At 38.7% G+C, this 57,671-nt stretch carries 55 protein-coding genes and 4 pseudogenes (2 of these 59 cut by a window edge); 37 read left to right on the top strand and 22 right to left on the bottom strand.

Annotation, left to right across the window (positions count from 1 at the left end):
- Together ACU8V8_RS12315 and ACU8V8_RS12310 are read left to right on the top strand one after the other, a co-directional pair.
- Positions 1-494, top strand: partial view of an ATP-binding cassette domain-containing protein gene (locus ACU8V8_RS12315; RefSeq protein WP_446887690.1) — the 3' end only. It extends 2,359 nt beyond the left edge of the window; only the last 494 of its 2,853 coding nucleotides appear in the window; the start codon falls outside the window, past its left edge; its stop codon occupies positions 492-494.
- Positions 472-1,344 carry a hypothetical protein gene (locus tag ACU8V8_RS12310; protein ID WP_446887689.1) on the top strand — a complete coding sequence of 291 codons (873 nt, stop codon included), beginning with the start codon at positions 472-474 and terminating at the stop codon, positions 1,342-1,344. Before ACU8V8_RS12315 ends, ACU8V8_RS12310 begins: the two co-directional genes overlap by 23 nt.
- Positions 1,345-1,977: 633 nt before the next feature.
- On the opposite strand, the gene ACU8V8_RS12305 is transcribed toward ACU8V8_RS12310, so the two are convergent.
- Genes ACU8V8_RS12305 through ACU8V8_RS12295 form a run of 3 tightly spaced genes read right to left on the bottom strand, consistent with a single transcriptional unit; the run spans position 1,978 to position 3,988 of the window.
- A complete protein-coding gene (locus tag ACU8V8_RS12305) occupies positions 1,978-2,178 on the bottom strand; it encodes a KTSC domain-containing protein (RefSeq protein WP_446889638.1) in 201 nt (66 codons plus the stop codon).
- 53 nt (positions 2,179-2,231) lie between these two features.
- Positions 2,232-3,131: a KTSC domain-containing protein gene (locus tag ACU8V8_RS12300; protein ID WP_446887688.1), complete on the bottom strand. Its 900-nt coding sequence runs from the start codon at positions 3,129-3,131 to the stop codon at positions 2,232-2,234.
- Complete coding sequence (locus ACU8V8_RS12295) at positions 3,128-3,988, bottom strand: chitodextrinase (RefSeq protein ID WP_446887687.1); 861 nt, start codon at positions 3,986-3,988, stop codon at positions 3,128-3,130. Before ACU8V8_RS12295 ends, ACU8V8_RS12300 begins: the two co-directional genes overlap by 4 nt.
- A gap of 1,008 nt (positions 3,989-4,996) precedes the next feature.
- On the opposite strand from ACU8V8_RS12295, the gene ACU8V8_RS12290 reads away from it, so the two are divergent.
- The 3 genes from ACU8V8_RS12290 to ACU8V8_RS12280 all read left to right on the top strand — a co-directional run bounded on the left by ACU8V8_RS12290 (position 4,997) and on the right by ACU8V8_RS12280 (position 7,062).
- The gene (locus ACU8V8_RS12290; RefSeq protein ID WP_446887686.1) at positions 4,997-5,482 is read left to right on the top strand and encodes a hypothetical protein; all 486 of its coding nucleotides are present in this window, start codon (positions 4,997-4,999) and stop codon (positions 5,480-5,482) included.
- Between the two features lie 108 nt (positions 5,483-5,590).
- A complete protein-coding gene (locus ACU8V8_RS12285) occupies positions 5,591-6,565 on the top strand; it encodes a transposase (protein ID WP_446887685.1) in 975 nt (324 codons plus the stop codon).
- Entirely contained in the window at positions 6,562-7,062 is a 501-nt protein-coding gene (locus ACU8V8_RS12280) for a hypothetical protein (RefSeq protein ID WP_446887684.1), read from the top strand. The genes ACU8V8_RS12285 and ACU8V8_RS12280 overlap by 4 nt, the downstream gene beginning before the upstream one ends.
- A 218-nt stretch (positions 7,063-7,280) precedes the next feature.
- On the opposite strand, the gene ACU8V8_RS12275 is transcribed toward ACU8V8_RS12280, so the two are convergent.
- The 3 genes from ACU8V8_RS12275 to ACU8V8_RS12265 all read right to left on the bottom strand — a co-directional run bounded on the left by ACU8V8_RS12275 (position 7,281) and on the right by ACU8V8_RS12265 (position 10,665).
- A complete protein-coding gene (locus ACU8V8_RS12275; protein ID WP_446887683.1) occupies positions 7,281-8,246 on the bottom strand; it encodes a universal stress protein in 966 nt (321 codons plus the stop codon).
- Positions 8,243-9,952 (bottom strand): cation:proton antiporter, encoded by a 1,710-nt coding sequence (locus tag ACU8V8_RS12270; RefSeq protein WP_446887682.1) that lies wholly within the window; start codon positions 9,950-9,952, stop codon positions 8,243-8,245. Before ACU8V8_RS12270 ends, ACU8V8_RS12275 begins: the two co-directional genes overlap by 4 nt.
- A 311-nt stretch (positions 9,953-10,263) precedes the next feature.
- Positions 10,264-10,665 (bottom strand): Rrf2 family transcriptional regulator, encoded by a 402-nt coding sequence (locus ACU8V8_RS12265; RefSeq protein WP_446887681.1) that lies wholly within the window; start codon positions 10,663-10,665, stop codon positions 10,264-10,266.
- 167 nt (positions 10,666-10,832) lie between these two features.
- Here ACU8V8_RS12265 and ACU8V8_RS12260 point away from each other — a divergent pair, with 167 nt between their 5' ends.
- Positions 10,833-11,735, top strand: a complete 903-nt coding sequence (locus ACU8V8_RS12260) for an NAD(P)/FAD-dependent oxidoreductase (RefSeq protein ID WP_446887680.1) — start codon at positions 10,833-10,835, stop codon at positions 11,733-11,735.
- 31 nt (positions 11,736-11,766) lie between these two features.
- A pseudogene (locus ACU8V8_RS12255) lies at positions 11,767-11,994 on the top strand (methyltransferase domain-containing selenoprotein MduS); the annotation flags it as partial.
- Here the strand turns inward: ACU8V8_RS12255 and ACU8V8_RS12250 are convergent.
- The 4 genes and pseudogenes from ACU8V8_RS12250 to ACU8V8_RS12235 all read right to left on the bottom strand — a co-directional run bounded on the left by ACU8V8_RS12250 (position 11,890) and on the right by ACU8V8_RS12235 (position 16,692).
- Positions 11,890-13,149 carry a KTSC domain-containing protein gene (locus tag ACU8V8_RS12250; RefSeq protein ID WP_446887679.1) on the bottom strand — a complete coding sequence of 420 codons (1,260 nt, stop codon included), beginning with the start codon at positions 13,147-13,149 and terminating at the stop codon, positions 11,890-11,892. The pseudogene ACU8V8_RS12255 and the gene ACU8V8_RS12250 overlap by 105 nt on opposite strands.
- Positions 13,146-14,003 (bottom strand): chitodextrinase, encoded by an 858-nt coding sequence (locus ACU8V8_RS12245; protein WP_446887678.1) that lies wholly within the window; start codon positions 14,001-14,003, stop codon positions 13,146-13,148. Before ACU8V8_RS12245 ends, ACU8V8_RS12250 begins: the two co-directional genes overlap by 4 nt.
- A 255-nt stretch (positions 14,004-14,258) precedes the next feature.
- Positions 14,259-14,639, bottom strand: coding sequence for a hypothetical protein (locus tag ACU8V8_RS12240; protein ID WP_446887677.1), 381 nt, complete (start codon positions 14,637-14,639; stop codon positions 14,259-14,261).
- A gap of 332 nt (positions 14,640-14,971) precedes the next feature.
- A pseudogene (locus tag ACU8V8_RS12235) lies at positions 14,972-16,692 on the bottom strand (DUF885 domain-containing protein).
- A gap of 222 nt (positions 16,693-16,914) precedes the next feature.
- Between ACU8V8_RS12235 and ACU8V8_RS12230 the strand changes: the two are divergent.
- Positions 16,915-17,229, top strand: a complete 315-nt coding sequence (locus tag ACU8V8_RS12230; protein WP_446887676.1) for a metal-dependent hydrolase — start codon at positions 16,915-16,917, stop codon at positions 17,227-17,229.
- Positions 17,207-17,935: a metal-dependent hydrolase gene (locus ACU8V8_RS12225; RefSeq protein WP_446887675.1), complete on the top strand. Its 729-nt coding sequence runs from the start codon at positions 17,207-17,209 to the stop codon at positions 17,933-17,935. Before ACU8V8_RS12230 ends, ACU8V8_RS12225 begins: the two co-directional genes overlap by 23 nt.
- Positions 17,936-18,005: 70 nt before the next feature.
- On the opposite strand, the gene ACU8V8_RS12220 is transcribed toward ACU8V8_RS12225, so the two are convergent.
- Positions 18,006-18,809 (bottom strand): DUF2306 domain-containing protein, encoded by an 804-nt coding sequence (locus ACU8V8_RS12220; protein WP_446887674.1) that lies wholly within the window; start codon positions 18,807-18,809, stop codon positions 18,006-18,008.
- A gap of 264 nt (positions 18,810-19,073) precedes the next feature.
- On the opposite strand from ACU8V8_RS12220, the gene ACU8V8_RS12215 reads away from it, so the two are divergent.
- The 4 genes from ACU8V8_RS12215 (at position 19,074) to ACU8V8_RS12200 (ending at position 23,944) form a co-directional block, all read left to right on the top strand.
- Positions 19,074-20,165, top strand: coding sequence for a helix-turn-helix domain-containing protein (locus tag ACU8V8_RS12215; RefSeq protein ID WP_446887673.1), 1,092 nt, complete (start codon positions 19,074-19,076; stop codon positions 20,163-20,165).
- 158 nt (positions 20,166-20,323) lie between these two features.
- The gene (locus ACU8V8_RS12210; RefSeq protein WP_446887672.1) at positions 20,324-21,346 is read left to right on the top strand and encodes a hypothetical protein; all 1,023 of its coding nucleotides are present in this window, start codon (positions 20,324-20,326) and stop codon (positions 21,344-21,346) included.
- Between the two features lie 136 nt (positions 21,347-21,482).
- Positions 21,483-22,070, top strand: coding sequence for an acyl carrier protein phosphodiesterase (locus ACU8V8_RS12205; protein WP_446887671.1), 588 nt, complete (start codon positions 21,483-21,485; stop codon positions 22,068-22,070).
- Positions 22,071-22,633: 563 nt separating this feature from the next.
- The gene (locus ACU8V8_RS12200; protein WP_446887670.1) at positions 22,634-23,944 is read left to right on the top strand and encodes a type II toxin-antitoxin system HipA family toxin; all 1,311 of its coding nucleotides are present in this window, start codon (positions 22,634-22,636) and stop codon (positions 23,942-23,944) included.
- Positions 23,945-23,962: 18 nt separating this feature from the next.
- Here the strand turns inward: ACU8V8_RS12200 and ACU8V8_RS12195 are convergent, their stop codons facing one another.
- Positions 23,963-24,271 (bottom strand): hypothetical protein, encoded by a 309-nt coding sequence (locus ACU8V8_RS12195; RefSeq protein ID WP_446887669.1) that lies wholly within the window; start codon positions 24,269-24,271, stop codon positions 23,963-23,965.
- 225 nt (positions 24,272-24,496) lie between these two features.
- On the opposite strand from ACU8V8_RS12195, the gene ACU8V8_RS12190 reads away from it, so the two are divergent.
- The 10 genes from ACU8V8_RS12190 to ACU8V8_RS12145 all read left to right on the top strand — a co-directional run bounded on the left by ACU8V8_RS12190 (position 24,497) and on the right by ACU8V8_RS12145 (position 30,915).
- Positions 24,497-25,729 carry a Vgb family protein gene (locus tag ACU8V8_RS12190; protein WP_446887668.1) on the top strand — a complete coding sequence of 411 codons (1,233 nt, stop codon included), beginning with the start codon at positions 24,497-24,499 and terminating at the stop codon, positions 25,727-25,729.
- 350 nt (positions 25,730-26,079) lie between these two features.
- Positions 26,080-27,417 (top strand): tetratricopeptide repeat protein, encoded by a 1,338-nt coding sequence (locus ACU8V8_RS12185; protein ID WP_446887667.1) that lies wholly within the window; start codon positions 26,080-26,082, stop codon positions 27,415-27,417.
- Entirely contained in the window at positions 27,413-27,823 is a 411-nt protein-coding gene (locus ACU8V8_RS12180; RefSeq protein ID WP_446889637.1) for a GGDEF domain-containing protein, read from the top strand. The genes ACU8V8_RS12185 and ACU8V8_RS12180 overlap by 5 nt, the downstream gene beginning before the upstream one ends.
- Before the next feature lie 381 nt (positions 27,824-28,204).
- Positions 28,205-28,774 (top strand): superoxide dismutase [Cu-Zn] SodC, encoded by a 570-nt coding sequence (sodC, locus tag ACU8V8_RS12175; protein ID WP_446887666.1) that lies wholly within the window; start codon positions 28,205-28,207, stop codon positions 28,772-28,774.
- A gap of 20 nt (positions 28,775-28,794) precedes the next feature.
- Positions 28,795-28,932 (top strand): ChaB family protein, encoded by a 138-nt coding sequence (locus tag ACU8V8_RS12170; protein WP_446887665.1) that lies wholly within the window; start codon positions 28,795-28,797, stop codon positions 28,930-28,932.
- Entirely contained in the window at positions 28,913-29,029 is a 117-nt protein-coding gene (locus ACU8V8_RS12165) for a ChaB family protein (RefSeq protein WP_446887664.1), read from the top strand. The genes ACU8V8_RS12170 and ACU8V8_RS12165 overlap by 20 nt, the downstream gene beginning before the upstream one ends.
- A gap of 248 nt (positions 29,030-29,277) precedes the next feature.
- Positions 29,278-30,132 carry an alpha/beta hydrolase gene (locus ACU8V8_RS12160; protein WP_446887663.1) on the top strand — a complete coding sequence of 285 codons (855 nt, stop codon included), beginning with the start codon at positions 29,278-29,280 and terminating at the stop codon, positions 30,130-30,132.
- Positions 30,133-30,149: 17 nt separating this feature from the next.
- Positions 30,150-30,488: a hypothetical protein gene (locus ACU8V8_RS12155; RefSeq protein WP_446887662.1), complete on the top strand. Its 339-nt coding sequence runs from the start codon at positions 30,150-30,152 to the stop codon at positions 30,486-30,488.
- Positions 30,489-30,499: 11 nt separating this feature from the next.
- Entirely contained in the window at positions 30,500-30,691 is a 192-nt protein-coding gene (locus ACU8V8_RS12150; RefSeq protein WP_446887661.1) for a DUF2975 domain-containing protein, read from the top strand.
- Positions 30,691-30,915 carry a helix-turn-helix domain-containing protein gene (locus ACU8V8_RS12145; protein ID WP_087532356.1) on the top strand — a complete coding sequence of 75 codons (225 nt, stop codon included), beginning with the start codon at positions 30,691-30,693 and terminating at the stop codon, positions 30,913-30,915. Before ACU8V8_RS12150 ends, ACU8V8_RS12145 begins: the two co-directional genes overlap by 1 nt.
- Positions 30,916-30,986: 71 nt before the next feature.
- Here the strand turns inward: ACU8V8_RS12145 and ACU8V8_RS12140 are convergent, their stop codons facing one another.
- Positions 30,987-31,304, bottom strand: a complete 318-nt coding sequence (locus ACU8V8_RS12140) for a hypothetical protein (protein WP_446887660.1) — start codon at positions 31,302-31,304, stop codon at positions 30,987-30,989.
- A 75-nt stretch (positions 31,305-31,379) separates the two neighbouring features.
- Between ACU8V8_RS12140 and ACU8V8_RS12135 the strand changes: the two genes are divergently transcribed.
- From ACU8V8_RS12135 to ACU8V8_RS12120, 4 genes are all read left to right on the top strand, one after another.
- A complete protein-coding gene (locus tag ACU8V8_RS12135) occupies positions 31,380-31,856 on the top strand; it encodes a serine hydrolase domain-containing protein (protein WP_446889636.1) in 477 nt (158 codons plus the stop codon).
- A 252-nt stretch (positions 31,857-32,108) separates the two neighbouring features.
- Positions 32,109-32,699, top strand: coding sequence for a hypothetical protein (locus tag ACU8V8_RS12130; RefSeq protein WP_446887659.1), 591 nt, complete (start codon positions 32,109-32,111; stop codon positions 32,697-32,699).
- Between the two features lie 2 nt (positions 32,700-32,701).
- Positions 32,702-36,058, top strand: coding sequence for an Ig-like domain-containing protein (locus ACU8V8_RS12125; RefSeq protein WP_446887658.1), 3,357 nt, complete (start codon positions 32,702-32,704; stop codon positions 36,056-36,058).
- Between the two features lie 345 nt (positions 36,059-36,403).
- On the top strand, positions 36,404-38,470 hold the full coding sequence (locus ACU8V8_RS12120; RefSeq protein ID WP_446887657.1) for a catalase: 2,067 nt from the start codon (positions 36,404-36,406) through the stop codon (positions 38,468-38,470).
- Between the two features lie 41 nt (positions 38,471-38,511).
- Here ACU8V8_RS12120 and ACU8V8_RS12115 read toward each other — a convergent pair whose 3' ends face one another.
- The gene (locus tag ACU8V8_RS12115) at positions 38,512-39,660 is read right to left on the bottom strand and encodes a hypothetical protein (protein ID WP_446887656.1); all 1,149 of its coding nucleotides are present in this window, start codon (positions 39,658-39,660) and stop codon (positions 38,512-38,514) included.
- Positions 39,661-39,816: 156 nt separating this feature from the next.
- On the opposite strand from ACU8V8_RS12115, the gene ACU8V8_RS12110 reads away from it, so the two are divergent.
- On the top strand, positions 39,817-40,062 hold the full coding sequence (locus ACU8V8_RS12110) for a hypothetical protein (RefSeq protein ID WP_192542693.1): 246 nt from the start codon (positions 39,817-39,819) through the stop codon (positions 40,060-40,062).
- A 60-nt stretch (positions 40,063-40,122) separates the two neighbouring features.
- On the opposite strand, the gene ACU8V8_RS12105 is transcribed toward ACU8V8_RS12110, so the two are convergent.
- A complete protein-coding gene (locus ACU8V8_RS12105) occupies positions 40,123-41,820 on the bottom strand; it encodes a sensor domain-containing diguanylate cyclase (RefSeq protein WP_192542692.1) in 1,698 nt (565 codons plus the stop codon).
- Between the two features lie 160 nt (positions 41,821-41,980).
- On the opposite strand from ACU8V8_RS12105, the gene ACU8V8_RS12100 reads away from it, so the two are divergent.
- From ACU8V8_RS12100 to ACU8V8_RS12090, 3 genes are all read left to right on the top strand, one after another.
- A complete protein-coding gene (locus ACU8V8_RS12100; protein WP_446887655.1) occupies positions 41,981-42,181 on the top strand; it encodes a PhnA domain-containing protein in 201 nt (66 codons plus the stop codon).
- Positions 42,182-42,294: 113 nt separating this feature from the next.
- A complete protein-coding gene (locus ACU8V8_RS12095; protein ID WP_446887654.1) occupies positions 42,295-42,522 on the top strand; it encodes a hypothetical protein in 228 nt (75 codons plus the stop codon).
- 188 nt (positions 42,523-42,710) lie between these two features.
- Complete coding sequence (locus tag ACU8V8_RS12090; RefSeq protein WP_446887653.1) at positions 42,711-43,388, top strand: glutathione S-transferase family protein; 678 nt, start codon at positions 42,711-42,713, stop codon at positions 43,386-43,388.
- A 64-nt stretch (positions 43,389-43,452) separates the two neighbouring features.
- On the opposite strand, the gene ACU8V8_RS12085 is transcribed toward ACU8V8_RS12090, so the two are convergent.
- Positions 43,453-44,082: a HugZ family pyridoxamine 5'-phosphate oxidase gene (locus tag ACU8V8_RS12085; protein WP_446887652.1), complete on the bottom strand. Its 630-nt coding sequence runs from the start codon at positions 44,080-44,082 to the stop codon at positions 43,453-43,455.
- Positions 44,083-44,369: 287 nt separating this feature from the next.
- On the opposite strand from ACU8V8_RS12085, the gene ACU8V8_RS12080 reads away from it, so the two are divergent.
- The 3 genes from ACU8V8_RS12080 to corA all read left to right on the top strand — a co-directional run bounded on the left by ACU8V8_RS12080 (position 44,370) and on the right by corA (position 49,708).
- Positions 44,370-45,434 carry an efflux RND transporter periplasmic adaptor subunit gene (locus ACU8V8_RS12080; RefSeq protein ID WP_446887651.1) on the top strand — a complete coding sequence of 355 codons (1,065 nt, stop codon included), beginning with the start codon at positions 44,370-44,372 and terminating at the stop codon, positions 45,432-45,434.
- Positions 45,434-48,544, top strand: coding sequence for an efflux RND transporter permease subunit (locus tag ACU8V8_RS12075; RefSeq protein WP_446887650.1), 3,111 nt, complete (start codon positions 45,434-45,436; stop codon positions 48,542-48,544). Before ACU8V8_RS12080 ends, ACU8V8_RS12075 begins: the two co-directional genes overlap by 1 nt.
- A gap of 207 nt (positions 48,545-48,751) precedes the next feature.
- Positions 48,752-49,708, top strand: a complete 957-nt coding sequence (corA, locus tag ACU8V8_RS12070; RefSeq protein ID WP_446887649.1) for a magnesium/cobalt transporter CorA — start codon at positions 48,752-48,754, stop codon at positions 49,706-49,708.
- Between the two features lie 151 nt (positions 49,709-49,859).
- On the opposite strand, the gene dps is transcribed toward corA, so the two are convergent.
- Positions 49,860-50,372: a DNA starvation/stationary phase protection protein Dps gene (gene dps / locus ACU8V8_RS12065; RefSeq protein ID WP_192542686.1), complete on the bottom strand. Its 513-nt coding sequence runs from the start codon at positions 50,370-50,372 to the stop codon at positions 49,860-49,862.
- 297 nt (positions 50,373-50,669) lie between these two features.
- On the opposite strand from dps, the pseudogene ACU8V8_RS12060 reads away from it, so the two are divergent.
- Positions 50,670-52,038 (top strand): annotated as a pseudogene (locus ACU8V8_RS12060) (alkaline phosphatase PhoX).
- Between the two features lie 44 nt (positions 52,039-52,082).
- Here ACU8V8_RS12060 and ACU8V8_RS12055 read toward each other — a convergent pair.
- Both ACU8V8_RS12055 and ACU8V8_RS12050 read right to left on the bottom strand, forming a co-directional pair.
- Positions 52,083-52,655, bottom strand: coding sequence for a PepSY-associated TM helix domain-containing protein (locus tag ACU8V8_RS12055; RefSeq protein ID WP_441836543.1), 573 nt, complete (start codon positions 52,653-52,655; stop codon positions 52,083-52,085).
- On the bottom strand, positions 52,648-53,112 hold the full coding sequence (locus tag ACU8V8_RS12050; RefSeq protein WP_301561875.1) for a DUF4920 domain-containing protein: 465 nt from the start codon (positions 53,110-53,112) through the stop codon (positions 52,648-52,650). The genes ACU8V8_RS12055 and ACU8V8_RS12050 overlap by 8 nt, the downstream gene beginning before the upstream one ends.
- A 168-nt stretch (positions 53,113-53,280) precedes the next feature.
- Here ACU8V8_RS12050 and ACU8V8_RS12045 point away from each other — a divergent pair, with 168 nt between their 5' ends.
- On the top strand, positions 53,281-55,509 hold the full coding sequence (locus tag ACU8V8_RS12045) for a TonB-dependent receptor domain-containing protein (RefSeq protein WP_301561876.1): 2,229 nt from the start codon (positions 53,281-53,283) through the stop codon (positions 55,507-55,509).
- A 133-nt stretch (positions 55,510-55,642) separates the two neighbouring features.
- Positions 55,643-56,116: a GNAT family N-acetyltransferase gene (locus ACU8V8_RS12040; RefSeq protein WP_446887648.1), complete on the top strand. Its 474-nt coding sequence runs from the start codon at positions 55,643-55,645 to the stop codon at positions 56,114-56,116.
- Between the two features lie 98 nt (positions 56,117-56,214).
- On the opposite strand, the pseudogene ACU8V8_RS12035 reads toward ACU8V8_RS12040, so the two are convergent.
- The 3 genes and pseudogenes from ACU8V8_RS12035 to ACU8V8_RS12025 all read right to left on the bottom strand — a co-directional run.
- Positions 56,215-56,995: pseudogene (locus ACU8V8_RS12035) on the bottom strand (DUF2189 domain-containing protein).
- Between the two features lie 105 nt (positions 56,996-57,100).
- The gene (locus ACU8V8_RS12030) at positions 57,101-57,520 is read right to left on the bottom strand and encodes a 3'-5' exonuclease (protein ID WP_446887647.1); all 420 of its coding nucleotides are present in this window, start codon (positions 57,518-57,520) and stop codon (positions 57,101-57,103) included.
- 16 nt (positions 57,521-57,536) lie between these two features.
- A protein-coding gene (locus tag ACU8V8_RS12025; RefSeq protein WP_446887646.1) for a VRR-NUC domain-containing protein crosses the window boundary here: on the bottom strand, positions 57,537-57,671 show its 3' portion. The gene runs 429 nt beyond the window's last position; 135 of the gene's 564 nt are visible here — the last part of the coding sequence; the start codon falls outside the window, past its right edge — the gene reads right to left on this strand; its stop codon occupies positions 57,537-57,539.

Genomic DNA, 57,671 nt, shown 5'->3' with positions numbered 1-57,671 from the left:
GGCGGCCCAATAATGTGCAACAAGTTGTGGTTCTTGATGAACCTTGTCGTGGTCTAGACAATCAAGCTGTTGCTCGTCTAATGTCAATATTACGCGAACATCTAGCCCATGCTACGGTTATTGTTATTGAGCACAACCCTTATTTTATTTACCAATGTGACTACATAACAGATATTGGACGTAGTGGCGTGGTGAAAACAGATGCGAACATATATCAGGCTGATCTTCACAGTATTCAAAAATTAGATTTTGAAGAGAGGTTGTTAAAATTTCCTAGTCTAAATCATCAACTAATCATGGAGCAGGCTAAGGCTAAAATTTTAGGAAAAACTTCTCAGATTGATTATGTTGAGAATAGTTTAGCATTCGAAAGCATAAAGCCGATAACTAAAGTAGTAAGAGCTCCACGTACCGAGCGAAATAATCAACGCTATCAACTTATTCCTAAGATATACCGCCAACAGCAAAACTTTGAACGAGAAAAAAAAGTTTAAAAATTGTTTTGAGATCATAGTACCAGACGATAATTGTTTTTTTTATAGCGATTGGGAAACACTACAAAGAGCTGTAATAGCACGGAGGCCAAAAGAATACTTTTTCAATCCGTTTATGCGGCAATTGGAGCGTTATCCATCCGTACCATTGACAGAAAGAAAAAAAATACTATCAGCTTTAACTACTAAAACTGTCTTATTTGAAGATGATGATTGGCGCTGCTTAGCTTCTAGCGAAAGTCTTGAGTCTGCATATTTGAAAGGTTCTGGCGTTGTTGTAATTCGTGAACAATCTAATGAGCTAAGTTATCACAGTATTCGTTTATTAAGTTTGAAAGAAAAAATTGTTGATCGAGTTTTCCCCGATCAATTTGCTTTCAATCTTTATACAAATTCCTGCCAACATTGTCATGGTTATGGAAAAATTCTTAGTTATCCATTAGGAGAATGGATAGATGAAACAAAAAGTATTTTAGATAAAGGTTCACTTCCTTTTCCATTAGAGAATAGTTTACCCAAACGTACAATTAGCCACTTTGCTACCAAAGAAGGGTTATTTGATTTTAGAAAAAAGATACATCAGCTTAGCAAAGTTGAGCGTGATATCCTTTTCTATGGCTTTAAAGCTTATCGTTTCCGGAAGGCAAGCGCTAAAAGTAACGCTGACCACCAATATTATGAATGGGAAGGTTTGAACTCATACATCTATGATAAGCGAAAGCAACTTGAAGCTAACGCTTTATTTATTGATAAGGTTGACTGGGTAGTTTGCCCATTTTGTACACATGGTTTTTCATCCAGTATTAGTTTTTACCAATGTGAAGGCGAGATATTTACAGATATATTTTAGATAATTAAATACAAGTGATTTACTAATATTACATGCAGACATAACTCATAGGCGTAGAGGAAGCTATATAAGTTGGAAATAGCATTTATGTCGTTTATTTAAATTTAATTTTTATGTAAAGCTTTAAGGTGGCTAAAGTCTTTTTTGAGTTTCTTCTCAGTAATTGAATGCTGAGTTTGCTACTTACTTAAGTTAATTGTGTTTTCAATTGAGTAACCATTTTTCAGCTGTGTACTTCAATGAGCGAAGTAAGCTTGTAAAAGAAACTTTTGATAACAATGTTAATAACATGAGTATTCACTTTTGGTGAAACCTTCTCTGTGAAGATAAATGGTATGGAAAATATTAAGCTTCAATTATTTATTCCCAAACTATAATAATTACGCTTAGATTGGGGATGGTTAAATCCTATTAAAATTCCCAATCTATAACTAAAAACTCCATAACGAAAAATGCGGTCTAAAAAACTGCATTTTCCCAATCTATAACAACTTTGATCATGAAATTGATCAGAGTTATTATAGTTTGGGAATGAAATTATAGATTGGGAATCCAATCGCTATTCCCAAACGATAATTATTGAAAAGGGTGAGCTTCGTGGCTCACCCTTTTTATTTCTAGTCCAATGTTTAGTTATTTTTCAACTTTTGCAATTGGTTCAAGTGATGTAATTTTTAGGTAAGTCATACTGTCAATATCTAGCTTATCAAAAGGGTATTGGCCTCGAATATTATCATTAAAAACCTTCCCCATGGATGTTGAGTAATACAATTCATCCCATACTAAAATTGGGATATTGTAATAACGGTAAACGCTTCCTGATTCAAATTTCAGATCAAGGACTTTATTGATTGTTGAGTAGCCTATGTGTGAAAAAGCATCTGAATTTACAGGATGTTGTTCAAACAGGGGAAAGGGGTTTGGTTTAAAATAGAAGCCTCAACCCCTTCGCCGATCTTTGTTGCCACATTATCGTTGCGTATATAAGAATCGATCAAACCATGTCCAGTATTATCAAATAAAGAAGACATTGAAAAGTTTGATGGTAAGCTCCCGAATAAAACTCTTACAGCTCGCATTATTTCATCTTGATCTAGTGTGAGGTGTGAAATCAGGTGTGCGTACTCTTCTCCTAAATTACCGCCTAGAGAGCTGGTCGGTGTTGCTATAGAAGCTAAACCAACTAAGGAGTAATCTGACGCGTAATAGCCATCAGTATATTGATAATTCGAAATAATGTCTTCAAAAAGTGCATTGGTGTAAAAGTTACCTTGTGAGTGACCAATAAGAATAATACGGTTGCAAGAATGCATTTGAAACAGCAGCTTTTGATAGGCATTCCTATAATCAGTATCATTTAACTTTGAATAAGTTACATCTGAAAACACTTCTTCAATTACAGATTCAACATGGGCTATATTTTCCTGAGAAAGAGAGTCGACGGTACCACCGACTATTGCAGTAATGAGGTGGTACTTGTTTGAAAAAGGGGATAAATCGCCATATTTTTGTTTTGCCACTTCATATATTTGCATATGAAGGTCTTCATCTTTGTTATAGTTGCCCGTTGGCTTTCTACCTTTAAGGTAATTACCTAATTTAATATCTTGAAAATTATCTAACCAAAACAAATTTTCACGAAAATCATCTTCTGTTGTAAACATACCATTTATATAAAATAATCTCAGTTGATCAATTTGTTTGGTACAGTACCTATCTAAAGGTTGATAACTTGCAGAAGCATAATTAGTGAGAATTAAAGCAAATACTATTAGATATTTAATCATTTGATTGCTCCTTCTAAGGGGTTACAGTTTTTATCTGCTGCATAATGGAAATCGTCATCCCAAGCAATATAGTCACTAATTTTATTTTGGCTTTTACGGTTTGCGTAGGCTCTGTCTATTGTATTGAAGTACATAAGTTTTGGGTTTCTAAAATGTGGGTGCTTAGTTTGAAGCTGTCTTGTACACATACTAATATTTATAAAATCCAAAATAATCTGCTTACCAATCTCAGTATCTAAATTTGGTATGCGCCCTTGCTCAATATCAATAACCAGTTGCAACGTTGAAGCGGCACCTAAACTAAAGGTGATGAGCTGTGGAGAATCAAACTTTTCATACACATAGCGCTCATAATCGTCGCGGATACCGTTGTCATTTTGATCAACCCCGTCCAACGTTTTATAGTCGTCAGGGTGTTCAGGTGGTAGTTCTGGGGTTAGATAAAATAAATCTTTAATACGTTGCCAACTACTGTGGGGTTTAGGTTCGTTATTCTCATTCCAGTAGCGGGCAAGGTAATAGTCGGGTCCATGTTTTACAAGGTTACCTCCTTGATACACTTTGTTTGCTTGCCACTTTTCTATCACTGTATTTTGCAGCCAAATCCAACCATCCCAATGGGGTTGGTTTTCTATCGGTTCAATGCCCTTAACCCAAAAAGCGGCAATAAATAAGCTGTTGTTATGTGTCACAACATCACCGGCGACATAAATTGAGCTGGCATTCCATTGTGGGTGGTTTGGTTGAATATCGGTTAAATTTATATTTTTAGATTGTGAGTTCAGCTGAAAAATATTTGTCGCGTAAGCATGCGAACAAAAAAGTAACCAAGCAATAATAACGATGAGTTTAGTCATTACAAAATCCTTTTTATGAAGTTTCATTACTTTTTAAATCAAGTCCACTTTTTAGGTAAATGCAAGGTAAGAGGATTAAATATTTCAAAATCATTGATGAGTTTGAAAAGTAGCAACACTTGGTTTTGCATACAAAGTTCAAGAAACCTGGTGTGGCTTAAATTGTATGTCGTCCTTTAGGGAGATAAGTGAGTTTCATCACAGATAATTCAGAGGCGCTTCGCGCTGCACAGAGGTTAAATATTGTTGTAGGAGTCGGCTTTAGCCACGAATGATTTAACACCAATGAGAGAGTTAACCACCGTAGGCGCTGAGCTTGTTGGCGCATGTGGTTATATGTTCATTGCTCGCTAACTTGAAGCTTTCTAACTCGCTAACTTTTTATATTTTGTCGGGATAAATCCGCGACCTACATTAAAAACCTTATTCAAGGTTTTGTCGCGCTGGCTTGGTGAGTCAAAACGGAGCTGCCGCTGACCCCTCTCTGGACACTCTGTAGGAGCTGGCTTTAGCTGCGAATTTTTCCACCCTAGCATCACGCTGTTTCCTTCATATCACAATTAATGTGAACGTAAACGGCGAAGATAGGCCGTCTTTCACATCCCTGTACGCTCCCCGGTTCGGCCATCCATGGCCTCTCGTTCAAAGCTACGCTTTTCACCCATGGCCTAGTTTCGCCTTACCGCGCATTGCCTATATGGATGTAGGTACTTAGGATTTGTCGGGAACAAAATCCTGCCATGCGCTATATTACTCATCAGTTGCTTATTTTCAGGGCGTGATGACGGGGAGGGTGTTAAGCGTGAAATTGGTGTTTGACTTAGGAAGTGTGAATTCAAGCCCACGGATTGTGGTCTAAGGCAGCTATGCATTTCTTAATTTTATTATTTTATTATTGTTTCGAATTGGGTACTATTAACGCAAAATAATTAAAACTTTAAAAATATGATGAGATCTCTAAAAAGTACAATATTTGTTATTGCTACGCTTCTTTTATCAGCATGTTCTATGATTCAAGAAAAACATATAGATGGACAGAGTATAAGTAATTCTGAAGGAATAGTTGTTACAAATTTAATTTCAAATACAGATGAAGTTGGTAATATATTTGTTCCTCATTTAAAATATATAGCGGTTTACCAAGGGGAAAATAATGATGCAGGTATTTCAAAAAAGGTAGAGTTTACACCTGATAAAAATGGCGATCATAATATATTCAAACTTCCTGTTGGTCACTATAAATGGTGGAAAATTATATTTGGTAACCATTACTTCCTATTAGACAAAAATGAAGGCTTTGAAGTCAAAGAAGATACTGTTACTTACATTGGTGATTTAAAAACTATCATAGACTATGGGTTTATGAGTATCAGCGCTGAAAATAATGTTATTGATAACCAAGCAGAAATCACTCAATTCTTGTTAAAGAACTACCCAAAACTAATGAATGAAAGAGTTTTCGAGAAAAAGTTAACTATACTGGAATCTATTTAGCCGTAAAATTTATTTCGCGCGAAAACCAAAGAAACCAAAGGGGTCAAATCTTGACTTCATACATCAATGGTCTAGATTTATAGTTTATTGCTCATTGAGTTTATCATTATGTCTAGGCCGCTGCGAATAGAGTATGAGAATGCGTTTTATCATGTGATGAATCGTGGAAGAGGGCGTGAAAATACCTTTTTGAGCGATGACGATTTTACGTATTTTTTATATTGCATTGAGCAAGCAAATCTTCGTTTTAATATTGAAGTGCACTCATATTGTTTAATGACCAACCACTACCACCTACTCATCAAAACCCCTGATGCTAATTTAGGTCGAGCCATGAAGCATATTAATGGCCTTTATACTCAACACTTTAATCGAACACATAATACAGATGGCGCGTTGTTTCGAGGGCGCTACAAAGCGGTGTTGGTGGATGCTGATAACTACTTATTGCATGTTAGTCGGTATATTCATCGTAATCCAATTGAAACGAGCACCCCGCTGGTAGATGACCTTGCTAAGTATCAATGGTCTAGCTATTCCGCTTTTATTAAAAGGGTAGCGGTGCCTAAATGGCTCGTTCGAGATTTTATATTTTCGCTCCAAGGCAAAAAGCGTAAATATGCAGCTTATAAGCAGTTTGTGGAGTTTGAAAACAGTGAAGAAATTAGCGCTTTTTATAATGCTAAAAAGTTATTGTCGGTTCTGGGCTGTGAGGACTTTATTGAAAATATAAAAGACTATATCGCATCACCAAATAGTGAAAGTAAGCTTGTTGTTAAAAAGTACTCAGCAGAAGATGTAATCTCCTACTTAGCTCAATACTTTGGTGTTGAGGTAGATGATATAGTAATTGTTAAAAAGGGGCGAAAAGAGAAAAATTTACCCCGTTGGTTTGCCATTAAATTATGCCAAGATTTAACGGGATTAAATTTGCAGGCATTAGCAGATATATTTAATGTTAAACACTATTCGGCTCTATCAAAAACTGTCGGTAGATTAAATGCATTAATGATTGAAGATAAGAAGGTTAAATTACAATACGAAAAACTTCGAGATTGTTTGATGTGTGAAGTCAAGATTTGACCCCTATCGATCTCCAAGGCAAAAAGCATAAATATGCAGCTTATAAGCAGTTTGTGGAGTTTGAAAACAGTGAAGAAATAAGCGCTTTTTATAATGCTAAAAAGTTATTGTCGGTTCTGGGCTGTGAGGGCTTTATTGAAAATATAAAAGACCATATCGCATCACCAAATAGTGAAAGTAAGCTTGTTGTTAAAAAGTACTCAGCAGAAGATGTAATCTCCTACTTAGCTCAATACTTTGGTGTTGAGGTAGATGATATAGTAATTGTTAAAAAGGGGCGAAAAGAGAAAAATTTACCCCGTTGGTTTGCCATTAAATTATGCCAAGATTTAACGGGATTAAATTTGCAGGCATTAGCAGATATATTTAATGTTAAACACTATTCGGCTCTATCAAAAACTGTCGGTAGATTAAATGCATTAATGATTGAAGATAAGAAGGTTAAATTACAATACGAAAAACTTCGAGATTGTTTGATGTGTGAAGTCAAGATTTGACCCCTATCGATCTATCGATATCACCAATCGACGTCATTACTGGATGCATAGTCATATTTAAAGTGAGTTTAAAAAGTAACAACACTTGGCTTTTTGAATAAAAAGATCAAGAAAACACAGCTGCCTGCTTGACCGGAACTTTCTAATGGGTGACCCTCGCATTTTCTTTTTAGAAAGTGGTTAGCTACGTAAATAAAAGTTTTTACTTTACTGCTCTATCAAAGACTTATGGGCGATATAAATCCTTTTGGTTTGACGGCTAAAATCGAACTATCAAGTTGGTTAAGAATCGTTTCTGCTGTGTTTCCAATCACAAGACCTGCAACTCCGGTACGAGAAATTGTTCCCATTACAACTAAATCGGCATCAACCGCTTGTGCAGCCTTAGGTAACTCTTCTTCCGCAGTCCCCTTAATAATATGTGAACGTAAAGATAAGAAGTTATAAGATTTTTGTCCTAAAGTGTGTCTTAACTTTTCTAATAGTTGCTCCATTTTATGCTGACTGTGGCGATGCTCAAATTCATATAACTCTTTTTCGACTTTGTCTGGATCTTCCACCCAAAGGCTGATAAATCCTGCATTGGGCGCATCGTATACATTAACTACATGAGTTGTTGAAAACTCAGCTAACGAAATTGCACATGCCAGCTCAAGTATCGTATTGTTTAATTCAAGATTACAGTTACTTTCATCTATAGAGTCAAAGTCTACGGCTGCTAGTATTTGTTTATAATTGAGTTTTTCATCTTGCTTCATTAACCAAACGGGGCATGGGCAATTGCGCAATAAATGCATATCATCACTGGTGATTAGCCGATCAAACCAACTAAGTTTATCTACTTCTTTGAGTAAAATATCAAAGCTATTCGACAATACCGATCGGATACTTTCTAAGTATCTTTTACCTACTTTGACTTCAGCTTTAATATTTACGTCATTATCCAATGAAGCAATAAGGCTGCGTAGGTTCTCATTTGCTTTAGTCAGGGTAAGGGTCTCTATTTCAGGGCTTTCAATGCCTATTTTATTTAGCGCAGATGATAGGGGTAAACTTGGAATAACCAAAAGTAAGGTTAGATCTGCCTGACTATTTTTGGCTAATGAAATAGCACGTAGTAAAGACGGTGACGGTTTATCCATCGGTTCATTCATTACATATAATACGTTACTGAATCTTTTCATGTTACGATCTCCTTATAAAGCGATTTACTCGACTTAACACCTTGGATAAGTATATCAGCAGCATGATCCGCTGTATCTTGGAAAGGCTCTAAAATTAACTCAACACCTAACAAAGCGAGTTCTTCACTATCAGCTGTACTCTGTGATACCGCGGCTAACTTGCCCTGGTAACCAGCGGAGCGGGTTAATTGAACTACGGTTCTACGTGGATCTTCTGATGACAAACCAGTATGTAAGTGAGGGATTGTAGACACAGCCCACTTTGCATGTTTGAGTGGTAATTCAAGAATAAACTCAGCATCGGTGGCATCACCATATTCACAATCTAATCCTAAATGGTTCCAACTTTTTATTGCTGACGGGTTAAAATCAATGCCTAAAACCTTTATACCTTTAGCTTTCAGCTGTTGGGCAATCGCAGTGCCAAGACGACCCAGCCCAAATATGATCACAGGGTAATGATTATCAGGATGATCGTCGGCAACTTTTTCACGGGGAGCTCCTGAACGCTCAAATATATTTAGTACGGGAGAAAATATTGAATAAAGTTGGTGGGAATAAGTGATCATATATGTTGAGGCTGCGATCGTAATGATCCCAACTAAGGTCACTAAGCCCAGTACATCTTGTGGCACATGACCTAAACTGATCCCCATCGCGATGAAGATCAAAGAAAATTCACTAATTTGAGCTACCGTCAAGCCGGCAAGAAAACCAGTTCGTTTACTGTAGCCCATAAGCCCCATAATAATTACGACAATAAGTGGATTCCCAATAAGAACAAATAGCGAAAAGATAATTGCACCAGCTAGATGGTTACCAAGTAAAGATAAATCTAATGTGGCACCTAAAGCGATAAAGAAAAACAATAATAGGAAATCGCGTAGTGGTGCGAGTCGCGCGGCAATACTTTCACGATAAGGGGTTGACGCTAAAGCAACCCCAGCTAATAAGCCTCCCACTTCCATCCCTAAGCCTGCTAGGTCACCAATAGCGGCAAATAAAGCCGCTTGTGCTATGGCGTAAACTACTAATAATTCAGGGGCTTTAGCTAGCTTTTCTGTTAATGGGTTTGCAATATAACGAACAAAAACAATAACAAAAGCGAGTAAACCTAAACCCGAAATTCCCACCTGCCATACGGAAGAGCTTCCATCTTCCCCATGTCCTGAACCTATACCTATGGTTGCCAGCACTATCATCGCCATAACAACTACAAGATCTTGTACAATTAAAAAGCCTAAGGCGATTTGACCATGTAAAGATTCTATTTCTCGTTTATCTGAAAGTAGTTTGACTATGATAATGGTGGATGAAAAAGTAAGAGCAACTGCGACATACAGACTGGTGGTATGATCTAAACCAATGCCTAAACCAATAAAATAGCCAAATAGGGAAGTAAACGCCACCTGACCAAGGCCGGTTAAAACAGAGACACTACCAATGGATTTTATGAGTTTTACATCAAGCTTTATACCAACAAGAAACAGCAGTACAGCAATTCCGAGCTCAGATAGAAGTTGGATTTGTTCTTTAGAATGAACAATATCTAACACCGAAGGCCCGGCTATTAAGCCAACGGCGATAAAGCTAACAATCAATGGTTGTCTTAACAGTAAACCTATAAAGCCCAACAATGCAGCTAATACCAAAAGTGTAGCTATCTCGGTAAATGCTGACTGTGTGATCAGTTCAATTAAAGTCACTGTTATACTCCTATCCAGACACAGAATATATTTAACAATACCTAATGCTGTACTCAGCAAAGGATAAATTCAAGAAAATATTAACAATTTATCAAGTGACAACACATGATTTGAAACAAAAAATATTAGATTAAGCAACAAAAAGGTGACAATACATATGTAATACAGTGATTTAGTCTTGATGAAAACCAAAGGGAGTTACCCATTAGAAAGTTCGGGTCAAGCAGGTAGCTGTGTTTTCTGGTCTTTTTATTCAAAAAATTAAGTGTTGTTATTTTTTAAACTAAATTGCAGTGTGGCTACGTATTCTACTAGAAGGCTAGCTTATCTAAACTTACTTCACCAAAACGTGCTAGTAATAAATCTTCTGAGGCTTTAAGCGCACTGGCGAGTTCGCGGTTTACTGCTTTCTCAATTAGGCATTCTGTATGTTCATCACTTAAGCCGATAGTGAATACAGAGCTTTCGCCTAAGGCGGTGTGAATATCTAGCAAGGTTATATCTGCTAATGCCACATTTAAAAGCCAGCCGCCGCCGTGTCCTTTTATCGAAGTTACATAACCTCTATCGCGCAACCTTGCCATGGTACGCCTTACAACCACGGGGTTGGTTTGTAGCATTGTTGCTATATGGTCTGATGTTGCAGGCTCGTCCATGTGATCCATGTGAATTAAAATATGTAGCATGCGCGATAAGCGACTGTCTTTTCTCATCTTATTCTCTTCTTTTTTATATAAATAGTCTCAGCTATTTTATGTGCTTGATAATATCACGATACTTTTAATGTTGCATGTGTTGACTTTGCAAACTCATGTAACTTAATATGTTTCGTGAGTTGGTGCTGATAGATGAATCGGTTTGCTATAAATGAGGAACAAAGATGAAGCAAGATGTTGTGATTATTGGTGGAAGTTTTGCGGGCATTTCCGCAGCTACGCAATTAGTAAGAGCTCAGCGTAAAGTAACAGTCATTGATGCAGGTAAGCCAAGAAACCGATTTACTGATCATTCGCATGGTTTTTTAGGCTTAGATGGATACAGCCCATCGGCTATTAAAGAGAAAACATGGCAGCAGTTACAAGCGTATGAAAGTGTCACTATTATTGAAGATAAAGTGATTGATATTAATAAAGAAGTGCAGGGCTTTAGCGTAAAAATTAATAATGGTGAAACAATCGCTTGTAAAAAAATAATTCTCGCCACAGGTTTAAAAGATGAATTGCCTGATATTAAGGGCGTTAAAGCGCGTTGGGGAAAAACAGTTATACATTGCCCTTACTGCCACGGTTATGAGTTACGTAATCGTTCTTTAGGTGTTATTGCAACGGGGCCAATGTCTTTACATCAAGCAGGAATGATCCCTGATTGGGGCGTAACTACTTATTTCTCGCAAGGTGAATACCAGCCCGATCCAGAGCAAAAATTATTTTTACAGCAACGTGGTGTTAGCTTTGAAGATACACCCGTTGTTGAAGTATTAGGGGATAACCTTGAAGTCTCTGCGGTAAAACTTGCCGATGGTCGTATCATTGAATTAGAGGGCTTATATGTTGGGCCTAAAACACATATGGCGAGCCCGTTTGCTGAGCTTTTAGGCTGTGAGTTTACAGATGGACCAATGGGCACTGTAGTTGTAACCGACGATTTTAAACAAACCACAGTTGCTGGTGTATTTGCCGCTGGCGATATAGCTAACCCAATGCAAAATGCCACATTTGCTTCTGCATCAGGTGTAATGGCAGGTATAGGTGTACATAAACAATTAATACAAGAGTTGCTGTAGTTAAATTATCAGCGCACACAAGGCCGCCAGTATGACAAAAAATAAAAAATTTTGGGAAACTACCTTTAAAGATAAACAAATGATGTGGGGTGATGAACCGTCAACCACCACAGCGTTATCAGTCGCTCTTTTTAAAAATAACGGTTTGAAAAAGCTATTGATCCCAGGATTTGGTTACGGCCGAAACGGCAAAGTATTTAGCGATGATGGCTTTGATGTAACAGGTATTGAAATATCTGAGACTGCAATAGGCATAGCCAAAAAGCAATACGGTAACACCATGAAGATTCATCACGGCAATGTTAATCACATGCCTTTCAATATCTAATTTATCAAAAGGGTATTGACCTCGAATATTATCATTAAAAACCTTCCCCATTGATGTTGAGTAATACAGCTTATCCCATAATAAGATGGGTATATTGTAATAACGGTAAACACCTCCTGATTCAAATTTGAGATCAAGAACTTTATTAATCGTTGAATAGCCTATATGTGAAAAAGCATCTGAATTTATAGGGTGTTGTTCAAATAAGGGGAAAGGAGTTTGGTTCTGTATAGAAAATTCAATTTTAGCACTTATTGCATTTGCAACAGCATTATTTCTTAGATACGCATCAATTAGCCCATGACCAGTTGAATCAAATAAAGACTCAGCAGAATAGTTTGAAGGTAAACTACCAAATAAAATCCTTACGGCTCGCATGAACCAGTCTTCGTCAAGTGTAAGGTGTGAAATGATCTCTTTATATTCCTCCCCCAAACTTCCTCCTATTGAACTTGTTGGTGTTGCTATTGCGGCTAGGCCAACCAGTGGATAATCGGAAGCAAGATACCCGTCGCTATATTGATAAGTAGATATGGTTTCCTCAAAAAGAGCATTGGTGTAAAAGTTACCTTGCGAGTGACCAATAAGAATAATACGGTTGCAAGAGTGCATTTGAAACAGCAGCTTTTGATAGGCATTTCTATAATCAGTATCGTTTAACTTTGAATAAGTTACACTTGAAAATACTTCTTCAATTACAGATTCAATATGGGCGATATTTTCCTGAGAAAGAGAATCGACGGTACCACCGAGTATTGCAGTTATGAGGTGGTACTTATTTGAAAAAGGGGATAAATCGCCATATTTTTGTTTTGCTACTTCATATATTTGCATATGAAGGTCTTCATCTTTGTTATAGCTGCCCGTTGGTTCTCTACCTTTAAGGTATTTACCTAATTTAGTCATCTGAAAATTATCTAACCAAGCTAAATTTTTTCGAAAATCATCCGAGCTAGTAAACATACCATTAACGTAGAACAAGCGCAGTTGGTCTATTTGTTTTGAGCAATACCTATCAAGACTATCGAATTCGGCCTGTGCCTTTGGAATAAAGAATATTAGGATGATTAATAAGCAAGTTTTCATTTCATTACTTCCTCTAATATTGTGCAAGACATATCAGCATCTAGATGAAAATCGTCATCCCAAGGAATTAGATCATGAGCTTTATTTTGTGCTTTACGATTAGCATAGGCCCTATCTATAGTATTAAAGTACATCAGTTTAGGATTGCGATAAGAAGGGAACGTATTCTGTATCATTTCAGTGCAGAAGCTTATATTTATAAAATCTAAAATAATCTGCTTCCCAATCTCAGTATCTAAATTTGGGATACGGCCTTGCTTAATATCAATAACCAGTTGCAATGTTGAAGCGGCACCTAAACTGAAGGTGATGAGCTGTGGAGAATCAAATTTTTCATACACATAGCGCTCATAATCGTCGCGGATACCGTTGTCATTTTGATCAACCCCGTCCAACGTTTTATAGTCGTCAGGGTGTTCAGGTGGTAGTTCTGGGGTTAGGTAAAATAAATCTTTAATGCGCTGCCAGCTACTGTGAGGTTTAGGTTCGTTATTCTCATTCCAGTAGCGGGCAAGGTAGTAGTCGACTCCGTGTTTTACAAGGCTGCCAGCTTGATATATTTTATTCGCTTGCCATTTTTCTATGACTGTATTTTGCAGCCAAATCCAACCATCCCAATGGGGCTGGTTTTCTATCGGTTCAATACCTTTAACCCAAAAAGCGGCAATAAATAAGCTGTTGTTATGAGTGACAACATCACCGGCGACATAAATTGAGCTGGCATTCCATTGTGGGTGGTTTGGTTGAATATCGGTTAAATTTATATTGTTAGCTTGTGAGTTAAGCTGAAAAATATTGGTCGCGTAAGCGTGCGAACAAAAAAGTAACCAAGCAATAATGATGAGTTTAGTCATTGCAAAATCCTTTTTATGAAGTTTCATTACTTTTTTAAATCAAGTCCACTTTTTAGGTAAAAACAAGGTGGGAGGGTTAAAAATTTCAAAATTTTTACAGTATGGATAGGTTGTGTTTTAGTTTAGAATTGAACTTCACCCGCGAGAACAAGGAGATGCTTTGTCGTATGGGAGGAGGTGAAACGCTGGGTTTATTGGTTAAAAATAAATGATTATCAAGTTATTCATTTAGTTTGCCTCCAAAGCTTGAATTTTTTACTTAGCCTGCACTTCAGTACCCAGTAAAGTATCTATATAAGCGAGTTCCTCACTAAAAACACCATTAAAAAATGCACTTTGCTCAATTATTTCGCTTTCATTAGGGTGGGCTTTGTAGTTTTGTTGACATCTAACAAGCTCGTTAGATAGCCATTGGCATATATTGGCCACTGTGCTGATTGCTGTTTTTAAAAAAGATGACCATTTTATTTTTTGTAAATTAAAGCGGTAGAGTGTTACAGCAATTAGGCTATACGCTTTGTGCTCTGGTGAGGGTGAGTAATTACTATTTAATGCTTCACTCTTTAAAAGCTTGCTTTTGATCAGCGCTTGTTGCAGAGCCATTTGTTGTGAGTTACTTAAAAAGGTTGTTGTCATAATGAATAAGTGGCCTCTATCTGCTGTATTAAATGTGGCATTTAAAAGTTGAGGCTAAGCAAGGCGTTTATAGCTTGTGCAGCACCGACAAAATGCAGTAACAGTGATAACAAAATAGGGCTGACTCTTTACTGAATTTGTAAAATACAATTGTAATCGAGTAAGTGTTTTAGTTATAGCTAATCGGTTAATTAAGCTTGGGTTCTATTTTATGGTTTCTGCTGTGCTGGCCTGTGGGAGGAAATCCAATAAAAGTTCAGTCAACAACGATTATTTAATGGTTGTTAGCTGAACTTATTACATAAATTTGCATTAATCAAATGCAATGAGTGCTACTTTTTCTGTTGTGCAATCCAGTCGTTGATGACTTCTTCGAGCACAGCTATCGGCAGTGAGCCTTGGCCTATTATGGTGTCGTGAAAGCGGCGAATGTCAAAATTAGCCCCAAGCTCTTTTTCTGCTTTTGCCCGGAGCTCGCGTATTTTTAACTCGCCCATTTTGTAAGAAAGCGCTTGAGCAGGCCATGATATATAACGATCAATTTGGTCTTCTACGGCACTTTGTGGCAGTGCTGTGTACTCGTTTAGATAATTAATTGCGCGCTCTCGACTCCAGCCAAATGCGTGAATACCAGTATCAACAACCAACCTAACTGCGCGCCACATTTCGTAGCCTAAGCGGCCAAAGTCGCTGTATGGGTCTTGATAAAAACCAGCTTCTTTACCAAGGCGCTCTGCATAGAGTCCCCAACCTTCACCAAACGCGGAGTGGTTTAAAGTACGTCTGAATTTAGGTACATCAAGCTCCATTGCTATCGCATTTTGTAAATGATGGCCCGGTATAGCTTCGTGCAAACTTAAGGCTTCTAAATTATATAACGGTTGTAACGAAGGCGTTGAGGCTAAAAAGTAAGTACCAGCAGAGCGATTATCTGTCGGTGGCATATAAAAAGCACCTCGACTTGCTGAGTCTTTAATTGCGAAGGTATTACGTGGTAAATGACCAAAATAGGTTGGTAATTTGCCATACATTTTTGCGTAATAAAGGCTGCTTTTTCTAACAAATCTTGTTTGTCTGTGGCATAAAATTGCGGATCAGTCGCTAAAAACTGTAAAAAGTCAGCATAAGTGCCTTTAAAATTTAGGGAGTCAATAATGGCCTGCATTTGGGCTTTAATACGTGCAACTTCTTGTAGACCTAACTCATGGATCTCTTTAGGTGTTGCTTGTGTGGTAGTGTAGTAATTTACTGCATATTGATAATACTCAAGTCCACCTTTAATACTTGAAATGCCAGGCTCAGTCCTACAATTTGGCATGTAATCATCAACAAAAAAATCATAAAAATGTTGGTATGCAGGGATCACTTTATTGCTAATCAGTTTTTTTGCTTTTTCTTGATAAGCTGCCTTTTGCTGTTGGCTAAAGGTGTTGGGCATACGAGTGAATGGCTCGTATAAGGCACTGTTTTTGGGATCTTTGACAATATGCGCACTTATGCTCTTATCGTAGTTTTTAAAAGTGGTGCAGTAATGTGTGTAGCCACGTTGTACACCTTCTTTCATCAAGCTTATGTTTTCTTGATTAAAGCGAGGGTAGTCATCCAAACTGATTAAAAAGTTGTCGTAGTCGGCGGTGGTTAAAAACGCCATGTTAGCGGGAGCCTCTGCAAAGTACGTGTGCCAACCACTTAAAAAGTTTACAGGAAAGTACTTATCAAGTGACTGGTAGCTTTTTTGCTCGGTTTCGCGCTCGTATTTAAAAAGTCGGTAATTCATTAACTGAGTTTTACTGAGAGATTGCTCGTTAATAGCGGCTAGTTTTTGCAACACTTGGTTGTTATATGTTTGGCGTTTTTGTATTGCTTGCTCAGTCCAGTTTGCAAGTTTGCCATTGGGTTTCCACCCGTCAGGATCGGTACGGAAAAATATTTTTTCATTTTGTGCATGTTGCCAGTGCTGATCAATTATATTTTTTAAATCGGTATTGTCATCAGCGAGGCTTGGCAATGAAAAAAGAGTTAAAGAAAGAGCCAATAGATTTATTTTATGCATATTTTTTCTCATTATTAGCAAGTTAGTATTTTATAAAACAGTGGTGTATGACGTTAGTTTTGAGTATTTTATAGTTTGAATTAGGGTATCAAATTAACGTTGTAAATGCGCTGGCTTTTTCAGTTGGGGCTAATTGCAAACTAATTATTCATTGAGATCGACACCGATGATAAAGCAGTACAACATAGTCTATTGGTTAAGCTATTTTATAAGGAGTTTTCATTGGATTCATTGACACAGGTTGTACTTGGCAGCGCAGTTGCTTATTCAGTATTAGGCAATAAGCTTGGTCGAAAGTCATTACTGGTTGGTGCGGCGTTTGGCACTTTGCCTGATTTAGATGTTTTGATAAATTGCGGCTCAGAGATTGAAAACTTTGTTTATCACCGCAGCTTTAGTCATTCTCTATTGATGCAGCTTTTACTTAGCCCTTTATTTGCCTGGCTAATGCTTAAAATGAATTGGGCTAAAAGTGTTTCGTGTAATAGATGGTCTGTGGCCATTTTTTTTAATTTTGAGTACCCACGTCTTACTTGATAGTTTTACAGTGTACGGCACACAGTTACTGTGGCCGCTTTCGACATACCCATTTGGCATTTCAAGTATGTTTATTATTGACCCCGCGTACACTGTGCCATTGATAGTCTCAACGATCATATTGTGTTTTGAGCGTTTTAAGCCCTATGCGCAGTACATTAATAGCTGCGCGTTGATTCTCAGTTCGTTTTATTTAATCTGGAGCTTAGTTGCAAAGTGGCATATCAATGAGAAGATTCATCTGGCGCTGGACAATAAGAATATTGAATTTACCCACTATGAAAGTACGCCCACAGCGCTAAATACGCTGCTTTGGCGGGCAGTCGCTGTAACTGAACAGGGTCATTATGAGATTTATGCGTCAGTATTTGATGTAATAGAAAATATTGATATAGATTTTTACCCGACAACAAATACATTATTAACTCAGCTTGATACAGAAAAGCCCATCACATTATTGCAAAACTTCACCAAAGGCCTTTACGGTGTGTATCAACAAGATGAAAAGTTAATAATGAGTGACTTAAGAATGGGCCAAGAAAGTTATTATGTATTCTCGTTTGTGGTTGCACAGCAACGTAATCAGCAGTGGGTTACCGGGGGTTACCAAAGACTGAATAATAGGCTTCCACTAGATAAGCTCGGGCTCATTTATTCGCGTATTACAGATCCTAGTGTTGATTTATCAACTAAAGCTATTCACTGATAAGGCGACCTAAATCTAGTTTCCCCCTTTTATAAGGGGGGGGCTTTAAGAGATCCTAATAAAGTACTTATTAGTTAATCACTGCAGGGTACCAGTTGGCTAACACGACCCCAAATAAACCCACTAAAAATACAATGGCGATCAATACCATTAAGCTTGCAGTGGCAAGTGTAATAACTTTATTCGTGGTATTTTCTGCATACCTTACCAGCTCAGCAATAAGCAAAGGGAGCACATATGAGCAAATACTTATAGCTAACACCGTTGGGCCGGTAAACGTGGTGGTATCGATTCCTAAAGTACCAAATATTAAGAACCAAGCAAAAATCATCAAGCGAAAAAATAATACCCCATTTGCTGCAAGGTATAAGCGTATTGCCCATATTTTATGAAGACCAATATTACGTTTTCTGGCTGCTGTTACAGCTAACATACTTGATAAAATAACCACGCAGCCGCCAAAGATAGTTAACCCATGCATTAAGGTATTGCCAACGGTTCCTCTGGCGAGTATTAGGTAAATACCTGCCATTGAAATGGTGCAGGCTAATAGCACAAAAATACGGCCGTTATAACGGTGAAAGCGAGGGTGCTTTGTTCGTATAGCGGGGATTAATTGTAAGCTGCCGCCTATAATCATCACAATCGCTAATAATACATGTGCCGCATACATGAAGTTTCCTGTTGCATCATTAGCAACATAGGCGCTGCTATTTAGCCGATTCCAACCAGATATTCCGCTAGTGACCCCCGTAAGCCCGTACCCCAAGGTGAGGTAAATAACAAAGCAGAGTTGTGCCATCAGCAGGCAGATAAACCATATTTTTTTACTGCTATTAAGCAATGAATTTGGGTTAAGTTTGATTTTATACATGTGTATTTTCTTTTTCTTCATAAAACGAATAACGCAAATATAAAGGGCTTGAAGGGCGGTTTCTTATCAAATTTGAAATTTGAGCAATGATATATGGGTAATTTTGAGAATTAATTAACTTCTACAGACACATTCCCTAACAAAGTCTTTTTGCTAACTGAAAAGTTACTTTGTACTATGTTAACTAGGTAAGTTTATACGTCAGGTTAAAAGCGCACTGTTATGCAAAATACGTCTCCTTATTTTCTGCTGGTTTTCATTTGTATGAGCTTGATGCTTTTAAATGCGCTTAAAAAAGATAAGCAGCTGGTTCACTATTTATTTGTCGTATTTTGTGGCTCGCTGTGTATGGTGGGGGCGCAAAAACTCAGTGCACCGAGCGTGGGTGAATATCAGTATTTTATTGGCTTGTTTACTTGCGCAACGTGTAATGTTTCGTGGTTAATTTCACGGGCCTTATTTCGTGAACACAATCCTATTTCACGCAGACATGTGGCCGTTGCTGCAACTATCGCGCTTTTGATCATGTTTAATCAAACATGGCACTATTTGGTTAGCCTTGACCCGCAACCACTTTCTAGCAGTCATATAATGTGGCGATTAAAACAAGGCATGAATGAAATAACAGGTTTACTTTCATCGTGCATTTTAGTGCTTTCTTTTTGGGAATCGCTGAGAGGTTTCAATAGCAAAACACACGCTCAAAAAGTGCAGTCGGTGATTTTTGCTAGTGCGTACTTTTTAGCGGTTGTAAATGCCAGTATATTACCTGTATTTATATTTAGCCCAGCGGAGATTGAGCTCTATAATCCGCTAATTATCACCTCTTCTGCGCTGTTAATTGTATTTGCAATGCACACGGTCATGACTCTTCAAGCAAGTAATTCACACAAAAAAACGCGAGATCAAAATGATGAGAATAAGGTTGGTTTTGATAGTGATGAAGTAAAGCATTCCAGTGATAGTAATCATCAAGAGCAAATACCACCCGAGTTGGTGGCAGGCATTTCTAAACTGATGGACGAGCAGCAGTTATTCTTACAAACAAATCTTAAAATTTCAGATTTTGCACAAGCACTTCAGGTGCCTGAATACAAAATTAGCCGCGCTATTCGATATCATTATAAGGTGGCTAACTTTAATCTGTTTATTAATCAATACCGTGTAAATTATGCGAAAGAGTTATTAGCAAGTGAACAAGCTAAAGAATGGAGTATTTTGAGCATTGCACTTGAGAGCGGCTTTTCTTCCCTTGCAACGTTTAATCGTGTGTTTAAAAGTATTGTGGGCGGTATTCCTAATGAGTATCGAAAACAAAACGGTAATTATAATAATGTGAATATGGGGCCCTGTTGACATGCTTAGGCTCTACTTCAAATTTAGCACTTTGATTTGCACTTCTCAGCGCTATTGCGCTTGCCCACCCATGCAAATGAAAATGATTTTTAATATCTTTTATTTTTTGGCGTAGTTATATACACTTTATAGTATTCAAATTTTAGAACTCAATTATTATGAAGTCAGTATTTAAGTGTATGGTATTGGTTGGTTTGTTAGGTTTGTCTGGTTGTGGCTATTTCGGTGCAACGACGCAATCTTTTTCTATTGAACAGCAAAGAGCGCTACAAGCAGCACTATTACCCGCAGAAAATGTGATGGTGAATGCGTTTGAAAATGCACAATTTGTTGGCTTAGGTGATGCCCATTATTATGCAAATTATATGGCTGCAATTACAAAGCTGGTGACCTCTGAGCGGGTAGTAGAGCAGGCAAGCATGGTTGTTGTGGAATTTGGAAACCAAAAGTACCAATCGTGGGTAGATGAGTATGTAAGCGGCGCCGATGTTGATGAGTCACGCCTACCATTAGTTACTCGTGAGACTATTTATTTTACTGCTTGGCTTAGTGATGAGTATGTAGACTTTTTCAAAGCTGTGAGGGCTTATAATTTAGTACCCGAACATACAAAGAAAATTCGCGTGGTACTTGCAGAGTCGTATTTTGATTGGGCACAAGTGCAAAACTCAGAACAGTGGCGTCAAGCTGCTGAAAATAAAGTTGATGGCTTTTTTCAGCAAATAAAACCTTTACTCAATAGCGGCGAAAAAGCGGTGTTGGTTTTTGGTGGCTTTCATTTACTTTCTAGCAAGCAAAAAGAACATACATTAATTGATAAAATAGAGCATGAAAAACCACACTCCACTTATGCTATATGGCCGATGATCCCAGAGCCTTTAGCTAAGGCGTTTGAACCAGCACAGCGAGGGATTATTGCTACAAACAATACGGTATTGCGCTCAGTGGATTTTGCCGATATTTTACCTAAAGCTAAAAACACCCTCGCAACCATGAAAATGCAAGATGCAAAGCTTGCCGATATGGTGGATGCATTTATGTATATGGGCCCTAATAGTCGCGATTTATCAGTGTCTGATAGTTCACGTAACGATGCTAAGTGGATGGCGCAAATGCACTCTAGAGTTAAACTTATAGGCGGACGCTTACAAGCCCGCTTTGAAAGTATACTAAAAGGTTAATGCAATGGGGTATTTTATCTGCCCCAACTTTAATACCGTGGCGTTAGCATCTCTTTGGGCTTATTTAATAGCTGTCATTTCCTCTATAGCTAAATTCACGTATGCTTTTATTGCATAACGAACTCTAAGGGATATCTTGAATTACTTAGCTCACCTTTATTTAGCAAAGCCTACGGCCGATTCACACTTTGGAAATTTACTCGGGGATTTTGGTGGGCGTAAGCATATAGAACAATTACCCACCACAGTTGTAAATGCATTAGATAACCATTATTTAGTCGATAAATTTACTGATGCTCACCCCTTAGTGAAAGAAGCGAAACAGTATTTTTCACCTGGGCGTAAGCGCTTTGCTGGGGTGGCGATTGACGTGCTATTTGATCATTTTTTAATTCAACATTGGCATGCTTTTAACACCCAACCATTGTGTGATTTTAAGCAAATGAGTTATGGTTTTTTACAACAGCGTATTTCTGTTATGCCGGGTAAAATGCAGCGAGTAGTCACCAGTTTGACCGAAAACGATTGGTTTAAAGAATACGAAACCCTCGACGGTGTGGGGCTGGCACTTGATAATATTGCAACGCGTATTCGCTTTAGTAACACTTTTACTGGCGCTGCTGAAGATATTACCCGTCATTACACTGAATTAGATGCTATTTTTTTAGCATTCTTCCCTGAGTTGATTAAGCATGTGAACCAACGAGGCCTTGAAAGCGCTTAAATAAGCGTGGTTTGTCTGAATTTGAAATTTTAATCGCTAATTTTGTTCAGGTTTTAAGTTTAGTTTTGCATACTTTTTTTGTTTGTAGTTCATTTTTGTGAGTATTACATTAAGTTTGGCATGTTTTATATCTGTCTAGTGTACTTTTTGTTGTTTAAGTTTATTTTAGTGTACTTTTAATCTTGTGGATATATTGTTGTTTACTATAATGAACTTATTATAGTTTTGGTTCACTTCTATGAGCCATTAATTTAAGGAGTTGAAGGTAATGAGTAGTCTATACAATTTGAAACAACAGATATTAACACTCTTGCAAGAAATTGAACGGTTAGAGTCTTCATATTTCAACCATGATGAAACTTTTCCGTTGTCTGATATTAGGGATCGCGTTAATCAATATTGCACAGATAATAGCATCACAATAGATATCTTTTGCGAACTCGCTTCAATTAGCAAAGCGACCCTTTATAAAGCATATAACAGCCCTGGATCAGCTAAACGGTCAACCATAGAGTCTATCTTAAGTGTATTAGGGGATTATCAATTACTGGTAGGAAGATGTTATGGAAATTAATCGCAGGGCAACGCTGTTTATAAATCATGGCAGAGCAGGAGAACTTATAGAATATAGGGATAAGAGTCTATCAGGTAAGGAGGAATACAGTTTTGTCTATGATGAAAATTATCTAATGAAAGGTGTGCCAATTGGGCATCATTTTCCACTAAGGAGTGAACCATTTTGCTTTGACATTCTCCCGCCATTTTTTACTAATTTGTTATCAGAGGGGTGGTTGCGTAAACATCAAGCAAATAAAGCAAGGCTCGATAAAAATGATGAGTTTGGTTTGCTGTGTGCTAATGGTAAGGAGTTAATTGGTGCTGTTGCTATTGCAGCGGGTAAAGTATCAAACTTAACGGATCGTCAGTTGATAAGTGTCCCTATTCCTGACTCTAAAGTGCTAAATCAGCAGAAAGTAACTATTGTTGGCTCACCTGCTAATTTTAATGATTATGCAGTTGATCATGCGAATGGGCAATCGATATCAGGTGTACAGCGGAAGTTACTTATGAAATTAGAAGGTAATAAACTTATACCTACAGTATCCGGTGGGCAATATATTGTTAAACCTGCACCAGAAGCTGCGCCTTTTCTACCGGAAAACGAATTTTTCATTATGCAATTGGCTAGAAAAGTTGGCTTTGATGTTGCGGATTGCGGGCTGGTTCCATTTGAGAATGGTGAGCTTGCTTATATAACTAAGCGCTTTGATGTAATCGACAAGCAGCAACGTTATTTAATCGAAGATGGGGCATCGCTGTGCCAAGTTCATCCAAAGCACAAAGATAGTGATGCTTTGAGTTATGAGAATGTACTTATCAAATTGACTCGGTGTGCAGGCAACAGTAAAGCTGTGACGCTAAAGTTGTTTTTACAAGTTGTATTCAGCCACATAGTCGGTAACAACGATTTGCATTTAAAGAACTTTTCAATGCAAAGAAAGCCAAATAAAAACAATAATATTATGGATTTAGTTACGCCCATGTATGATATGTTGAGTTTGGCACCTTACCCTGTATTCGACCAGGCGTGTTTTATGTCTTTTGGTGTTCTTGCTATTGAAGAAGGGGGAGAAGGTGATTTTAGTGACGCCTATAACATCTTTGGTTTTTATACTAAAGATGATTTCGTTCAACTTGGTGTTAATATTGGTCTGCCTAAATCTATGGTAGAAAAACAGTTACAAGCGCTGAAAGTTAAAGTGCTTAAGGTCATTGATGATGGCTTTCGCACACCGATCCCTGATCACATATACGATGTTATTATCAAACGTATTCGCGAGCGTTGTCGTACATTAGAGCTTACTCCCCCATAACTGTTTATTTGTTACATTTTAATCATCAGGCCCTTTAAGGGTGAATACTAAATGCTTGCGCATATCTTTTAAAATTACGCCTTTTTTAAGCATTGCACCGCTTAAGCGTTTTTGCCATTTTAAAAGTTCTGGTTCTGCTGCCGCTAGTGCTTGTTCATCCTCAAATTGAAAACACATCAGTAGTGAACCTGGGAATAAGTGATATTCCACATCAAACCAGCATTGCAACATACCTTTTAGTTCATTGCGACCTTGTTCTTCTATTGTGTCGGCAACATTCAGTACAAGTGTTTGTTGCTTGATTTGCACGGCAGAGAGTTTTTTCATTGTGTAATCCAAATTAGATGGCTGAAAATAAAGCCTGAAAAAGTGATTATACCTGAGCTTGTTGGCAGTCAGCAATGTGGCGGTAAGGTTTTTATATAATGAGGTTTAATTTGACGATAAACTATTTTTAATATTGGCGCTAAAGCGTGGTAATTATTGCAAAATAAACATTGATGGTAAGTGTTTTTACCCTATGCTTTAATGATAAAAAAGTAAGGGGGCGTTATGAGTAGGGATAAATCTGTAGTTAATAAATATGTAGCTGTAATGGCCGTATCAGGAGTATTAATTTCACCAGTATCTGTTTTGGCCAAAGAGCCGAAGCAATTAGTTGAACAGTTATGCAGTAGTTGCCATAGCCTTAAGAATCTCGATCGCAGTGCGGGTTATAGCCAAGAACATTGGAAAACGCTTATTAGCTACATGGTTGATACTGGCTCAGATACGCAATTAACTGAAGACATAAGTGCTTATTTAGCAGAACATTATCCAGTTAACGCTAAGCGTGACTCAAAGGTAGTTGATGGAGATCTCAAGTTAAACTTTAAATATTGGCAAGTGCCAACACTTGGCCAACGTGCGCGGGATCCAGTACAGGGTAAAGACGGAATTATTTGGTGGGTTGGCCAATGGGGGAATATTCTTGGTCGGTTAGACCCGCAAACAGGAGAGATGAAAGAGTATACTTTGCCAAGTGGAACGTTTGCTCATAGTGTGTCCCTTGATAAAAGCCTGACGCCTTGGTTTTTAGGCAATAAAAATGGCACTGTAGGGTATTTAGATTTGGCAACTGAGCAGTTTAAAGTTTATGAAATGCCAGATAAAAACGCCCGAGACCCGCATACAGGTGTATTTGATGATGCCGGTACATTTTGGTTTACTCTACAACATAGCAATATGATTGGTAAATTAGACCCTAAAAATGGCGATATACAACTGGCAACTTTACCCACTAAAGGCTCTCGCCCCTATGGTATAAAACTTGACTCAAGTGGGACGCCTTGGGTGTCGTGTAATGGCAGCAACTGCTTGATTAAGGTTGATAGAAATTCTATGAAACTGACTGAAATTAAGCTGCCCGGTGCGAGTACCCATACCCGTAGACTAGCAATTACCCCTGATGATATGATTTTTTATGTGAACTCAGGCATGGGTAAACTGGGGCGTTACAACCCTAAAACAGGCAAAATCACTCAGTGGGATAACCCCAGTGGCGAAGATAGTCACCCGTATGCCATTGAATATGCTGATGACGCTATTTGGTTTAACGAGTCAGCTAAACGCCCTGAAACCTTAGTTAGGTTCGACCTTGCAAGCGAAACCATGCAAAGCTGGCAAATACCCAGTAAAGAGGGCGTTTATTCTGGCTTAATAAGGCACATGCGAATGGGTAATAATGGGCTTATTATTCATCAAACAGCGACGAATCAACTAGCTGAAATTACATGGTCCAAGTAATGTTTGTGTTCCATATTTATTGTTAACCCCATTGGTTATGGACGATAGGGTTAAACTGGCAAATTAGCTACGTTTAGCTATCTTTTTAAATATGACTAAACCTAATGAAAAATGATGGATTTAGCCCGTGTATCGGTGAGCTTTTGCTATTGGTTAGCTATTATTAAATTTTATTTAGTGCAATAATCGTTAAGATTTTTAAAAGCGACAAATAAAATAACAAGCGTCGCGCAGTAACCTGAGGGATTTTGGGTATGTACAGGATGTTCTTCTTTTTAATTTTTTCAACAAACCTTTTTGCTAATGATGTTAGTGACATGATAAATCGAGTTTATTATGGTCACACCACAATGATTGAGTCCAAAACTATATTAAATACACTTGAAGCTGGCATACCCTATGCAAACAGTATGGATAATGCACGAATTATGGCTTTTAAATGCTGGTTTCTCGAAACTGATACAGCGCATAAGCGGTATACATTTAAATCTTTTTTTACGCAGGCTACACAGGTGGTCAATAGATCTGGCTCTAAAGTACTTCAGTACTCACTTGATGTGTGTGAGGGCTCACAGTTTTATAGTCAAGGGTTATATACACAAACAATAGCCAAGTTAACCCCGATTACTGAACTAGCTCTCACATCTGATAACCGTAGCGCCGATATGTACTCTGTTATTGGTTTAGCAAATAAAGTATTAAGCCGTGTATATGTTGCGCAAGGGCAATACGAGCTCGCATTTTCTGCAGCGCAAACGTCTTATCAAGCTTATGATCTAGCAAATAACCCATACGAACGCGCTTTAAGTCTTCGTGAAATTGCAGGTATACATTTAGCGCTTGCTAACTATGGATTAGCGATTGAGCAATTACAGCGTGTTAAATCAGAGTTAGCTGTATTTAATGTACAAGAGCAGTATAAAATCACTGACGAAATTGCTTATGCGTATGAACAAAAAGGGGATACTAATAAAGCCATTCCTCTTTACTTATCGATTTTTGACCCTGTTAGAAAATTTGAAGATGATGATGCTTTTGCATATTTAGTAATCAAAGTTGCAGAACTGTACACACAATTAAGTGAATTTGACAAGGCCAAGCTTTATTTTAATCAAGCAAAACAACTTTCATTTAGTAGTGAGTGGATCATGCAGTTGCATGCATTAGCGCATGGCGAGTGGCTTTTAGCTACAGGTGATCTTGCTGCTGCAAGACGAAAAAATGAAATGTTAACTCAATTTGATAGGCAGCAAACATGGCCAATGGGTTTCACTAAGCGCTACCTTACATTTTTTTCGCAGCTGAGTGCGCAATTAGGTAACTACAAGCAGCAAGTAGATGCACAAGACCAGTTGCTGCGAATAGTAAATGGCCAAGTGAAAAGTGTAGCTGATAGAGTCTTATTATCAGAGCGATTAATGTTTAATTTTAATCAGCAAAATAGAGAAATAGCCAGGTTAGAAGAAGTAGCCGAAATTAAAGGAGAACTTTTGGATTTAGCGCTGGATAAATCTTTGTGGCAGCGAACGGCTTTAGCTTTTATGTGTGCACTGTTTTTATTTTTAACTGTATACACTTACAAGCAAGTTCAACATAAAAAGCATTTCAAACTATTAGCATTAAAAGATGAGTTAACGGGCATTGCAAACCGACGTGCTATTTTAGATATGAAAAAAAAGGGCAATTAGTCAGGGTAAAGAAACTGGTAAAGCAAGTTCGCTCATCTCTATTGATATTGATCACTTTAAAGCGGTTAACGATGAATATGGCCATGATGTTGGTGATGAGTTGATAAAGTCGATAGTTAATACTTTGTCTCATTCGATACGCTCGTCGGATAAAGTCGGCCGAGTAGGTGGGGAAGAGTTTTTAATTGTGCTTGAACGGCAGTCTTTGCCACACGCTTTAGAAGTTGCGCAAAGGATTAGACGTTCAATAGAGCAGCAAATTCATACTACAAAGAATATTAAGGCAACAGTTAGCATGGGAGTGGTCGAAGTCAATGCTACTGAAACCCCTGAAGAAGCAGCTAAACGTGCTGATCTTAATCTTTATGAAGCCAAAAAAAGTGGCCGAAATACCATTGTTGCGTAAAAATTTTTAATACAAACTAAATTAACGGGCTTTGAAATACTTTGTAAATGATTAAAAGCCCGATTCACCAACTTATTTTATTCACATAAGTTTATGCATTTTATTTGTTAGCAAATCCTACTTTTATCAAATATGTAAACTTGTCTATTTCTTTGTAATTATGCCTTAGTTGCGGCGTAATTTATTATAAAATTAAGAACTACAAAGTTAATATTCATGCTTGTTAATTTATTTTAAAGTTTTATATCAATGTGTTACCGTGTTTTTGTCGCTGAGTTAGTAATTTTTCCAGTTTGGTATGAAGATTGAATCTTTGTATAGAGGCGCCGCTTAAATTAGCGATTGTGTTCTACCAAATTTTTACTAAACGAGGAGATTAGAATGAATAGCTTACAGTTTAATTCAATGATGAAAAAAAGTATGGCACGTATTTTAAAACCTGCTTGTGCCGTATTATTTACCAGTGTATGTCTACAAAATAGTGCCTTGGCGAATATTGACGTTGAAATGTATCAGGCAACCAAGGCCGGGCAGGGGCAATCATTAGGCATCATCACGCTGTCAGAAAATGAACACGGTGTTACTTTTACCCCCGATTTAAAAGGCTTAACGCCAGGCCAACATGGTTTTCATGTTCATCAATTTGCTAGTTGTGAGCCTAAGGGAAAAGAGGGGAAAGTTGTTCCTGCTGGGGCTGCTGGTGGGCACTTTGATCCAAACAGCGCTGAACACCATGATGAGCCGTGGAGTAACGGTCACTTAGGCGACTTACCTGCGTTATTTGTTAATGAGCGTGGCGAAGCTAAATCGCCTGTTTTAGCGCCAAGGCTCAAGCTTGAGCAGCTTAAGCAACATGCAGTGATGATCCATCAAGGAAGCGATAATTATGCTGATGAGCCTAAGCCATTAGGTGGCGGCGGTAAACGTGTTGCTTGTGGCGTAATTAAGTAATAGTAATACGGAGGTCATTTATGCCTTATCAAAATACAAGCGAGTTACCTGACTCGGTTAAAAGTAACTTACCTAAACATGCTCAAGAGATATATCAAGAGGCTTTTAATAGCGCTTGGGATACTTATGAGGATCCCAGTGATAGAAAAAAACGATGACGACCGTGAAACAACTGCACATAAAGTTGCTTGGTCTGCGGTTAAAAACAGCTATCATAAAAATGAGCGGGGTAATTGGGTGAAGTCGAATAGCTAGCTATTGTTGATCTGTTGAGCAAAAGCTTTGCCATTAAAGGTTAGTAAAACCTAAATAATTTAAAATAGCTTCTACGATACTGTAGCGGCTTTTTTATGTCTATGGAAGCACATGAGCTCGATATTATGTAAAGTGGAAAGACGTTAGTTTAACGTTATAAACAATAACAAGTTATCGATTATCGATAACTTTTGTTGCTTTTTTATTTTTTCAGTGCCATAGTAAATTCTTTACTAGGGGAGCTTAAAATGAAACACAGGTTACTAACTGTTGTTACGGTAGTGTTAGTTGTGCTGCAAACTGCATGTACGACAATCTCAGTTAATGAGTCACACTTTTTGAATCCGGATAAAAAGATACAGGTTAAAAAACTTAATAAAATAGAACCAACAGCTACAACAGAAAACATAACCATTAATGGGTTTGACGATGTGACGTTGAGTGGCACCTTGATAAAGGTTGATAATGCGCAAGCAACGGTCATTTATTTTGGTGGTAATCAATTTCGTGTAAGCGTTGCTGGAGGTGAACCCGCGCAGCAAATATTGCCAATGAATGTAAATATTTTAATGGTTGATCATCGAGGTTACGGTAATAGTGAAGGCACGCCAACAGTTGAAAACTTAAAGCGCGATGCATTGTCTGTTTATGATTATTCCGCCAACCTTGTTGACCTTGAGAATGCCCCTATTATTTTGCATGGACACTCTTTAGGCAGTGTCATTGCAGGGTACGTCGCAAGCGAGCGGCCTGTGGATGCGTTAGTACTTGAAGGCAGTATTACCAATGTGCAACAAATGACATCGCAACGTATACCTTGGTTTGTAAAGCCGTTTGTAGAGCTTAATTTTAGTGATGAGCTCGCTAGGGTTGATAATTTAAAAGTCGTGGAATCATTTACAGCCCCGCTTTTAATAATTACCGGAGAAGACGATAAGCAAACACCACCTGTATTAGCTGAAACTTTATACCACCATGCGCTTTCAAAGCAAAAGCAATTATATATTGTAAAAGGCAAGCACCATGGTAATGCATTAACTGGTGATAAGTTACAGCTACATTATCAGCGATTAGTAAAGCAGTTGAACGAAAAGAAATCTTAAAATGAAAAAAAATAGTAATGATGAGTAACGTAATACTAACGTTACTTTTTTTGACCCTAGCCACTTTATTAATAACCACCCTTGTAGTGTTACTTAATGGCAGTGATGTTTTAAACTTTACTCAAGCCAATGGTACCCACTTGTGGATAGGGCTTGATGTGACCGGTTCTTGGAAAAGTATCGCAAATACATTATCGGAAAATAGCTTTAATACAATGACTTGGTTGGCGTTGCCGCAAATGCTGCCATACGTTATTATAAATCTTATTTTAATACGCTTATTCATGCTTTACCGCCAAGGGTTGTTTTTTAATTTAAAAATATTCAATGCTTTAAATGGCTTGGTGGCTTATTAATACTACAATTTTTGTTTGTTGCTTTTTATCCCGCTTTGTTAGTAACACTGCTAAATATGTTCACAGGTAGTGAGCTCAGACGAGCTGTAGTGATTCAAGATACCGACATTATAAGCTTTATAGTTGGGCTTATTATTTATGTTATTGCATGGATAATGAAACAGGCTCAACAGTTACAACAAGAGCAAGAGTTAGTAATTTAATGGCAATAATAATTGATTTAGATGTGATGCTTGCAAAGCGTAAAATGAAGTCGGCAGAGCTTGCTGAAGCTATTGGTATTACTGCGCAAAATTTGTCCGTATTAAAAACTGGGAGAGCAAAGGCTGTTCGATTTACGACGCTTGATGCTATTTGCAAACACTTAGAGTGTCAACCGGGCGATATCTTACGTTTTGAATCTGATGTAGACAAAGACGACCGCTGACGAGTAAATAACAAAGCACTCTTAAGTTCTAATTTAGTAATTCAACAGGCGCTATTTATGTACTTGATAAGCTACTCTTCACGAGAGATCTCAAGTGACAGAATATTTGCCTGGCTTACCTTTTTTGATAAGACATAATAGTTGTCGGTAACAGCCTGTAGCTGGTCACAAATTTGCACGCAAAGTGTAGCTAACTCTTGTTGAGGCTTTAATCCTTCACGTTTATAGCCGTAAAACCCAAGTTGATATTTGTTGTTCCTAAAGCTGCGATAGTAAATACCGTCTTTGCTAGGGAATACACGCAGCTTTGCCCCTGATACTGTAACTAATTTTGTTTTGGTACTGATATTTTCAATTGTATTGTTGGAAGCTGCGATTATTAATTGCACTTATAAGGTGTGTGTTACTGAGCCATACCGGAGGCGCAAGTGCGAGTTCCTGTGTGTGATTGTCAAAAATAATAGATTCAACAGCATATTTATCAAAAAGCGGGTATGACCGATAGTGGGAGTTTTGATTTAGATGTGCCTATTAAAAATACGGCAAGAAGTTATTGGTATTCATTTGAAACCAACGCCATCACTGAGAATTTAATGAAGCAAGCAGTCAAAGGCGGCCCTGCTGGTGGCGGGTACTCAACTGTTGGTGATTTGCATAGATTTGCGCTTTCATTAATGAGTAATCGGTTGTTAAATTCTGAGTTAACTTCTCAAGCTACATCGGCAAAACCCGAGATGCTTTCACCTAATTATGGGTATGGTTTTTCGGTCAGAGGCGATGAGGGTAATCAAATTATTGGCCATAATGGCGCTCATTTAGGTATGAGTGCACAGCTTAACATTTATCGTGATAAGGGATATATACTTGCCGTGTTGGGAAATAGTTCCGGTGGGGCTGAGCCAATCGTAATTGCGGCTAATAGTTTGATTGAGCAGCTATAAAGCATATTTTAATTAGTGATACTCAAAATACCCTCTCATCGCTGTTGCTTCTTAAAGGGGCTGCCATTGTTGCAAAGTAACGCCTTGATATTAAGTCCCGGCAGAAATTCTGCATCTTAAGGTGGCTTGGGTATATAGATAATGGATTATTAATACTTTGTTGTTGTATGTATCTCCTGTGTTAGTAGATATGTTTGAATTTAGGTTTTTTTTTGCTAGAGTGCATGTTGTGGATTAGTAGGTTTATCAAGGATGATGATGAAATACATATTAATTTTTTGCTTTTGGCAATTAATGATGAGTATCAAGGTTATTGCTAATACGACCTATATTCTTCATTCCCCTTTGAATATTCAGCGTTCCTTTACTACTCAAATAGTTAATATACTCCCAGATAATAAGTTCGAAATGATTGAATTTGATTCAAGATCAATCCTATTGTCACATTATTTTTTTGAGCATAGTGGTATGAGTATGCAATGTACTCAAGAGCCATCAATTGAGTTAAGTACTAAATTTGGTAATGCGTATAAATATTGGCTCAGTGGAAGCACTTTTTCGTCGTGCGCAATATCAGCTACTAATTTCTTTCAGGGTAAACACGATAATATAAAAGCCAATACTGCTGACCTGAATGTGATAGTTCTGCCAAAGCCTCAGAGTGTAAAGCCTGACTTATATATACCTACTAACACAAAAATAACACCGATATTTAAATTAATATCTTTAGTTAAATTCAATCATTCTCATCCAGAAATATCAAAAATGCTTATACGTAATCAAAGTATTGTTGTTGGGAAAAATGAGAATACCTACCAATTATTATTAATAAAAAGGAATTAATAGTGCAAAAAAGTAAACTAACGAAAAGTGCGTTTTGTGTAGGCGTTGCTTTAGCATCAACCTCGGGTTTTGCAGCTAATAGCTGGTTGTCACGCGTTAATACGGTTGACGATCATCAACAAAAGAGAGTAGTCACTGCGCAGAAAGTTCAGTCTATATCAGCGGTGAGTACTGACTCATCTAAAGCGGTTTTCGATATCACTGTGTCGTTATATAACAATCCTCAAGGATCAGAAAAAGTGGTTTATGAGGAAATATTTGCTCATTTTGCTGATGCTGTTTGTGAGCAAACAAATGGGGAGCATAAGCTTGGTAAAGTAAGTGTATTTAGAGAGAACAAGCACCGTTCGAAGTCAGATATTATTTGGGGCGAAAGAGAGTGGCCACGAGCTAATGCTTCTGGTTTTGGTGCCAATGGTATGCATATTTGGTTTGGTGATGTTTTTCCTAATGGCTCAGGCCCAGGGAAAGATCATGATATGTTACAAGACCCTCAAGGAGCAGGGTATACTTTAGCTCATGAATGGGGCCATTACGCATATGGTTTATTTGATGAATACCAAGGGAGTGCGGATTCAGGCGAACCTAGTACGCCAATTAATACAGATACAGCTACAACCTCTATAATGAGTAATCAGTGGCAAGCTATAACAGCTGGTATGCAATGGTTAAATCACTCTACTGCAGACACTATTGGTAATATTGACCGCACAGCGCAAGGGCGTGTTTATGGAAAAAGTGCTTGGGATGTTTTATTGCAAGATGCAAAAGATGATCCTAAATTAGGCCGTAAAACAGCACAGCCAAACAGAACACGCTTTCTTACTTTGGCAGATAATGCGCCTGATGTAACAACGCCGCTAAAAATTGAATTGCCAGCGGAACAAGCTTCTTGCCAAAACCAGCTTGACGTAGTTTGGGTTGAAGGTGATATAGATATGCAAGTTGTGATAGATCGTTCTTATAGTATGTATGGTCAAGCAATAAATAATGCAAAGCAAGCAGCTAAAATTCTTGTTGATGCGACAGCAGAAGGCAGCACATCTATGGGACTTGTTACTTTCTCAAGCGACCATAATGTTCAGCAAGATTACCCTATTACAAAGATTGAAAGCCCAGACTTATCTGTTAAAACAGAGCTTAAGGCAGCAATAGATGCTATCCGTGAAAATGGGTCTACGGCTTTGTATGATGGTTCACAGTTAGCACTAGAAAATTTAACAAGTTTCCAGCTAAGTGAAAATAGTGGTGCGCCTGGCGTTGTATTTATTTTGGCCGACGGCGATGATAATGATTCAAGCTATACACAGCAGCAGGTTATCAATAATTATCAAAACGAAAATATTCCTATCTTTAGCTTTGGTTATGGTAATGCATCACCCACAGGCCCATTGTTAACGCTTGCTAATGAAACGGGTGGGAAATACTTTTCTTCACCTACTTCACTTGCTGAGATTGTAGATGCGTTTTTACAAGCCAATGCAGTTGCAACAGATAATCAAAATTTAGCATCATCAACTTTTATTATTGATAGTCTACAAAGTGCTACACAAGCTATTGCTGTTGATTCTGGCTTGGATAATATAAATGTGTTTATCAATCATAACGCTAATCTTGATGGTGTGCAGTTAACGCTTTTAGACAGTAATGGCAATGAAGTAAGTGATGTGGCCTTTGATTGTTTTGACGCTGCTGGAACGCTGTCTTGCAGCACGAATATTACGAGTCAACAAATATCGTCACACGGCATGGGAGAGTGGCAGTTACAGGTAGCTAATATAAATGATACCAATAACTTAACAGCCACTGTCAATGTGAGTGCTGAACCAAGTTTATCAGGTAGCTACACGGTGAGTGTTGAAGGCGCTCAAGGGAATGCGGTTACCTATCCAGCTCCTATGATTTTAACTACAGCTATCACTAAAGATAAATTGATTACTGGTGCTAACGTTGAGGCAACAATTACAGACCCGAATCAGACTTCAACTAATTTAGAGATGCTTGATAACGGTCTCGAAGGAGATGCCATTGCAGGTGATGGTATTTACTCTGTTATAGCACCCTATAATGAAAATGGCATTTATCAAATTGAGGTGAATGTAAATAATGAAGGGGGCAATGCGATCTATACTACAACAGGTTTATTAACAGCAACACTTGATGGGTCTGTGCCTGAGATGGAAGCCTTACCTAGTATAGATGAAAACTTTGTTCGCATTAGTAAAACTTCAATAGTCGTCAATGATGTTCCTTCTTCTGATGGTAACGATAGTTACGATTCTAGCGATGAGCTGGTTTCAAACAATACTGATTTAGATGGCATGATAGATGGCGAAAACGATTTAGATTTTTATGAAATTAATGATATAGACACGACTAAAGAGTTAGTTGTGCGTGTTGCTGATTTGAGTTTAGGAATGGCACCAAATCTTAGTTTGTATAAATCAGATGGTACAACTGCGATTAAAGAAAATATTACTTTGCAGAGTAATCCATCTAAAACTGATTATGTATACTACAAGCTAGATACAGCGGATTTAGAATCAAAAATTTATGCTGCAGTAAAACACGAGGATGCAACTGCTACTATGGGTGGCTATCAAATTAGTGCCGGTGAGCCGCTTAATACGGATACACCCCCTAATAATGCGCCTGAAGTGAATGTTGATAATGTATCTATTTGGTCTGGGGAAATAGCCGTTATTAAGCCTCTAGATAACGACTCTGATGCCGATGGTGATACTTTAGTTATCGATAGTATACAAACTGAAGGGACTATTGGGTTAGTTACTTTGGCAGGAAATGAAGTTACTTATGATGCATCTTCTGCATTCTCAGAGGAAGCACCAGGAACTGTTTTAACAGATTCTTTTACATATGTCGTAACTGATAATAATGGTGCCTTTGTTGAAGGGCTAGTCACGGTGACTGTAAAAATTAATACACCACCTTCAGCTGAGCCAGACACAGTATTAACCTCAAAATCATCAAGCATAGTAGTAAACCCTTTAACAAACGATAGTGATGACGATGGAGATGCGTTGTCTATCGTTTCGTTTAACGCTGATGGCATTAAAGGAACAGTAACTAGCAACGAAGATGGTACTTTAACTTATGACCCTGCAGGTAAGTTTAATGATTTATATTCAGGAGAATCGGCTACTGAGTCGTTCAGTTATAATGTGTCTGATGGAAATGAGCAGGTGACTACTACTGTGACAGTCACTATTACAGGTGAAGGTTCAGAGCCAGAAGAAGACTCTGGCGTGGTGGACAAACCTAAAAGTGATAGTGGTAGTCTATTTTGGCTTACATTACTGTTAGCACCGCTTTCGTTACTAAGACGCGGTAAAAAATAGTCTAATCTAAAGGTTTTTCGACTTCTAAAAAGGTCTTCGTAAGATATTTATGCGAAGGCCTTTCTTATTGGCTCAGACTTCACCTGTTAATAAAGTGCTAAAATCCTTCATAAATTAGTTGGTCATCGCTTATTTTCTTATTGTTTCTTATAAAAATCGCTACGAGAAAAGATTACATTGACTGTGTAACCTTTCTATATTTTATAACTGGTTCAGCACCAGATGATTATTGTTGCCTGATTTTAAATAACTTTTTCTCTGGTCTTTATTTTGCTTACTCCTATCTGCTGTTAACAAGCGCTGTTTTATATCGCTACTTGAAAAATCTATTTAGGAAGGAAAATCATGGCAGAATCATTTAAATATTCAAACAAGCAAGGGCACGGCGGTGAGCTGCATCAAAGTGCTGATAACAATCACCCTACGCTGACGACAGCGCAGGGCTGTCCTGTAAGTGATAATCAAAATTCATTAAAAGCAGGGCAACGCGGGCCAGGGTTGTTGGAAGATCATGTACTTAGGGAAAAGCTGTTTCATTTTGATCATGAGCGTATTCCAGAGCGGGTTGTTCATGCGCGAGGTTATGGCGCTCATGGTTACTTTGAAACTTATGATGCTTTAGATGATTTAACTTCTGCGGATATTTTTCAACGTAAAGGCGAAAAAACGCCGGTTTTTGCGCGCTTTTCAACAGTTGCAGGCAACAAAGGATCACCTGACTTAGCCCGTGATGTGCGTGGCTTTGCTGTTAAATTTTATACTCAAGAAGGAAACTGGGATTTAGTGGGTAATAATATTCCAGTATTTTTTATTCAAGATGCAATGAAGTTTCCAGATTTAGTTCATAGCGCTAAAGCTGAGCCTGATCGTGGTTTTCCGCAAGCACAAACCGCTCATGATAATTTTTGGGACTTTGTCAGTTTATCGCCAGAGTCTATGCATATGATTATGTGGGCTATGTCAGATAGAGCAATTCCGCGTTCACTAAGGTTTATGGAAGGGTTTGGGGTTCATACTTTTAAATTTATCAACGCTAAAGGCGAAGAGAAATTTGTTAAGTTTCATTGGAAGCCAAAAGGCGGTATGCAATCAGTTGTGTGGAATGAAGCGCTAAAACTTAACGGTGCCGACCCTGACTTTCACCGTCGTGATATGTGGGAGTCAATTAATCAAGGCGATTACCCAGAGTGGGAGTTAGGTGTGCAAGTGTTTGATCAGCAATTTGCCGATGAATTCGAGTTTGATGTTTTTGACGCCACTAAGTTGATCCCAGAAGAACAAGTGCCAGTAAGAGTGATTGGTAAGATGGTGTTAAATAAAGTAGTTGATAACTTTTTTGCCGAAACGGAACAGGTGGCTTTTTGTACGCAAAATATTGTGCCTGGTCTTGATTTTACTCCTGATCCTTTATTGCAAGGTCGTAACTTTTCATACTTAGATACTCAAACTAAACGGTTAGGCGGTCCTAACTTTACACAAATTCCTGTCAATGCGCCAAAATGCCCAATGCGTCACTTTTTACAAGACGGGCACATGGCAATGCAAAACCCTAAAGGTCGAGTAAACTATGAGCCAAACTCTTGGAGCGGGGATGAACATAACCCTAGGGAATGTCCAGTACATGGTTTTAAAAGCTCAGACGCAGAAGCACAAGGCAGTAAATTACGTTATCGTTCAGAGTCATTTAGTGATCATTACAGCCAAGCACGTCAATTCTATTTAAGTCAAACAGACGTTGAACAAATGCATATTCAAAACGCTTATGTGTTTGAGCTTTCAAAGGTCGAACATCTACCAATTAGAGAGCGATTAGTCTCCCACTTATTAAACATTGATGACAATTTAGCTGAAAAGGTTGCTAATGGGCTGGGCTTACAGCATATGCCAGAGCATGCAGAATCTGCCCGTGAAACTCGCCAAGATTTACCATTATCGGATGCACTGAGTATTTTAAAAAATGCACCTAATACGTTTAAGGGAAGAAAGCTGGGTATATTAGTGAGTGAAGGGTTCGATGCCAAAATTTTTGCTGATTTAGCAAAAAGTCTTGCTAGTGAAGGTGCGAGCTACGAAGTGATAGCACCTCAAGTTGGTGGCGCTAAAAATAGTGATGGAGACCATGTTACAGCAGACCAGGTGATTAATGGCGGACCGTCAGTACTTTATGATGCAGTGATGTTATTAACCACTGCAGAAGGAGCAAAGCAATTAGCTGAAATACCCGAAGCGAAGGATTTTATCTCTGACGCACATGCCCATATGAAGTACATAGGTTTCACTGACGAAGCAACGGCGTTAATTGAAGCTGCCGGTTTAAAAGGGCAAAGCGATGATGGTTGGTTGAACTTAGCTAAAACTTCATCTGCTGAATTCATTAACACTCTTGGTAATCTAAGATACTGGAAAAGGTAGTTTTATGCATTGAAAGGCCAGTTTTACTGGCCTTTACTTTATTATAATGCTTCTAAGCTGCGCTCTAACATAGCTTGGATTTGTTTAACTATTTTTGCTTCTGTTTCTGGCTCAAATTGCGCGATGCGTGGAGTGTGAATATGTCCTGTTGGGATATCTGAATTAAGCTCATCACGCAGACGAATACTGCGATAAGAGATTTCGTTAGACAAATAACCACCGCCACCGCCTTTAACCGCAATCGCACCCTCTAGTTCAGCGAGTGATTTTGGCTCAAATGCTTTTTCTAGCGTGATCACTTTATGGTTATCATTTATTTTAAATGGCCCCTTGGCCTGCTGCATTTGCTTTACAGGTAAGCTAAACTCAACAAACTCATTACCAGGTAGGGGGTGGTCATTTAAACGCGATATTTTAGGGTCTGTGGCCGTTCCACCATAAACAATATTGGCGTTATCTGGCGCTGTAACACTACGACGTTTACCTGGAAAACGCTCCAAATCGAACTCTTTACCACCCATGCTTACGGTGACAATCATGTCGACATTATTTAGTGCGTAATAGGGCGCGAGTAATTGTTCAATAATACCTTGGTCAAAGTCTTCATAACGCACAGGCACCATCACTGTATTTACTTCGGCAGTTATTCCTTTGTAGCTAATAACTTGGCCATCAAGTAATAATGCCGCAACACCTGATGGATTGCTCTGATTGATATTTCTATCAAGTAAAAATGGGTCAAAGCCAGTGAGTAAGATTTTTTTGTCGGTATTTTTTGTATAAGCAAGATCAGTTCTGCCGCGGCTGCCATTTTCTAACATAGTTAAAAGAGCCGTTAGCTCAGCATCTGTGATAGCAAAATCAGGTTTATGGGAGCGAATAACTTTACTTGATTGCAAGCGTGCCCAGTACAGTTCACGGTCGTCGAAATTATTGGTTTTGCTGATGCGTTGTTTAGCATCGAGCCAAAGTAGCTTTGAGTAGTCATGGATCAAGTCCGTTGCATTTTTATAGCTTTTTAGGCTTTTCCAGTTCTGTTCAAATTGGTTGATATCATCTGAAAATGCACTCAAGACTTGAGGGATAGCCGTGTTTGCTTTTTTTATACGCAGCTCTTCTACTGTTAAAGAGGCACTAATTGTTGAAAAAGACATTAAAAGTAAACTTGAGCTTAAAACTAGTTTGATCATGTGAGTCCTAAAATTATCTGCTAATGAGTCGACCTATGCTTACTATCCTACTGATCTAATATAAGTGCAAATTAAAACGATAGTTAGCGAACCTCTAGAGGCGATGCTAGCAAACTGTTATTCTACCCACATTAGAATAGTAATAGAGTAAGTAGCGTGATTAATGATAATGATGTAATAAATACCCTTGAAGAACTTGAAGCATTTTTAATTTTAGTCGAAGGCGGTGGTCTTGGTCTTAAAAATGTAGCTGGTTTAGCACTAGCGACGAATAACAGTAATGGCCGACCATTTGTGGCGGTGCTTGATGATAACCATAAATTATTAATGGGTCGTTGGGTAACCCAAGAGGTGTTTGAAAATGGTAAAGAATTGGTTCGCAATGGAATAAAAAAGCATTAATTACTAACCTTGAATCAAATATTAAAAGAGCAATGTAACCTTTAAAGGGCCGCTGCTCTTTTATGATAAAGTGGCTACACAGTTTCGCCCTTGATTTTTTGCGTTATAAAGCGCCTGATCTGCTAATGCGATTGCTTCTAAAATATTATCATCTTCACAAAAAAGTGGATGAACCCCAAGGCTTACAGTAAAACGAATCTCTTCATTTTTTTGAGTTTTTAAAATCGTTTTTTCTGCTTCACTACGAATACGTTGAGCAATATTTTTTGCCGCTTCCAGGTTACAGTTCACGAGCAGTAAAAACTCTTCACCGCCGTACCTACAAGCAATATCATTTGGTCTTTGTTGCTTGGTAATAATTTTTGCAAATTCAATTATGACTTGGTCACCAATGTGATGGCCATAGGTATCATTTATGGCTTTGAAATAATCTAGATCAGCAATTATTACAGATAATTCAGCATTGGCAATTTGGCTCTTGGTGATTAACTGTGAGCTGGCTTTTTCAAAGTAACGCCTGTTGTACAGCTTCGTAAGCGGGTCGGTATCGGCGAGCTTTTTTAATTCTACTTGTGCAGATTTTATGCTTTCTAATGCTTTTATTCGGTAAGATAAAATAAATGCCATCATTAATGCTTCAAGTAAAATACCTATTCCGACACCATGGCTATTTATTTGATTTGATTCAGTTAAACCTTTGTAATACAGCACAGCTAGCATATTGAAAAGGATAAACATCGAGTGACCTAAAAAGAAGTATTTTGCCAAAGGATCGCGTTTTCGCCACAAAGATATTAATACTCCTAAAGTGATAGTCATCATTAATGCAGCTAAACTGCTAGCAGGTTTTAGCGCACTGACTAAGTCAAATAAACTATAAATAAACTCTGCGGCTAATATCGTTAGGATTATTGATAAAGCGATATGCTCTTTTGGATGACGCTTTTTTGTTTCGAAGATGAGCATCATAAAGATGATTAAAAAGCTGGGCATACTATACAAAGTAGAGTTGAATTGAAGTATTTCAGCACTAAAGATACCAAAAAAGTTTGCAGCTAAGCCATAAGAAAGTGCTACCCAAATTGTGCCTGAAATTAGATATAGGGCGTAGACGATATTTTCAACTTTTCTAGCTGATAAATATAAGAAAAAGTTATAAATCATCAATGCGAGCATCATCCCCACAAGTAATGCAGTATAGTTACTGCTACTGACTAAGGCCCGCTTAGAATGTTCTTCATCGTATAATTCCAATGAGTACCATTGATGAGAAAAAGTGACACTTTTAGAGTAGATTGTTTTCTTTTCACCAGCCGCGAGCATGAATGAGAAGATAGCGCTGCCGCCAAATATATCCGCTTTATGGCCTGACTTATCAAGCTCAATATTGGTTTGGTTTAATAGTTTACCTTGTTTTGTTTCATAAAAATCAATACGTTGTAGGTGGTATGCATCTGAATTGTGTAAAAATAAACGCAATGTTTGTGTAGAGTCATTTGTAATTATGATTTTTGACCAAGCTGTTTTAGCATTTGGCCCTAAAGTTATTTCATTTTTACTAGGGATAAATGGTTGTTTTTGAATTTGCTCAAAAGTCATTTCTTGGCTTGTATCAATGAAATAACTCATTTGAAACTGGGTTAAGTTAACTGGTGGGGCTTTTATATTTACGCTTGTATGAGAATCAGGCTGCGCTTGCAGATTTATCGCTAGTGATAATAAAAAAAATATAAGTACAAATGGAACTCGATTTTTCATGTATAAAATCCCTATTACGATTAAGGGTATTTTCAACTTAAATAGCTTATTTGTCGAGTAACAATCGCTCATCTAATAAATTATTTTACCTTTTAGGTAATTAGACAAACTAATAACTAACAATTACTATAACTGCACCTTTATTAACTTAAGCTAAAGTATGTCTTTACCCATCTGCCCCAGATGCCAATCTGAATTTGTATATAAAGATTTAAAAATTAAAGGCAGCTCACAAGTTATAAAAATTGGCACCAAAGCGGTAGTTCGCTGGATCAAAGATAGTAAAGATCACCAGCTTGATTGTAAGGTCGATGGTGTAGGTGAAATGATGGTAACAGCCAAGTTTGTAAAAAAAGCCTAGGAAATAAATTCCTTTAACAATTTTTAATGCCTGTTAGTCTCATTTAGGTGTATCTCAATACAATCATCGCGGTAATATTAGGTTTTGATTTTTATGTCTTATTTGGGAAGAAAATGAAGTTTTTAGCTGTAATTTTATGTGTAGTATTCATCGGTGGTTGTGCTAATTCGCAAACGAGTGCTGAAGCTAATGATGGGTTGATTTGCAAGATGGAAAAGCCAACCGGTAGTAATATTGCTAAACGTGTTTGCCGTACGCCAGAGCAAATGGCTGCTATTGAAAAGCAAAGTAAAAAAGCGGTGCATAATATTCAACGAAATAGCACCAACAATAATAATTAATCGTGATAATTATTATTTAGTCAGGTCTCTCCTGTGCCTGACTTCTATCTGCAATACCTAGCTTATCTTAGCTGTTTTTAATTGAATTTATTCTATAAACAAAACATGCTAAAACTTATTTACAACCTTAATTTGAACGACTGCTCAAGTTGTGTTTTAATCAATATTCAACTATTGAGGAGCTCAGCATGATTAAGTTTTATTTTCACCATACACCAAACCCAATGAAGGTTGCCCTTTTTCTTGAAGAAACGGGTTTAGACTATGAATTAGTGCCGCTTGACACGCTTAAAGGTGAGCAACATACCCCTGAATTTAAAGCGATTAACCCTAACGCCAAAGCCCCCGCCATTGTTGATGGGCAAACGCGCGTGTTCGACTCAAATGCAATTTTAATGTACTTATCTGAAAAGCATAATAAGTTAACAGGTAAGCCAGAAGATCGCGCAGAAATGCTATCTTGGTTAATGTTTATAGCATCAGGGCTTGGACCATATTCGGGGCAGTCGGTGCACTTTAGACATGCAGCTCCTGAAAAACTAGATTACGCAATCAATCGTTATCTACGTGAAGCGCAGCGCCATTATGAAGTGCTAGATACACACCTTGAAGGGCGTGAGTTTATAGTTGGTGATGAATTTACTATTGCAGATGTGTCTGCTTGGGGTTGGATAGATAAAGCAACGGTTGTTTTAGGTGAAGAGGGCTTAGCACCGTATCCACATTTAGCGCGTTGGTTTGCAAGTATTGATAGTCGCCCTGCAGTTACGCGAGCTCGTAAAGTAGGCACCGATATCGATTTTAAAAAAGAGTTTGATGAGCAAGCGCGCCGCGCGTTTTTCCCATCAAATTACCCTAAAGCTTAGTCGTTAAATAAGGGAAAAGTCAGTTAATCTGACTTTTCTTTTTGTATGTTTCTCAAATTAAGTTTTAACTTACGCTGGCTCGCGCATCTTGCGTCATTTTTACCAGTGCTTTACGTACTGCCAATGGGCTGTCGCATGGCTCATCAAATGCAATGTAGTAGTTACGTTTTAGGCTTTGTAGGTAAAATCCTTGCGGTAATAAAGCGCTCATAATTGGTGATGCGTCAGCAAGGTTATAGTATTGTTTTAAAATCAAGCTCATGGCGTCTTGGTGATCAGCATTCATGTGCTCAATCATGCTTTGCTCTTGTTCATCGTCCCACGCCTTAGCTGGCTGTTGCCACTCTGGTTGTTCTAACCAAAATATTTTGCCAAACCCACCAATGTAGCGTACTCGTATTGCATCTAGTTGCCAGAGATTAAAATCATGAGCATTGCGATAACTTTGTGCTTCGGGGTAAAGCGCAATGTACTTATTAATTAGGCTATCGGCATACTCTTGGCTAACTAAGCTACCATCACCGACAATAGTGACTCGACCGTGCTCGTTTTGATCGCCGTGTTCAGCTGCATCAAAAATCGTTAAGCTCATACGTTTATCGTGGCTTAAGTTTTTGGTGTGTTGCGCTATATCACTAATAAAAAAGTAAATGCGCCCTTGGTTCGTCACACATATAAGGGGTAACAGAGCCAAACGGGTAGCCTCTCAAATTATGAGAAAGGGTAGACATAACACCACTACTTTTTTTGAAACACTAACTGTTTGGCCTCATAAAGGGCTTGTTGCCGCATACATACTCCAGTTGTTTAATGGCTTTTTATTGCCCACTATTTTGCTGCTAAAATCACTGTTTTGCAAATGATTCTTGTTTACTTCGTCAGGTTTGCACTATAGTAGCCACATTCCGGTAAATCGGTGAGTTGTTTATTACTCGCAGGCTTTCATTAGTTTCTATTATTAGGTAGTAAAAAGGAGTTATTTTGAACATTTATAAAAATTGCAGGTATGTAAGTTTATTACTTTTTAGTGCATTCATTTTTGCTGCAGAGCCCGTTAATGTGGTTACCCAGCAAGTTAAGCAGCTGCAACTGACTCCTAAAATAACACTCACGGGCTCATTGAAGGCGCAGCGCCATGCTCAACTTTCGGTGCTTGCTGATGGGGTGATCACCGAAATATACGCAGAAACAGGGAAAAAATTAAATCAAGGTGAACCTCTACTAACGTTAGATTCCGCGCTGATAAAGGCCCAATTACAAGCAAATGAAGCGGCTGTTGCTCGTGCGCAAGTGACCGTTGATGATGCTAAGCGTCGTCTTACAGAGGCGCAGTCATTATCTAAGCAAAAATTGTTTGCACAAACCGAGTTGGCTGAACGACAAGCCGCAGTGAAAGGTGCACAAGCAAGTTTACTCGAAGCACAAGCAAATCAAACTTACCAGCAACAACTGCTAAAATACCATCAACTAGTTGCACCTTTTAACGGTGTTGTGGCGAAGCGTTTGGTCGATATTGGTGAATGGGTTACTCGTGGGCAAAGCGCCTTTGAATTGGTCAGTAATGATAAGTTATGGCTTGATTTATATGTGCCGCAAGAGCATTTTTCAGCTGTAGATAGTGAAACAGCGATAGATGTTTATTTAGCATCACGTCCTAATGAGGCATTTACCGCAACAGTAATCGCCAAAGTCCCTGTGGTCGATACCAGCCATCGTAGCTTTTTACTGCGTTTAGCAATAAATAACTCAGATGAGTTACAAGTGGGTTTATCAGCCAGTGCCGAAGTAACATTAAAAGCAACGGCAAAAGCTAGTGTCGTCATAGAGCGAGATGCTTTATTACGCCATCCAGACGGTGGTTTTAGTGTGTTTACTGTTTTTGAAGGCGTTGCTGCAAGGCAAAGTGTACAAGTGGGCTCACGGATAAACGGTTATGTTGAGATCACCCAAGGCTTAACTCCAGAGCAGTGGGTAGTTACGCAAGGTAACGAGTTACTGCAAGATGACCAAGTTGTTAATGCTGTATCGAAAACAGGGGCTCAATAATGCTCCAAGGCGCGGTAAAAAATGCAACGCTGGTGGCTGTTGTGGTGCTTATTTCATGCATTTTAGGGCTTGTAGCAGCGTTTAAGATCCCTGTGCAGATGATCCCCGATTTAGATGTGCGTACGATTACAGTGGTAACGCAGTGGCCAGGGGCGACCCCGCAAGATGTTGAAAAAGAAATCCTCATAGAGCAAGAGCGTTATTTACGTTCATTACCCAACTTAAAGCGCATGTCGAGCTATGCCAATACCGGCGAAGCAGAGGTTGAGCTTGAGTTTCCATTTGGTGTTGATGTAAATGAAGCGCTGATCAATGTGAGTAACGCACTGGCTCAAGTGCCTAACTACCCTGAAAACGTAGATCAACCGGTACTTTACAGTAGCTCGTTTTCATCTAACGCATTTATGTTCTTTTCGTTAAAACCGCTAGCAGGGAACCCGCTGAACATCGATATCGATATGCTACGGGATTTTGCACAAGATAATGTACGCCCTGAAATGGAACGCGTTGCGGGTGTATCACAAGTGAGCGTTCGCGGTGGGGCGTTATACCAAATTCAGATATTGATAGATCAACAAAAGCTTGCTAGTAGAAACATTAGTTTAGTTGCTGTAAGAGATGCCATTCGCAGCCGAAACCAAGATGCATCAGCCGGTGACATCGACAGCGGCAAGCGCCGCTATTTATTACGAATGGTCGGGCGTTTTCAGTCAGCACAAGAACTTGAAGAACTCGTTATTGCGCAAGATCAAGCGCGTACAGTACGGTTAAAAGACGTGGCAAAAGTACAGCTAGATCACTATGAACTACGTGATGTGTCATATAACGATGGCGAGCGAAATTTAATGCTGTCGGTGCGCCGCGAAAGTGGCTCAAACGTGATGGATATCAAAGACGAAATGACCACGGTAGTAGCGCGTATCAACCGTGATTTATTAGCGCAAAACGGCCTGCAATTAACTTTGCTGAGCGATGATGTACGCTACGTAAAAGGCTCGGTAAAAAATGTTTGGACCAATTTAGGCATTGGCGCATTGCTGGCAACGTTAGTAATGTTTTGGTTTTTCAAAAGCCCACGCTCGACTTTAATAGGCGTGATGGGCGTACCAATTTGTACTATTGCCGCATTTTTAGGTTTATTGATATTTGAGCGCACCATTAATGTAATTTCATTAGCTGGGGTGGCGTTTGCCATCGGTATGACGGTGGATAACACCATTGTAGTCCTTGAAAATATTGAACAAGCCAAACAACGTGGCTTGTCAAAACTTGCCGCCGCCATTGTTGGAGTACAAGAAGTATGGCCTGCAGTGCTAGCATCGACCATGACCACAGTACTGGTGTTTGCACCTATTTTGTTTATTGTGCAAGAAGCAGGGCAATTATACTCTGATGTTGCTATTGCTATCTCAGGGGCGATTATTGCCTCTATGTTAGTGGCCTTATTAGTGGTGCCTGCGGCATCGGCGCGATTTGCTTGTTCTGTAAAAACAGACGCTACTAAAACAGATGCCGCAATGACACAAGTCATGCGCTTGCCTAAGTTTATCCCGTCATTTTTAGCGTCTAAGACTCAGCGCACTGTATGCGTGTTAACGGCTGTAGTTGGTTTGATAGGCGGTGCTTGGCTATTTATGCCAGAAGCTGAATACCTACCTGAAGGGGAAGAGCCCAAAGCGTTCTCAATGATGATCGCGCCGCCAGGGTATAATTTAAGCCACATGCAAAAAATTAGTGATGAATTATTAATTTATTTTGATCAGCACTTAAATGCGCCAAGCAGTGACTTTGCAAAGGGGAAAACAGATTTACCCTCGTTAAAATACTATTCATTATCAGTTGGCGTTGGCAATATTTGGTTTTTGAGTGAGCCCAACGATGCTGAACATATTGATGCTATGATGGCCGCTATAACAGCCAAATTTAAAAGTTATCCAGGTATGCGGGCGTTTTCATCACGAGGCTCTATTATCTCCAGTAATGACGGCGGTACACGTGCTGTTGCCCTAGATATTAGTGGCACCGAGCAAGTGGATTTATACCGCGCTGCCGATGCCGTATACCGCCTTGCCAGTGAGGTTTTTGACAATCCACAAGTAGACTCAGAGCCATCGTCATTAACCCTTGACCAACCTTTAATTGAAATTGAGCCGCGCTGGCAACGTCTTGCTGAAGTGGGCATGACTGCTGATGAACTTGGCTATACCGTCGCAGCTTTAAGTGATGGTGCTTATGTGGATGAACTTATTTTAGATGACGATAAAGTGGATGTGTTTATATTCTCTGAAGCCGGTAATAAACAAAGTTTAGAGGGGCTTGAGCAAGCGCCGGTGGTGACTTCGCAAGGATTACTGCCGTTAAATGCACTGGCTAACCTAAATGAAAAAGCAGACAGCGACAGTTTACGTCGAGTAGATGGCCGGCGCACAGTAACTGTGTATATTATTCCGCCGCGCGACGTGGCACTTGAGCGTGCGCAGCAATTAGTACGCGAGCAATTGTTACCACAACTTCAGCAACAAGGTGATTTACTCTCAGGGGTGAACATCAGTATTGGCGGTGCGGCAGATCAGCTAGAGAAAACACGCGACGCCCTCAGTGGTAATTTTATTGTCGCTCTAGCGTTATGCTATTTATTGTTAGTCGCTATTTTTAAGCATTGGGGCCAGCCACTATTTATTATGGCGACTGTACCGTTAGGAATGGCTGGTGGACTATTAGGGCTGAATTTAATAAACGCGCTTGGCTCAGTGTTTGGCGGATTTCATCAGCCATTTGATATGATCACTATGCTCGGCTTTTTGATTTTATTAGGCACTGTGGTGAATAACCCTATTTTAATTGTTGATCAAAGTCGCCGCAATTTAGCAGCAGGCATTGAAGCTTATCAAGCGGTGATCAGCGCACTAGAAACACGATTAAAGCCGATTGTAATGTCAACCATGACCACATTATGTGGTTTAGCACCGTTAGTATTTATTCCGGGTGAAGGCTCTGAGTTGTACCGTGGTGTGGGGATCATAGTACTATGCGGTATTGCTGTATCAACTATTGTGAGTCTCACCGTGCTACCTGCGATGTTATTAATGGTGTATAAGCAAAAGAGTTAACTATAAAGAAACTGGATACTTCCCCAGCTTTTTTATCTTTGTTAGAGTTTTAGAACATACTAGATAGCACCGAGAGCACAAATAGCAGAGCCATTGTTATGGCTTAAAAGCTTGAACAACAATAACTTTACTGGGCAATGCATTGTCATTGTTGATTAATGATCTGTTACATATACTTAGGCTGTCTTGTTTTTATTGGAGAAGTGTATGCTGAGATTTTTTTCTATCGAACAGGGAGTGATTAATGAGTTAGAGCCTTCCGCTGATACTCCTATAGAAACATTAATTAGAAGTGCACATTGGATTGACACTATCAAACCCACAGAGGATGAGCGTAATATTCTAGCAAAAACACTCGATATAACGTTCCCTGAGTCTGGAGATGTTCAAGAGATTGAGGCTTCGTCGCGATGCTTTATTGACAATGAAGGCTTGCATGTACATGCATTATTTATGTCGCCAAATGAAGGGCGGTTTAATACCGTCACTGTGGCTTGTTTACTTAAAGATAATTGTTTACTGACTATTCGTGATGATGAGCTCGCTGACTTTCGATTATTACGTTTAAGAGCCCGAAAAGGTCAGGTCATGTGTGATACGGCAAAACAATTACTGGTAACATTATTTGATCAAAAAGTCGAAAACCATGCAGACATGTTAGAAGATATGCATCATCAGTTAGAGAAACTCAGTGCTTATGTTCTTGAAGAAGATGGCTCTGATTTAGAGGAAGCCATCAGTCGTATCGCACGATTAGAAGATGCCAATGGTAAAGTGCGTTTATGCTTAATGGATACTCGGCGCAATATTTCATTCTTGATACGTCAGTTAGGTGTACAAGGTGAGGATCGCGAATCTTTAAGAGAGATTGTGCTTGATATAGATACTCTAATGTCACACTGTACCTTTTTATTTGATAAGGTTAATTTCCTCATGGATTCCACTCAAGGTTTTATTAATATTGAGCAAAACCAAATAATTAAAACTTTCTCGATTGCCTCCGTGGTATTTTTACCGCCAACTGTGGTGGCCAGTGTTTACGGTATGAATTTTAATCGCATGCCTGAACTTGAGTGGGCGTGGGGGTATCCGTTTGCGATTGGGGTGATGTTGCTCTCTGGTTTTGCACCTTATTTATTTTTTAAACACAAGGGGTGGTTGTAGTATTTAGCTTATGTGGCTTTTGTTTTGTTTGTGATTACTCACTCGCTTAAAATGGTACTAAAAGCTTTACTGCTTTATTTATTTTTGGCTACAAAATTAAAAGCCCAAACAACTAAGTTATTTGGGCTTTTGCTGATCTGGTTACGATTTATTAACTTTGTAATTCACCAGTTGATGATTCAATGTGAGCACGTACAAACCACTGGAATTGCTCAAGATCAGCAAGTTGCGCGATGATCATATCTTCTGAGACAGGGTCAAGCTCTGATAGTTTTTCAAGAGCTTTACGGTGATCGCCATTTACGCCATTGTATACTTTATCAAGAGCAACGAGGTGATCTTTCACTAACCCTTTACCAATAGAATAATCTTCCCAAGAGCGGCGATCAACAATCGACTTAGGTGTGCCTACAGGAACACCACCTAATGTGGCAATACGCTCAGCGATAGTGTCGGTCATTTCTTGTACTGCGGCCACTTGCGGGTCGAGCATTTCGTGTACACCAATAAAGCTAGGGCCGACTACATTCCAGTGAATGTGTTTTAAGGTAAGTTGTAAATCAATTAGCGCTACCATGCGGTTATCGAGTTGGGCAATTGTCTGCTCAGCAGATTCACTATTCATGCCTGGGGCGGTAAATTCAGCGACTTTACTATTACTCATACTTCCTCCTAAATTAAAAACTAAGTGCTTAGAGATAAATATCGCTAAGCGAGCATACCTTTATAGAGCAATGGCCATGCCGTAATTCGATTGTTTAAATACCTATTTAAATCAGTCTGTTATTTTTTACTGGTGGTTGCTAGCTGGTTGTTAATATGAAAAAGCTGCATGGCTTTGTAAATAATTCACGCTCTAGATTATGACATTTCTATGAATTTGTATGTTGGCCCCATTTTTGTTGCTGATTTTAATTTATGATGTTGGCAAATTTTATCAGTACTTATACATAGAGCAGACATGATTAACAGAAGGCAGTTTTTATTTAGTGCAGGCACACTTGCGTTTGTAGGGTTATCTCGTAGTGCATTTGGTAAAGTCCCCGTCACTGATTTAGGCAGTAATTTACCTGCATATGGGCCGTTGGTTGCAGATAGTAATAAGCTTTTAGATTTACCTGCTGGGTTTAGTTACAAGGTGATCTCTGAGCTTGGTGAGAAAATGGATGACGGTCAATTTGTACCCAATAACGCTGATGGCATGGGATGTTTTACGCTAGATGATGATAGGGTTGCCTTGGTTAGAAATCATGAGCTAAAACCGACTGATTTAGCTAAAGCAGATGCTGCTGCGCAAACGCATAAAACATCGCTGGCTTATGATTCGAATGAACAAGGCGTCGCTTTACCGGGTGGCACAAGCCATATTATCTATAATCTTAAAACGAGTAAAAAAGAGCAAGAGTACTTATCTCTCATTGGCACTATTCGAAATTGTTCTGGTGGTATTACGCCATGGGGTACTTGGCTTACATGCGAAGAAACAACGTTAACTAAAGCCGACGGTTTTGGTCAAGATCACGGTTATATTTTTGAAATTCCAGCAAATGCTAAAGGCTTAGTGAAACCTGAGCCATTAAAAGCGATGGGACGCTTTAACCATGAAGCTGCCGCGATAGATCCCAAAACAGGTATTGTTTACCTGACTGAAGATAAAGGCGACAGCTTATTTTATCGCTTCATTCCTAATGAGTACGGTAAATTACACAAAGGCGGCCAACTACAGGCAATGGTGATAAAAACTACGCCACAATTTGATACCCGAAATTGGGCTGGCGCTAATATGGCATTGCACCAGAAACATGGATGTTGAGTGGATTGATTTAGATAATCCTGAAAGTCCGAAAGATGATTTACGTATACGTGGATACCAGCAAGGAGCGGCATTATTTGCCCGCGGTGAGGGCATTCATTGGGGCGATAATGAACTGTATTTTTGTTGTACCAATGGCGGTAAAAAGCAACTTGGCCAAGTCATGAAGTATGTGCCATCGCAATTTGAAGGAACGAGTAAAGAACAAACAGCTCCAGGGCAAATTCAACTGTTTGTACAAAGCACCGATGGTTCACTTTATAACTTTGGAGATAACTTAACAGTGGCGCCAAACGGTCATTTAATCATCTGTGAAGATCAATACACTGATGTGGTCGATAATCATTTACGTGGCGTTACGCCTAAAGGTGAAGTGTATAACTTTGCAAAATTACAAGCGCAAACAGAATTAGCTGGAGCGTGTTTTTCGCCGGATGGTAACACTTTGTTTGTCAATGTATTTACGCCAACAAAAACACTCGCAATTACCGGCCCATGGGATAGCTTTAAACTTTAATGGTTGTAAAGTGAAGGTTATACCTTCACTTTATTTTGCTGCTTTTACATAAAGATATAAACTGCGGGTAGGGCAATACCACTGATCACCCACAGTGATTTTATCCCCCAAGGGCTGTGTTTACCTTTAATCATAAACAGACCACTCAAAGCCAAAAAAATCAGTAAAGCCGCAAAGGCATCTGAAAATATAACCCAAGATGCCTTTGTCTCGTTCAAGTGCAGACGGTTGAATGCTTGAAATACATGACGAGGAGCTATTTTTTCATAAATTAATTGTTGATCTTTTAGGTTTAATAACAGGTTATTGCCATTTTTAAAAAACAGCTTAAATTGCGTTGGTGATGCCCAGTAAGATGTTTTAACTTTTTCATCAATTTTGCTTATTGCAAGTACTTGATTAGCAAGTTCTGTATCGTTATCAAGTGACCAGTTTTGCGCAGATATAGATGTTACAACTTGCTCAACACGGTAATTAGGATTCCAGTCATCTTTGTGATTAACCGCAATCCCCGATATAGCAAAAATGATCACTAAACCAATGCAAAAATAGCCGATATCACGATGCAAACTTCGGTTTAATTTATACCAGTTTATTTTTCTGCTTGTTTTACTCAAGGATTTCTACACCTGTAGGCACAAGTTGATAAATTGCCATAGGCTTTGTTACTGAGTTTTCATCAAACTCATTACCCGCTTGCTGTGCTCTATGTGCTAACAACGCTTTAGTACGGCTCAAGTTGAGCTGGATTTTATTTAGTTTTCCGCTAGCAATGGCTTTACTACCTTTAGCAGTCATAGGAAATACCATATCCCCATCATTAACCTTTATTTGCAGGTTTTCAAAACGTTTGTCAGAGGCAATGGTCATCCAGCAGCCACGTTTAGCGCATACGCCTACAACTGTACCTGCAATAGTGATTGGTTGATCTAAATAGTTATCTGGTGCGGTCATTATAGTCGAAATTTTTAGCAGATTAGTATTATCGACGGGTTCGCCAAATTGTGCTGCTTTGGCAGTTGATAGCCCGACTGTTGTAATAATTAAAATTAAGAGTTTGCAAAAATTCATCATAGATCCCTTTATATTCAGTGAAATTTAGTCAATTTTATAAGGCGTTACGGATTAATAATCCTTTTTTTAATATAACCATAAGTAATTAGTTATTGCAATTTCAATGGGTGGGTTCTAAAATCGCCACGCAAAACTAAATGACAATGATTTTTATTAAGGAGTGATAATATGAAATTTACATATGTTTTTCTATGTGTTGGAGCGGCACTTGCTAACTTTTCTACGCTTGCTACAACAGCTGATACTTATGATGATGAACAAGCCATAGAGCAAATAGAGGTGTTAGGCCATAAAATCACCGCGCTTAATCAAGATGTTGCAAGCTCTGTGTCGGTACTCTCTACCGAGCAAATAGATAGGCAACAAGCAGCTGATTTAAATCAAATTCTTAAAACCCTTCCCGGTGTTGAATTATCAGGAAGTGTTACCCCTTTATCTGGGCAGCCTGCTATTCGCGGTTTATATGGCGAGCGTATTTACATCTCAGTTGATGATGTAAAACGAAAAATTGATTCTGATGGCAGCCAAAATATAGCGCAAATTAACTCATTAGGTATAAACCCTGATCAATTAAAACAAATCCAAGTGCTACGAGGTGCTGATTCACTTACCGTTGGCTCTGGCGCCATCGGTGGCAGCATTCGTTTAGTAACTAAAGACGCAAGCGATTACTTAGGGGGTGAACAAGGCCTTGGTTCGCGATTTTCAGTAACACATCAATCCGTTTCAGACGCGAATGACTTTAATGCTGATCTGTTTTATTTAAATGATGTGAGCGATACTGTTTTATCACTCGGGCAAGTTGAGTATGATGATATTGATGTTGTTGCTAAGGAAGGCGCTACTGAAGACGAACAAATTCAAAAAGTTAGTAAAATCCTAAATAAATCAAAACGACAAAATGCCACCCTAAAAAATACCTGGTACTTTAACCCGCATCATAGCCTTAAAACTAAGCTGGATTACAGTAAAACGGAATCGGTTGATCAACCTTATGGTCAACGACTTGATTTAGCCATTGCATACCCCACATTGGCTGAAGATTACAAAAATGATTATCTCGAAGCTATGCTTAAATATATCTATCAAGGAGAAAGCGATTACGTTGATTTAGATGTACAAGCTTTCTATTCTAAAAAAACTTACGATAAGATCACCAAAGGCTATATTGAGCAAGGCACCAATAAAATAAATTACGATAGTAACAGTGAAGGGCAAAGTACCCGTAAAGGTATTCGATTTGCCAACTTATCGACCTTTGATGGAGTTATCAAACATAAGCTCGCCGTAGAACTGCAATATGATGTGGAAAGTTTCAATCAAACTCAGTGGCAAGATCAGCAACAATCTACTTACTACGGCAATAGCGATGCACAAAACTGGTCATTATCTTTGATTGATCAAAGTCATTTTTTTGATGAGCGCTTGTTAATTACCGCGGGTGTAAGGTTTGATGCGTATGAACGTGAAAGTGACCACTTTAAACAGTTTAATAGCAATGATGATAATGAATTATCGAGCGAACTAGGCCTTACTTTTAAAGTAACTGACTACCTTAATTTATATCTAAAAAGCGCTGAAGCATTCAGAGCGCCCTCGCTGCAAGAGCTTTATAAGCAAGATGAGTGGCGCTGTCATATTGGTGGCAAGATTTGTTACAGCGAACCACAGCCTGACCTTAAACCAGAAGACTCAGATAACCTTGAAATGGGCTTTGGTTTGAGTTGGCAAAACCTGTCTTTTGCAGATAATTTAAGCTTTAAAGCAATTTACTTTGATAACGAAATCAATAATTACATCGATAACGTGCCATTTATGTATTATCTTGATGCCGATGGCGAAAAACAACTTGGTTCGCCTGGGCCACAACCCGCCAATGGTATACCTGTTGCGACTCACCGTGATTATAGCGCTAAAAATATTGGTAAATTATTAAGTCATGGTATTGAAGTTGAAGCGCAATATACCTTCCAATCACTCGATATGTATTTAGGGTATGCAACGATTAATATGGATGTTGAAGGCATGCCTAACTTCTTCTTAGGAACCATCGACTACACACAACAGCCCTATGCAGAAGCGCCTGCTGATAAAATAACTTGGAATACGAACTACCAGTTTACAGAGCAGTTTAATTTAGGCTTACAAATGCTGCATTACCGTGAGCAAAAACGTTTAAGTGATACCTACTTAGAATACGGTTACGGCACCGATACATACACGGTTTATAATCTTAATGCCAAATATCAAGCTACTGGCAGTTTAGACGGTTTCATTGTGAGGTTAGGAGTCGACAACTTAACGGATAAACGCTATCTAAGAGCGCCAGCAACTGAAGCAACTGACCCTGCAGAACTTGGCCGCAACTATAAAGTATCGTTAAGTTATCAATTTTAAATTTTATTATGATTGAATAAATATAACAGGCCCAAATTATGGGCCTGTTTTGATTAAAGAATCATGAGTTATAAAAGAACTTGTCAGTTATATTCGCAAGGTATTTTGCTGGTGCAGGCCGAAATACATTTGTGTGTGGCCAGCACCTGCGTCACCACAAGCACAGCAATTATTGTTATTGCCAGGTGCTCGCGCTGTTGACTCCTTATTAGGTAGCCAAGCACCATTGCTTGATGTGAGTAATACCTTAAAAGCGGATATCTCTTTACAGCCCTTTGAGCTTGAGAAAGATTGGCCTTGGTATGAGCAGGAATACAACCAGTTTCTAACAGAAAACCCAGCAATGGCAAACATAGTGCCAATCAGTGATAAAGAAGAATTGAGCGAGTCTATTGAAGCAGGCTTATGCAGCATGGCGTTTTATAAAGGCCAGCCTTTGGGAATGGTTATGGGGGAGGTAAGTGAAGAGTTAGGCTTTGATGGTTTATTGGTGAGTGATATTTTTATTACTAAACAGTTTAGAGGCCAAGGTCTAGCCTCGCCGATGCAGCGTTTATATTATCAACAGCATACACAGGATTTTGAACTTTTTTTTTGGTTATATTGATGCGAGTAATATGCCTTCATATAAGAATGCACTCAAACAAGGGCGTAAACTACTGCGCCAAGAGCTTTACCTCCCAGCGCAACTGTTTATATAAAAGGCTATTCATAGCCACGTAATTTTTTGATTTTGATCACCGCAATATAGCCATGCCAACTGGCGTAACTAAGTAGCGGCATAATGACAATAAAGCCTGTTGCGCCAGTGACAAAACCGATAGCGACTAGTATAAAAATACATCCAGACCACACAATCATAGCGCTGAAGTTAGTTTTAACAGCATTCATCGATGACATCACCGCGGTCATGATATCAACCCGCCTTTCCATCATAGTTTGTGGCGTAAATGCTGAAATCGCAAATACACTAACCAACAAAATTCCGCCAATGATGGTGCCTAAGGTTAAAAATGCTGAAAGGTTCTTCAAACGTAGGGTTGGCATGAGTGGGGTATAATGCATGTACTAAGGCTGCTAAGCGCATCCAAATGATCATGATCACCATAAGCAAGACGGCAAATCCCCATTCACCCACAGGGTTTCTGAACATTGATTTTAATGAATGCAATAATGTAGGGGAGTGACCTTTTTCAAGCTCCCATGCAACATCATATAAACCCACCGCAAATGCAGGGCCTATTAGGGCAAACGCGACTGTTGCAGGCAATATAACAATATAGGTGCCAGCATAGACGGCGCTGTAAACAATGGCCAGTGGGATAATTGTAAAAATTAACCCATAAATTAAGCTAAGTATTGGCGCTCGCATCATGTCTTTAAACGCAAGAGCTAACCAATGAAAAGCTGCAAAAGTGCTTACTTTATTGCATGCTAAAGAACGAGCAAATTCAGTGTGTTTATCAAGAGTGTTTGATGATGGCATAAAAGTCTACCTATGTAAGGCTACTATTTAGGTTTAGAACATATCGCCATTATTTACAAACTTTCAATTAAGTTTTGTTTACACGCTTAGGTTAAGGTTTTTAGCTTAATTATTGCTTTGCTGGATCAAGTTTAGTAGTTTTGCCGTTGCAGTTGCATCGGCCAGTGCACGGTGATGATTGGTCAGAGATAGCTCAAAATGTGCGGACAAATTTCCCAGTGAATATGATTTTAGGCCAGGAAAGGCTTTGCGCGATTCCACCACAGTACACAGCTTGGGCATTTTAAAACTAATGCTCGCCATTTCACATTCTTTACGAATAAAGCCGTAATCAAAATTGACATTGTGAGCGACAAAAATACTGCCTTGTAACTTATTCACTAAGGTATCGGCAATTTGCTTAAAGCTAGGTGCAGAGGCTACCATGGCATCGGTAATACCGGTCAAGGAGACAATAAATTTAGGAATACGCATTTGCGGGTTAATCAATGTTGACCAGGTTTCGATAACCTTGCCATGCTGCATTTTAACCAGTCCAATTTCAGTGATCCTGTTGCCGCCTTTTTAAGCTTCCAGTGGTTTCAATATCGACCACGCTGTAGATACGGTTTGGATCATTAACCCAATTTACCGCTGCAATGTGTACGTCGAATCCTGATTTTTTTAGGTTGTCGAT

Source organism: Pseudoalteromonas sp. SaAl2 (genome assembly GCF_052947895.1).
Note: the sequence above shows the minus strand (reverse complement) of the source record. Positions and strands in the feature narration are given on the sequence as shown.

Excerpts from the sequence above, each read along its gene's own strand:
- ACU8V8_RS12300 (WP_446887688.1), bottom strand. The coding sequence starts at position 3,131 with ATGATTAAATATCTAATAGTATTTGCTTTAATTCTCACTAATTATGCT.
- ACU8V8_RS12295 (WP_446887687.1), bottom strand. The coding sequence starts at position 3,988 with ATGACTAAACTCATCGTTATTATTGCTTGGTTACTTTTTTGTTCGCAT.
- ACU8V8_RS12290 (WP_446887686.1), top strand. The coding sequence starts at position 4,997 with ATGATTCAAGAAAAACATATAGATGGACAGAGTATAAGTAATTCTGAA.
- ACU8V8_RS12285 (WP_446887685.1), top strand. The coding sequence starts at position 5,591 with ATGTCTAGGCCGCTGCGAATAGAGTATGAGAATGCGTTTTATCATGTG.
- ACU8V8_RS12275 (WP_446887683.1), bottom strand. The coding sequence starts at position 8,246 with ATGAAAAGATTCAGTAACGTATTATATGTAATGAATGAACCGATGGAT.
- ACU8V8_RS12265 (WP_446887681.1), bottom strand. The coding sequence starts at position 10,665 with ATGAGAAAAGACAGTCGCTTATCGCGCATGCTACATATTTTAATTCAC.
- ACU8V8_RS12260 (WP_446887680.1), top strand. The coding sequence starts at position 10,833 with ATGAAGCAAGATGTTGTGATTATTGGTGGAAGTTTTGCGGGCATTTCC.
- ACU8V8_RS12250 (WP_446887679.1), bottom strand. The coding sequence starts at position 13,149 with ATGAAAACTTGCTTATTAATCATCCTAATATTCTTTATTCCAAAGGCA.
- ACU8V8_RS12245 (WP_446887678.1), bottom strand. The coding sequence starts at position 14,003 with ATGACTAAACTCATCATTATTGCTTGGTTACTTTTTTGTTCGCACGCT.
- ACU8V8_RS12240 (WP_446887677.1), bottom strand. The coding sequence starts at position 14,639 with ATGACAACAACCTTTTTAAGTAACTCACAACAAATGGCTCTGCAACAA.
- ACU8V8_RS12220 (WP_446887674.1), bottom strand. The coding sequence starts at position 18,809 with ATGTATAAAATCAAACTTAACCCAAATTCATTGCTTAATAGCAGTAAA.
- ACU8V8_RS12215 (WP_446887673.1), top strand. The coding sequence starts at position 19,074 with ATGAGCTTGATGCTTTTAAATGCGCTTAAAAAAGATAAGCAGCTGGTT.
- ACU8V8_RS12210 (WP_446887672.1), top strand. The coding sequence starts at position 20,324 with ATGAAGTCAGTATTTAAGTGTATGGTATTGGTTGGTTTGTTAGGTTTG.
- ACU8V8_RS12200 (WP_446887670.1), top strand. The coding sequence starts at position 22,634 with ATGGAAATTAATCGCAGGGCAACGCTGTTTATAAATCATGGCAGAGCA.
- ACU8V8_RS12195 (WP_446887669.1), bottom strand. The coding sequence starts at position 24,271 with ATGAAAAAACTCTCTGCCGTGCAAATCAAGCAACAAACACTTGTACTG.
- ACU8V8_RS12190 (WP_446887668.1), top strand. The coding sequence starts at position 24,497 with ATGAGTAGGGATAAATCTGTAGTTAATAAATATGTAGCTGTAATGGCC.
- ACU8V8_RS12185 (WP_446887667.1), top strand. The coding sequence starts at position 26,080 with ATGATTGAGTCCAAAACTATATTAAATACACTTGAAGCTGGCATACCC.
- sodC (WP_446887666.1), top strand. The coding sequence starts at position 28,205 with ATGAATAGCTTACAGTTTAATTCAATGATGAAAAAAAGTATGGCACGT.
- ACU8V8_RS12170 (WP_446887665.1), top strand. The coding sequence starts at position 28,795 with ATGCCTTATCAAAATACAAGCGAGTTACCTGACTCGGTTAAAAGTAAC.
- ACU8V8_RS12160 (WP_446887663.1), top strand. The coding sequence starts at position 29,278 with ATGAAACACAGGTTACTAACTGTTGTTACGGTAGTGTTAGTTGTGCTG.
- ACU8V8_RS12155 (WP_446887662.1), top strand. The coding sequence starts at position 30,150 with ATGATGAGTAACGTAATACTAACGTTACTTTTTTTGACCCTAGCCACT.
- ACU8V8_RS12145 (WP_087532356.1), top strand. The coding sequence starts at position 30,691 with ATGGCAATAATAATTGATTTAGATGTGATGCTTGCAAAGCGTAAAATG.
- ACU8V8_RS12130 (WP_446887659.1), top strand. The coding sequence starts at position 32,109 with ATGATGATGAAATACATATTAATTTTTTGCTTTTGGCAATTAATGATG.
- ACU8V8_RS12120 (WP_446887657.1), top strand. The coding sequence starts at position 36,404 with ATGGCAGAATCATTTAAATATTCAAACAAGCAAGGGCACGGCGGTGAG.
- ACU8V8_RS12115 (WP_446887656.1), bottom strand. The coding sequence starts at position 39,660 with ATGATCAAACTAGTTTTAAGCTCAAGTTTACTTTTAATGTCTTTTTCA.
- ACU8V8_RS12105 (WP_192542692.1), bottom strand. The coding sequence starts at position 41,820 with ATGAAAAATCGAGTTCCATTTGTACTTATATTTTTTTTATTATCACTA.
- ACU8V8_RS12100 (WP_446887655.1), top strand. The coding sequence starts at position 41,981 with ATGTCTTTACCCATCTGCCCCAGATGCCAATCTGAATTTGTATATAAA.
- ACU8V8_RS12095 (WP_446887654.1), top strand. The coding sequence starts at position 42,295 with ATGAAGTTTTTAGCTGTAATTTTATGTGTAGTATTCATCGGTGGTTGT.
- ACU8V8_RS12090 (WP_446887653.1), top strand. The coding sequence starts at position 42,711 with ATGATTAAGTTTTATTTTCACCATACACCAAACCCAATGAAGGTTGCC.
- ACU8V8_RS12075 (WP_446887650.1), top strand. The coding sequence starts at position 45,434 with ATGCTCCAAGGCGCGGTAAAAAATGCAACGCTGGTGGCTGTTGTGGTG.
- corA (WP_446887649.1), top strand. The coding sequence starts at position 48,752 with ATGCTGAGATTTTTTTCTATCGAACAGGGAGTGATTAATGAGTTAGAG.
- dps (WP_192542686.1), bottom strand. The coding sequence starts at position 50,372 with ATGAGTAATAGTAAAGTCGCTGAATTTACCGCCCCAGGCATGAATAGT.
- ACU8V8_RS12050 (WP_301561875.1), bottom strand. The coding sequence starts at position 53,112 with ATGATGAATTTTTGCAAACTCTTAATTTTAATTATTACAACAGTCGGG.
- ACU8V8_RS12045 (WP_301561876.1), top strand. The coding sequence starts at position 53,281 with ATGAAATTTACATATGTTTTTCTATGTGTTGGAGCGGCACTTGCTAAC.
- ACU8V8_RS12030 (WP_446887647.1), bottom strand. The coding sequence starts at position 57,520 with ATGCAGCATGGCAAGGTTATCGAAACCTGGTCAACATTGATTAACCCG.